Source organism: Bacillus sp. Leaf49, from assembly GCF_001426125.1.
GTDB lineage: Bacteria > Bacillota > Bacilli > Bacillales > Bacillaceae > Bacillus > Bacillus altitudinis.
In genome coordinates, this window is the sequence record NZ_LMRK01000001.1 from 461,374 (window position 1) to 519,044 (window position 57,671).

A 57,671-nucleotide genomic window follows, 5' to 3' on the forward strand; every position below is an offset into this window, starting at 1 on the left:
CACCGCCAATTGCTGTCTTAGCAGGAGCCGGATGGGTGTCTATGACTCAATTGTTTCAAACGGGAACTGGCTTTAAAAAATGGCTACTGCCAATTGCGATATTCGTCACAACCGCATTTGAAATCTTTATCCTATCCACATTTACAAGCACAATCGGTCTTGGATTAAGCATTGCAGTCGGTATCATTGGTATTGGAACGATCCTTTCTCTACTTTTGATAAAAGGAAAAGAAAAACTAAAACAATTCATGTCTCTCATTGCCATCCTTGGGATGCTGATCGCACCCCTATACTGGGCAAGCACACCTCTTCTTTACGGAGGAAACAGTATGCTGCCAGAGGCTGGTCCTCAGCTTGCAACTTCAAGTGGCAGCATGAGTTCACAAGTCAATGAAAAGCTGATCAGCTATCTTGAGAAAAACAATACGGGAGAAGAATTCCTATTCGGGACAACAGATGCAACCACTGCTTCGCCTTACATTATTAAAACAGGAAAAGCTGTTATGGCATTAGGTGGATTTAGTGGATCTGATAACATTCTCACGCTTAATGAATTCAAACAGCTCGTTAAAGACGGTAAAATCAAATACTTCTATCTTTCTGGTATGAGAGGCGGCAGCTCTGACATTCTCACTTGGATTCAAAAAAATGGCAAAGAAGTATCTGCTTCTAAATGGCAGAACAGCTCTACATCCAAAACGAATCAGCAAACAGACAGCTCAGACAGCCAACAATCAAAACAAAATGATCAGTCAAATGGACGAATGGGCGGAATGGAGAGCGGTACTCTTTATGAACTATTCGTTGATTAATTCATCTATTAAAAGGGAGGAACGATGACTGATGGAAAAGAACATACAATACTCTGTTGTAGTCCCAGTGTATAATGAAGAACTTGTGATCCATGAATCGTATCAGCGCCTCAAGACCGTCATGGATTCGACGGGAGAAGCATATGAGCTTCTCTTCGTCAATGACGGCAGTATGGATCGAACAGCTGAACTGATTAAAGGGTACTGCCAGACCGATCCGCATGTGAGACTTATTGATTTTTCTCGTAACTTTGGGCATCAAATTGCCATTACAGCGGGAATGGATTATGCAAAGGGAGAAGCTGTCGTAGTGATTGATGCGGATTTACAAGATCCACCTGAATTGATTTTAGACATGATTGAAAAATGGAAGGAAGGCTATGAGGTCGTATACGCGGTCCGCACGCAACGAAAAGGCGAAACAGCTTTCAAAAAGTACACGGCTTCCCTTTTCTACCGAGTGCTACGTCAAATCACCGAAGTAGATATTCCTATTGACACCGGCGACTTTAGATTGATGGATCGTAAAGTGTGTCATGAAATGAAAAAAATACGCGAGAAAAACCCATTTGTCCGCGGATTAGTGAGCTGGGTTGGCTTCAAACAGATTGCGGTAGAATATGTTCGGGATGAGCGGTTGGCAGGAGAAACAAAGTACCCTCTCAAAAAGATGCTCAAGCTCTCGATGGATGGGATCACATCTTTTTCTTACAAACCTTTAAAGCTAGCCAGCGTGGCAGGTATTGCCCTTTCAGCTATTGGCTTCATTTCGATGTTTCTAGTTTTATATTTAAAGCTTTTTACAAACAGCACCATCACCGGCTGGAGTTCATTAATTGTCATTCAGCTATTCTTTAGTGGGATCATCCTCTTTATGTTAGGCATGATTGGGGAGTATATCGGCCGAATCTACGATGAAGCCAAGGACCGGCCGCTTTATATCGTCAGGGATAGCTATGGCCTTCAGGCAAAGCCACATCCCGTTCAATCCCCTGTCCACTTCAAGCAATATAAACAGCATTAAAAAAAGCGTGCGAGACCCTTCAGAAGGTCCTGCACGCTTTTTAATAAATTAGACGGCTGTTTCAAACCGTTTTCTGTTAATAAAGAAAGATAGTGTAATGATTAAATAAATGCCCATGGTGACCAGCGTTTGAACAATTGGTGTATTGAATACAACGCCGACAAAAATGGCCATGATCGCAATAACTGAAAACCACGTTGTGAAAGGATACAGCTTCACGCGATATCCGCCTGGCTGTGCGACGCTTCGAGATTTCAAATGACCGACGGCAATGATAAACCAGATGAATAGAACTGTGTAACTTAAAGAGCCCATTAAGTAATTAAACGTTTGACTTCCTACAAAAAGAGAAATCAATACAGCTGCATACAAGGTAGATGTACATACAAGGATGGCTCGAACAGGCACCTGCTGTTTTGACAGCTTGGAGAATCCTTTCCATACACGGCCATCCATTGCCTGTGTATAAAGCACCCGTGATGAAGCATACAAGCCAGAGTTCATAGAAGACAAAATCGCTAGTAAGATAATACCATTCATGATGTCACTAGCATACGGTACTCCGATTGTTGCAAACACTGTCACAAATGGACTTACTTGCTCATTGTTGACTTGATTCCAAGGGATTAAGCTGACAATGATAAAGAACGGTAGTACATAAAAACCGATGATGCGTACAAACGTACTTTGAATGGCCTTTGGGATGACTTTTTCAGGGTTTTTTGTTTCTGCTAACGTGACCCCAATCATCTCCGTCCCACCATATGAATACACGACAACCAGCATTGCTGCAATTAATCCGCCAGTACCATTTGGGAAAAATCCACCGTGATCCGTTAAGTTAGACAATCCAGGTGCTGCATGCTGTCCGAATGAGACAAATAGCATGGTAAATCCAATGATAATAAATAAGATGATGACAGCAATTTTAATAGAAGCCAACCAATACTCTGTCTCAGCAAACATTTTGACTGAGCAAACATTAATGATTGTGACTACAAGTGAAATGATTAACACAAGCATCCAGATTGGCACTTGTGGGAACCAGTACTGAATAAAGATGGCCGACACAATCGCTTCTGCTGCAATGTTCAGCACCCACATCTTCCAATAAATCCAGTCTAAGAAATAAGCCGGATACTTTCCTAACACAGGTTCAATCAAGTCACGGAATGTTCTTGCTCCAGGTCGTGCAACGGTCATTTCGGCAAGTCCTTGCATAATAAATAATAAAATAAGACCACCAATCATGTATGCCAAAATGACAGCAGGACCCGCAATATCAATGGCAGAACTACTTCCTTTAAACAGACCAGCACCGATGGCACCGCCAAGCGCAAGCATCATAATATGCCTTGATGTCATTGTTCGTTTTAACTGCACATGTTCCTTTTCCATTTTCTATAGCTCCTTTAAATTTGAATCTTCAGACAAATATGAGATAAAAGCATATAAAAAGGCCAGCCATCTCCCGGAAGAGACGACTGACCTTGCAACCGCGTTACCACTCTTATTGATTCAGCCATGGCTGAATCCAACTTAAAACCCGATAACGGAGGTCACACGTAAAGACTTACTATTCATTCAGTCTTACCGCTCTTTGAGCGAGTTCAATGATTCGTTTTACTGCGTTGCACCGACCCGCAGCTCTCTTAAAAAACGGATGTTCATTTACTATTCTCAAGTCAAAGCGTTTATAGTCAAATTTGTATATTCGTCAAAGATTTTATTTTTTAAATATACTGACTAACCACGCAATTGTCAACAGCCTTTTTCAGACAAACAGCGATTAACGAATCCAAACAGCTACTTCATCCATCGGGCGACGTGTTTTGCCGCGTTTTGGCTCAGTGACACGATAACCAAAGGCTGCCATGACAGAGATGTCGTATTGACCATCCTCCAGTAACCCTTCTTCTTCTAAGATACGATGGATGTGATCGTAGCTAAATCCTTCCACTGGGCATGAATCAATGCCGATCTGTGCCGCAGCTGTCATCATGTTACCTAAGGCAATATACGTTTGTTTTGAAGCCCAATCAAATAATGTACGGTCATTTTCTAGTAGATGAAGATCGTTCTCTTGGAATTCTCTGTAGCGCCCCTTGACCATTTCAAACGTTTCGTCTGTCATTCCTTTGATTTGCTTGTTGATGTATTCTGCATATGCTGAATCATAGCGGGCATCTGTTCTTGCCAAGATGATCACAAAATGGCTGGCAGTTGGAAGCTGCTTTTGCGCCCCCCATGTATACTCTTTTAATTTTTCTCTGAATGCTTCATTTTGAACAACGAGGAACTTCCAAGGCTCAAACCCTACAGAGCTTGGAGAAAGTCTTCCTGTTTCTAAAATAAATGCAAAATCATCCTCTGGAATCTTTTTCGCTGGGTCAAACTCTTTTGTCGCATGACGGAATTCATACGCCTCAATGATTTCTTTTTTTAATAGCTCTTTGTCTCGCATATTATTCATCCTTTCTAATGAACAGGTGTGTTCCCACAATCCAATTTCTTTCCATTCCCTAATAGAAATTGTTATGATAGGAAAACAAACAACCCGAATGTGTGATGTCTATCTCTATGGTAAAAGAAAAGCTTCCATTGATTCAAGTACGCACATTTTTGTTCGTTAGGTACAAACATGTTCGTTTATGACCATTTTCGTTTAAGAAAGGAATGTTGAGATGAGTGCACCATCCAATCCAGTCAGTATTGTGAATCATGGCTGTCCCGTGTCTATCACTACAAATGTCATCGGAGGGAAATGGAAAGGCGTCATCCTTTATCATTTGACTTGCGGTCCAAAGCGTTACAACGAAATACGCCGGCTTCTGCCAAGAATTTCGCAGCGTGTCCTGACGTTGCAATTACGAGAACTTGAACAAGACGGGATTGTTCACCGTGAAGTTTATGAGGAAGTTCCTCCTCGTGTCGAGTATTCACTGACTTCTCTTGGAAATACGTTAAAGCCCATTATCTTTGCCATGCGTGAATGGGGCGAATCCTATGGAAGAGAAACGCGCCCAAAAGAAAAAAGCTGCCATCTCTAGCAGCTTTTTTTAAGATGAAATCGCCGTTGGCTCTTGCTGTGGATCGTCCTTCACAAACAAGATACCAAGCTGGTGATGCTCCCCTTCGTAAGAGGCGCGTTTCTCAAACCTTGTCTGACCATTGAGACCAATGATCTCGAGCTTTGTCAGAGCACGATTGGTTTGTAGTGCTTCATAAAATTCTGAAACGGTTTTGATCTCGATTCCATTGACCTTTGTAATAATTTCTCCGATCTCAAGCTTTAAATCAGCCGCAGGGGTATTCGGAATGATACCAAGCACCATAAGCCCTTGATTCCGCTTAGAGAAAAAGAATGGTGCAGCGTTGTCATTCGCCCTCTGCTTCCATGATAAAAAGGCTCTTCCTGCAATCGCTAGAACAACAGCTCCCCACGCAATCGGCTCAAACCAAATACTTGCCGCACCTACTGCAGCAACAACTAGACCGAGCATCATTATTCGGCGTGACGTAATTTGAATACTTACAATTGGCAGCGATCCTTGAATACGCTGGCCAAAGCCGATGATGTACGGGATCACAATAAATGAAAAGCTTTGATCGTGCACTTGAAGCACAGGCCACCATGGCAGAGAAGAAGTCCATTCACCTGCCGGCATCAGCAAAACAAGTGGTAAAAGCCACAGACGGTTTGCTCGCTGCTGGCCGATCAAAAGTCCTCTCGCACTCATCACCATTGCAGGCGATGTACGTAAATGCGCCGTTCGATAGGCTAAGATGCCTTCGGTCATTAACAGTAGCCCTAACAGGATCACAACGGCTGATGCATTCATCATTGAAAGCTGCGGCAGCCAAGAATGGCTCACTTGAACAGACATCAGTCCAAATGCCGCAATAAAACTGAAACCGAGTGTGTATGCAGACGAAAGCGCACTCGCCTTAAAGAATAAAGAGAAAACGATGGTCATCGCTGCAATCAGCACGATGAATCCAGGCGGAAGGGAAATCCCTAAGCCTACAGATATGATCGATAGACAAATTCCTGGAACCCATCCCTTTGAATATGTAAATTTCAGTTCATCGTAAACATCTTCTATTCTTGTTTGAAACGCTTTTCTCTCCCGCTTTACGCGGATGTAGCCATATAATAGGCTGATTAATATCATAAAATAAAAAAGAGGATGGATTAAAAACAGACCGACCGCTTTTAATCCGGCTCCCATCCACTCCGAGCTCATTATCGTTCACCGCCCAAGTCAAGCATTTTCTCTTATTCTATCAAATAAATCGATGCTTGACATCAGGTTTATTTCTCCTGATTCATCCAAAGTGTGACATTCGACAGTGAAAAATCTTTTAAATAGTGATTTACATCTACATCTAGTATGCCGCCGAGAAGCTGCATGGACCTCTTGATGTCGGTTAAGTTTATACCAAGTCTCTTATGATTATCCATTAAATAATTGAAGTATATCTCAGCACAGTCTTCATCGATCTCGTCGACTGATTCTACCGTTGTGTAATTGACCAAGTACCTGCTTAACAGCATGAGTAGACTTAATGCCTTTGTAGCCGAAAACGTCACATCTTTTGTACGACTCTTAAGCTCCTCTACCAACTCGTAATATTTTTTCTCTCTCACAATACTTGCCCTTTTCAATTGTGTACCCCCATTTACTAGTTCTTTTAAGAAAAGCGCAAACCTCGGTACAGCTCAATGCTTAAGCTGAATATCCGCAAAAAATAAAATATTTAAAATGAGTGCTACTTTTTATTGTAAGAATTATTTATGTAACATACAACTTTCAAAAGTTTCATTTTCATGACATGTTTAAATCAACAGAAAGTCTCTTATATAAATATGTTATCGGGTAAATTCGAAGGAATGTTATGTTTTTTGTAAAATAAATGAATATATTTCTCGATATAATATATTTTTAAGAATAAATTATTACATGTTCGTAACACTTATGAACCAAAAAAAAGAGGCATTTATTCGCCTCTTTATTTTTTGAGATATAGTGCTTTTAGTGCAGTTTGCAGCTGAAGATCATTCTTTTCATAAGATTTCACTTCATCTACCATCTTGTTCATCATTTTCGCTGTCTTTAAATCAATCACACCTGATTTATCGAGATTGTATGTGCTTTGAAATGCGAGTACAGCCTTTTTCGTTTCTTCGTCAAAATACCCATCTACTCTGCCAGGGTCGAATGATAAGCCTTTTAACAATGTCTGCGCTTGTCTGACTTCTTCATTGTTCATATCAAGCTGAAGCGGTTCTTTCAGCTGGAGCGGGCCAACGGTGAAGTAATCTGGTTGATGAATCGCAATGGTCGGCACAACGCCTTTTTTGTGAATCCAATTCCCTTTCGGTGTCAGCCACTTATACAGCGTTAATTTAATGTTACTCCCATCTCCCATTGGTACCGCCTGCTGCACAGTCCCTTTACCAAAGGAAACGTCACCTACCACTTCATACTTCCCTGCTTCTTTCATGGCACCAGCCAGAATTTCAGAAGCGGATGCACTTCCTTTATCAATTAAGACATTAACCGGGTATGGTTTTTGTTCTTTTCGTTTTGAAAAATATCGTTTTCGATCGCCATTCCGTTCTGCAATTTGAATATATGGCTGATCCTTTGTGATAAAATGTTTCAAAATGTCTTCCACACTTTGTAGATAGCCGCCAGGATTTCCTCTCACGTCCAGCACAAGGCCTTCCATGCCCTTTTTCTCGAGCTTATTCAAGCTTGCCGTGAAATCCTTCGCCGTATCTTCAGAGAAGCTAGAGATCGCAATATAGCCTGTTTTATGACCATTGACCTCTTTCATTGAAGCCGTTACGGTTTCAAGCGGGATTTCTTCTCGTTTGATATGGAATGTTAACTCTTTTTCAATTCCATTTCGTCTGATTTTCAAGGCGACAGACGTTCCTTTTTTTCCTCTTATTTTCAGTACAGCATCGTTTAGGCTTTTTTCTTTCATCGACTCACCGTCAATGCTGATGATTTCATCTTTCGGTTTCAGACCCGCCTTTGCCGCAGGGGATTTTTTAAAGGCAGAGACAATGATAATCTTTCCTTCATCCATTCCAACTTCTGCCCCAATTCCTTCAAATGAGGAATCAAGTGAATCCGAAAATTGCTTTGCGGTTTGCTTGTCCATGTATACTGAATACGGATCATTTAAGGTTGAAAGCATTCCTTGTATGGCACCTTCAAGCAGCTTTTGACGATCCACTTCCTCTACATATTCATTCGAAATGAGGTCATAGGCTTTCTCAATTTTCTCCATTCCGTTTTCCTTTGCTCGATCACTTGATTGAGCTTGTCCAGCCACTGCAGCAGCCGCTTTCGGTGACTCCGCTTGAGTCGCCTCTTTATGCGTCATAACCCCTGCACTGATGATGAGAATGACACTTGCCATGATGGATGCGATTTGTTTTTTCATATTTGGCCTCCTTCTTCAACTCTTCCTGATGACCTGAGTTATTATATGCCAGAAGAAGGGATTTCATGTAAAGACATTCTCCTAAGGAGGCTTGACTAATCATTTCAATAGGTGTAATTTTTATTTTGTTACGATCGAGAAGGAGTCTTCGCTATGTATATTATATTGACGATGCTTTTATTAGGAATTTTACTAGGGTTTGTAGGAGCTGGCGGGGCTGGTTTTGTCATCGCATTGCTGACGTTAATCTTTGATGTACCAATCCATACTGCACTTGGGACATCTTTAGCTGCTATGGCATTTACGACTTTATCTGGTGCATACAGCCACTACCGGGAAGGAAATATCCAGCTCAAATCAGGTTTGATTGTCGGTGCACTAGCTTGTATTGCTTCATTTGCCGGAGCAAAAGTGGCTCCTTTTATTCCAGAGGATAGCCTGCACTATTTAACAGCTGGTATGCTCTTTTTATCTGCTGTTTTTATGATGATCAAATTGTTTGTCCTAAAAGAAGATGCTGAACAGCAGCCGCTTTCTTCACGCCAATTGCTGATCAGGGGCATTATATTAGGCCTTGTATCAGGGATGCTTTCAGGGATGTTCGGTATCGGATCAGCACCATTTATTCAAGTGGGGCTTTTGATTTTGCTGAAGCTGTCTATTAGACAAGCTGTTGGCACAACGATGCTAGTGATTATTCCAATCTCTATTGGCGGTGGAATTGGTTATATTTCAGAAGGCTATGTTGACTTTATCCTGCTCGTTCAGATCTTAATCGGTACCGTATTAGGGGCTTTTATTGGGGCAAAATTTACCCGCCTTGCGCCGAAACTGTTATTAAAATCCGCTGTGCTTTTAACACCTATTATTGCCGGATTACTGCTGTTATTTTAATTTCATCTACATGAAAAAAGCCGATAACATGCTGTTATCGGCTTTTTGTCAGCGGATATATTGCGCTGGATTGACTGCATTTGATTTCGCGCCATTCCATAATCCTTTATGAATTTCAAAATGAAGATGCTGGCCATCTGATTGACCTGTGTTCCCCATATATCCAAGGAATTGACCTTGCTCGACTCTTTGACCTGTTGATACACTTCTTGTTGAAAGATGAGCGTATACCGTTTGATACGTTTGGCCATTGATGTTATGTGTAATGAACACCACATTCCCATAGCTCGTCGAATAGCTTGAGTTCGTGACTGTTCCAGATGCGGCTGCAACGACAGATACTGTGCCTCTAGCTGCAATATCTAATCCGTAATGCTGTCCGCCAGAACGTCCGCCAAAGCCTGATGAGAAACGGCCTGCAGCTGGCTTAATGAAACCGGAGCTGCTTGCTGGTGTATCTGACACTTGATCAGATCCTCCACTTGGTGCAGGTGCACTTTTTTCAGCAGCTGCTTGTTCTGCTTTCTTCGCTTCTTCTTTTTGACGGCGTGCCTCTTCAGACTTTACCGCCGCTTTTTGATTCGCTAAAATTTCTTGTTCATTTTCAAGCTTTCCTAGTTCATCATGTGCATGTTCTTTTTCTTCCGTTACATGACCAAGGACTTTTCCTTTTTCTTTTTGCTGTTTAGATAGGTCCTTTTTCAACGTTTCAAGCTCTTTCAAAGATGTTTCAAGTCCACTTAGCTGTTTATTTAGCTCTGCTTCTTTTTGCTCTACTAGCTCCAAATCATTTTCGTGTTCTGTAATCATGTCTTTATCTGCTTCGACGATGGTTGTAACAGCTCCCACACGACTGACAAAATCACTAAAGCTACGAGCACCTAGCAGCACATCTAAATAGTTGATTGTACCGCCACTTTTTTGCATAGAACGAATTCGATCTTTGAAAATCGCTTTTCTCTTTTCAATTCGCTCGTTGATGACTTCAATCTCTTTTTTTAGTTTTTTGATCTCTTGTTTCGTCTGTTTGACCTCTTTTTCTTTTTCAGCGACTTTTTCAGTTGCGGCACTTACTTTTTGGTCAATTTTTTCAATTTCTTGCTTTAGCTTTGATTCTTTCTTTTCAAGCTTTGCCAGTTCTGATTTCTTTTTCTTCAAGGTTGATTCAGTCTTCGATGTTTTCTCTTCAATTTGTTGACGTTTTTGATCTAGGTCTTCGTATGCGAATGCACGATTTTCGTTCCCTGGAATGTATAGCCACGTTGTTCCAATAAACGCTGCCATTCCAGCCATCATCAGCTTTCTTTTCAAAACGATATTCCCCTCCCATGACAACTGCCTGCATAAAGAGTCGACCGGATGAATTGGATCAACCGGTCACATCTTCTATAGAATCTTCGAGTGCTGCCATCAATATAAATAGATTTATACTTTCAAGAATTTACGGATGGACGTTAAACTTCCCCACACACCGATAATGGCACCGATCAATAGAAGGATCAGTGATACTTGATAGACAAACGGATTGTATGGAAGCATTGAAATAAATGAACCTTGTACCCTTGGCGCCACCCAGCCGACAGCATATTGATACGTGCCAAGCAATACAGCGATTGGTATAATCGAGCCAAATACACCAAGTAGTAATCCTTCGATGAAGAACGGCCAGCGGATAAACCAGTTCGTTGCACCTACTAGTTTCATAATCTCAATTTCTTTACGTCTAGCAAAAATCGTAATTTTGATCGTATTGGAAATCAAGAACATCGCTGTAAATAAAAGCCCAATAATAAGTGCGATGCCGACATTACGCGCCACTCCGACAACATTAAAGAGTCGGCTGACCTCTTCTTTTCCATAAGTGACTTTATACGTCCCTTTTAGGTTTTCTAATTTCTTCGCTACTTTTGGTGTATCGTGGGGATCTGTTGTTTTCACAATAAACGCATCATTCAATGGATTTTCTTGATCAACCAATCCCATAGATTGTCCATTTTCACCAAAGCTTTTAATCAGTGCTTTTAGTTCATCATCCTTGGATGAGTATTTCACATCACTGATTTCAGGAATCTTCTCAATTTCTGCTTTTAATTCATCCTGCTGCTTTTGATTCGCAGTTAAATCGATGAGAACTTTTACTTCTACTTCTTTCTCAGCGTTCGATGCCATGTTATTCAAGTTGAGCATAATGACAAGAAAAACCCCAACTAAAATCAATGTGACAGTGACCGCACTAATTGATGCAAATGTCATCCACGTGTTTCTTCCAAGTGAACGGAAGCTCTCACGTAAATGCCGCGAGAGAGTTTTAATCATAAATTCCGTACTCCCCTCTTGCTTCGTCACGTACAATCATTCCATCTTCGATTGCGATGACGCGTTTCTTCATGCTGTTTACAATCTCTTTGTTGTGTGTCGCCATGACGACTGTTGTTCCGCGGTTATTAATCTCTTCGAGTGTCTTCATGATTTCCCATGAAGTATCTGGATCAAGGTTTCCTGTCGGTTCGTCTGCAATGACAACCTCAGGATGATTGACGATCGAACGAGCGATCGATACACGCTGCTGTTCACCGCCGGAAAGCTGATCTGGAAATTGACGAGCTTTGTGCTTTAATTGCACCAAATCAAGTACCTCAAGCACTTTTTTCTTAATAATACTTGGCTGTTCACCAATGACTTCAAGAGCAAATGCCACGTTCTCAAAGACCGTGAGACTTGGAAGTAGTTTGAAATCTTGGAATACTACGCCAATTTCTCTTCTCACGTAAGGAATTTCTTTTTCCTTCATCGAGCCTAAATCTTTGTTATTAATTAAGATTTTTCCTTTGGTTGGCTTCTCTTCACGATACATCATTTTAATGAACGTGGATTTACCAGCGCCACTGGGACCAACAACATACACAAACTCTCCTGGATGGATAGAGACATTGATTCCATTGATCGCCTTTACACCATTAGGATAGATCTTATAGACTTCCTTCATTTCAATCATGTAATCACCTAATCTTTTCTTATTCGCTGTCAAACAGCTTATCATGATGTTCTGACACTTCTCGTCAAAAAACGTTATGTATGGTCACGCACATACCCTTCGATACGCACAAGCAATTTATGTCCTTTTCATCCAAAAAGATGAAAAAATTGAATCGTCTAAATTTCAACAACTCCAATTATACGTCATGAATCGACGCAATGGTATTACATTTATATTTCAAAACTTATAAATAAAAGGTAAATAGAGCAACCAAAACCGAAAAACATGTCTTTTTACCCTTATTTTTTAAATAAAATTTAATATAATACGTTTTCATACTATCCAAAAGTCTTTTTCTACAAATAGAAAATAAAAAAACCTTGTCGATTAGACAAAGGTTTTATTTTTTCTCTGCAAGCCATTTGGCGACTTCTTTTGCTTGTTTTTCATCTACCATTCCACTTGGCATAGATCCTTTACCGTTCTGGGCAATATCTGCAATTTGGCTTTCATTATATTTTTTCCCGACTTCTTTCAGGCTTGGGCCGCCTCCGCCAGATAAGTCTTTTCCATGACAGCCAATACAGTTTTGCTGATAAATCTCTTCACCACTGCTCACATTTGAAGCACTTTTACTGCCTTCTTTGTCACTGCTGCTTGAATTTCCTCCACAGGCCGCAAGTACAAAAAGCATAGCGACAAAAAGAAGCGTTAATCCGCTCTTTTTCATGTATTTCCCTCCCTTACAATCATTTGGTCAACGTTATTATATCCTTGTTTACGCCCTTTTAAAACCCTCACCCAGCACCTCTTTTGCATCCATGACGATGACAAACGCTGATGCATCGATCGCTTTTACCACTTGTTTCAACTTTGTGAATTGTGACTGCCCTACAACACACATTAAAATAGGCCGGTCATGGTCGGTGTACCCACCTACTGCTGAAATCTTCGTTACACCACGATCAATTTGATCAAACACCGCCTGTCTGACCTCATCCTCATGGCCCGTAATAATCATAGCCATCTTCGAGTGACTAAAGCCAGCCTGTACGACATCAATCGTCTTGCTAGAAATGAACACTCCGATCACAGCGTACAGTCCTTCTTCAATCCCAAAAACAGTCATGGCCGCCAAAACAATCAAACCGTCCATCATCGCTAAACAAGTACCTAACGTCAGCCCTGTATATTTATTGATGATTTTGGCCGCAAGTGCCGTTCCTCCCGTTGAACCATTGCCGAGGAAAACGAGCCCAATCCCGATCCCAATCACTACACCGCCAAATATTGCGGCGAGCAGTGCTTCATGGGTGACAGGAGCAATGTGTCTTGTTAAGAACACCATTAAAGGTAAAAAGACAGAACCAACGAGCGTTTTTACCCCAAATGTTCCACCTAATAAATAAAAGCCTGCGATAAAGAGCGGAATATTGAGACCCCATTGTACATATGCAGCTTCAAAACCGAATGACTGCATAATGGTACTGATTCCACTCACACCGCCAGCAGCAATCTGATTTGGTAATAATAACGTATTAAAGCCAACCGCTACGATAGCTGATCCTATTAAAATGAGTACATAATTTTTCACTTCAATCCAAAATTGAGAATGTTCCTGCTTCATGTCTTTCTTCCTCCGTTACTTCTGAATGCACACCTATTTTAAGCCCTCTCATTCGGATTGTAAATAACAGCCAAATGCAGTGCTAATGGATTAATACTTTATCACACAGCCGGATCAGCGTACTTGCCGTTTGGCAGAAGAGTAAATGATGGTATATTTAATATGTACATGAGAAAGAAGGGACATACGATGAAGAAAATACTGAAGATCACCGGTATTACATTACTTGCACTCATCATCTTAGCTTTTGGTGCTTTCTATACATGGAGCCGCTTTACATATGGACCATCGGAAGCGTTAAAAAAGCAGATGAATATTGAGCAAGTCGATCATAAAAATGGGGTATATTCATTTGAAGCATCAAAAAGCGATACTGGCATCATTCTCTATCCTGGGGCAAAAGTTGAACCTCTTGCGTATGCCTATCTTGGGAATGCGCTGATGAAGAAAGGCTATTCAGTCTTTATCCCAGACATGCCATTTTCCTTCGCGATTTTTAATACGAAGAAGGCAGAGGAGATCCTCAAAAGTCATCCGGCCATCAAGCATTGGTACATTGGCGGACATTCACTAGGCGGGACAGCTGCCGCTATGTATGCAGAGAAAAATCAAAGCAAGCTGGACGGCCTCTTTTTCCTTGCCTCCTATCCTGCATCAGATGATTTGAAACAGGCTTCCTTGCAAGTATTATCTATTTCAGGCGAAAAAGATGGGCTGGCGACACAAGAAAAAATCAAAAAATCGAAAAAGCAGCTACCTTCTCAAACGGTGTACCATGAGATAAAAGGCGGTAATCATGCTCAATTTGGCATGTATGGCAAACAAAAAGGGGATCAGCCTGCAGACATTCCAGTCCTCACGCAACAAAAAGACATCGTTCAGACGATGCTGGAATGGTTAAAACCAGCAAAAAAGCTCCCGTAATGGGAGCTGCAGGATTGTTGACAAAGGGCTAAAATGAACTTGATTTTAGCCCTTTGTCTTCTTTTCAGCGTGATTGAAAACCTTTGCAGTCTAGGAAGGACGAGCATCGGTGCGGAGCGAATCTGACATTCGTGAGCACCGAAGCGCAGGACTGACACCGAATGCGAGGGTTTGTCTACACGCTGAAGCTCCCGTAATGGGAGCTTTTCATTTTTTATGCCTTCGTCGCTTCTAAAAACTCTTCAGCATCTGCCACAGCCAGTGAAATGGCCTCTTCCCAAAATGCTTTTTGAGTCAGGTCGACACCTAGGTGCTTATATGCCAAATCTTCTACAGTCATTGACGCTGTATCTTTTAATAGCGCAATATATTTCTCTTCAAATGATGCCCCAGCCTGCAATGCTTTCGCGTAAATACCTAGCGAGAACATGTATCCGAAGGTGTAAGGGAAGTTATAAAACGGGACACCTGTAATATGGAAATGCAGTTTAGACGCCCAGAAATGCGGATGGTATTCATCTAAAGAGTCGCCAAAGGCTTCCTTCTGTGCTTCTACCATCAACTCATTCAAGCGGTCAGCTGGCACTTCTCCTTGTTTGCGCTCTTCATAAAAACGTTGTTCAAATAAAAAGCGTGATTGAATATTCATAAAGAATGCCACACTGCGCTGCAGCTTATCCTCTAGCAAACTGAGACGCTCTTCTTCATTGGCCGCCTCTTTTAATGAAGCATCTGCCACAATCATTTCTGCGAATGTCGACGCAGTTTCAGCTACATTCATCGCATATTTACGATTTAACATCCGAACATCCTGCATGACTTCCTGATGGAACGAATGACCAAGCTCATGTGCTAGTGTCGCTACATTGGATGGAGTCCCTGAGAAGGTCATAAAAATACGTGATTCTCCGCTATCAGGGAAATTCGTACAAAAACCGCCCACTCGTTTGTTTGGGCGATTCTCAGCTTCTACCCAGCGTTCATTAAAAGCTTTTTCAGTAAAAGCAGCAAGCTCTTTTCCAAACCCTGCGAAATGCTTGATAATAAAAGCGGCTGCGTCTTGATAAGAATAGGTTTTTGTCTCACTTCCAATAGGCGCTCCCACATCAAACCAGCTCAGTTTATCAACCCCAAGCAAGTCAGCTTTACGTTGTAAATAATCAATGAATGGCTGTTTATGTTCATCAATGACAGACCACATTGTATCGAGCGTCTCTTGTTTCATCCGGCAAATATCAAGGGGCTCTTTTAATATATGATCCCATCCTCTTGCTTCATATACTTGTAAACGAAAACCAGCAAGATGATTGAGTGTGCTTGCAAACAAATGTTCATCCTGTGTCCATGCATGTTCTAAATTATGATACACGGCTTTTCTCACTTCACGGTCTGAATCATCCATCGCATTTTCTGCTTGGCCTACAGAAATCATTTGTGTTTCACCATTTTGCTCAAATGGAATGGTAATTTTGTTCACCAAGCTAGAATAAAGTTCATCCCACGCATGATACCCATCTACTGCTAGTTTTTGAATGAGTGTTTCCTGTTCAACAGGCAGTTGATCTTTCACATGTTCTCTTCGTTCATTTAATATGTAACGAACATCTGAAAAAGCGGCTGAATCCATTAATTCTTCCCAGTGGCTAGTAGGAATCTCAGCAAGTGATTGATCAAACCCTGCTAGAATGGTTCCTAATTCAGCTTCCAGCTTGGCAATAGACCCCCGGAGACTGCCCGCCTTCATATCCTTTGTATTTTGAGATTGTAGACAGGATACAAATGAACCTGCTTGCGCTAGTTTTTTATATGTGATTTCATACGTTTCAAGGACAGCTGTTAACTTTTTTTCAATTTGTGTATCTTCTTTTGAAAAGGCATCTACCTTTTGTCGTAACTCATCTAATAGCTGCTGTATGTGCTGTAAGTATGTGATAAATTCTGATGAAGAACTGCCTCCTTTAAAAAAGGCATCTAAATCCCACGTCTCTTGTAATGGTTTTAATCCCAAATTATTTCCCCCTTTAATTGCTAATTTCATCATACAAAGGATATAGAGTCAGTATGGCATATGTATTCCTTTATATTCATTATATTTTCTCACAATTAAAAAAACCCGGCAAGAAGCCGAGTTTTTATGATAATTTTGAACGTAAATACGCATCGATAAAGGAATCTAAATCTCCATCCATCACCGCTTGAACATTTCCCATCTCCGTGTTGGTACGATGGTCTTTCACAAGGGAATATGGGTGGAAGACATACGAGCGAATTTGGCTTCCCCAGCCAATTTCTTTCTGTTCTCCTCTGATTTCATCCAATTCCGCCTGCTGTTCTTCGATCCGTTTTTGATAAAGCTTAGATTTCAGCATTTTCATTGCACGTTCTCTGTTTTTGATTTGGGATCTTTCCGTTTGGCACGTCACGACGACATTTGTTGGGATGTGTGTGATACGAACCGCAGAGTCCGTCGTATTGACGTGCTGACCCCCTGCACCACTTGCACGATACGTATCCACCTTAATATCCTCTGTACGAATATCGATATCAATTTCTTCATTAAATTCTGGCATGACATCACAGGAAACGAAAGATGTGTGTCTACGGCCAGATGAATCAAATGGAGAAATACGGACTAAACGATGGACACCTTTTTCTGCTTTTAAGTAACCGTAAGCGTTATGTCCTTTAATCAGCAATGTCACAGACTTAATTCCCGCTTCATCCCCTGGAAGATAATCAAGGGTTTCAACCTTAAAGCCTCTGCGCTCTGCCCAGCGGGTATACATTCTGAGGAGCATCGATCCCCAGTCCTGTGATTCCGTTCCACCTGCACCCGGGTGAAGCTCAAGAATGGCATTGTTTTTGTCATACGGTTCACTTAAAAGAAGCTGCAATTCAAACTCGTTAAATTGTTTTGTTAAGTTCTTCAGCTCTTTTTCAAGCTCTGCATGAAGATCCTCATCGTAGTCTTCTTTTAATAAATCATGCGTCATTTGCAGCTCATCATGAGATTCACTGAGCTCATGATATGTATTCACATAATCCTTCAGTGCATTGGCTTCATTAATGACACCTTGCGCTTTTTGCTGGTCATTCCAAAAGTCAGCCTCTGACATCGTGGCCTCAAGCTCTGCAATTTTCGCTTCTTTTGTATCGAGGTCAAAGAGACCCCCTAAAATCAGCTAGCCTGCTAGCCATATTTTCAAGCTCTTGTCTAATTTCTACTAATTCCATATCCTTCACCTCATAGATGTATGGGGGCTGACATGAATAGAAAGAGGTTTTCACCTCTTTCCATTACTTATTCTGTCTTCCCATGACAATTTTTATATTTCTTGCCGCTTCCGCAGTGACACGGTGAGTTTCTTCCGATATCCACCACTTTACGCACCGGCTTTTTCTTCACTGTTTTCTCCTCATCGCCTTCTTGAGGTTGATGAGCAGTTGTTTGTCCTTGAACGACTTCTTCACGTTCTAGGTTGTTTTGGATTTCTGATTTTAGCACATATTTAGCGACGTCATCTTCAATTGAAGCGACCATATGCTCAAACATCGCAAAACCTTCCATTTGATACTCACGAAGCGGATTGGTTTGTGCATATGCACGTAAATGGATTCCTTGACGCAGCTGATCCATTGCATCGATATGATCCATCCACTTAGAATCTACTGCACGAAGAACGATGACTTTTTCAAATTCACGCATTTGTTCATCGCCAAATGTCTCTTCTTTTGCATCATATTTCTCTTTAATCCGCTCCATGATGAATTCGGTGATCTCATCTGCTTCTTTACCGAAGATATCTTTGACCGAAATGGCACCTTCATCTAAATAGTTCGTGTTGATTAATTCAACAAGACCATCTATTTTCCATTCTTCTGGAAGTTCTTCTTTCGGCGTGTAAGATCCAACAGCCCGCTCAATAGACGATTGAATCATATTGATCACAATCGATTTCAAGTTATCAGAATCGATGACTTCAAAACGCTGTTTGTAAATGACTTCACGCTGTTGACGAAGAACATCATCATATTGCAGAAGCTGCTTACGGGAATCAAAGTTATTCCCCTCAACACGTTTTTGAGAAGATTCAACAGCTTTTGAGACCATTTTACTTTGAATTGGAGTAGAGTCATCCATACCGAAGCGATCAAGCATCGCCATTGTCCGCTCTGCACCAAATCGGCGCATCAATTCATCTTCCATTGAGAGATAGAATTGAGTAATCCCTGGGTCTCCTTGACGACCAGAACGACCACGGAGCTGGTTATCGATACGGCGTGATTCATGACGCTCTGTCCCAATAACAGCAAGACCGCCTAGTTCTTTCACACCTTCGCCAAGCTTGATGTCTGTTCCACGTCCCGCCATGTTTGTCGCAATTGTGACGGCACCTTTTTGTCCAGCTTCCTCAATAATTTGTGCTTCACGCTCATGGTTTTTCGCGTTTAACACTTGATGAGGGATGCCTTTATTTTTAAGCAGTTTTGAAATCAATTCAGATGTCTCAACCGCAACAGTTCCGACAAGGACCGGCTGTCCTGTCATATAACGCTGTGCGACGTCTTCAGCTACTGCTTTAAATTTGCCATCCATTGTACGGTAGATTAAATCAGGTCTGTCATCACGCACAACCGGTTTATTGGTTGGGATTGTGACAACCTGCATATTGTAAATGTTACGGAATTCCTCTTCTTCCGTTTTCGCTGTACCTGTCATACCAGATAGCTTTTCATACATACGGAAATAGTTCTGGAACGTAATGGTTGCAAGTGTCATGCTTTCATTCTGCACTTCAAGACCTTCTTTTGCTTCAATGGCTTGGTGCAGACCTTCACTATAGCGACGTCCTTTCATTAAACGTCCTGTGAAGGAGTCAACGATGACGACTTGACCATCTTCCACAACATAATCAACGTCTTTTTGCATCGCAACATGTGCCTTAAGAGCCTGCGCGATATGGTGGTTAAGAGCAACATGTTTGACATCAAACAAGTTCTCGATGCCAAATGCTTTTTCCGCCTTCGTCATTCCGCTTTCAGTCAGCTGTACACTTTTTGTTTTAATATCATAAGTGAAATCGTCTTCTATTTTTAACGTACGAACAAAGGCATTTGCTTGTACGTAAAGTTTCGTCGATTTTGCAGCTTGTCCAGAAATAATAAGAGGTGTTCTCGCTTCATCAATTAAGATGGAGTCAACTTCATCGATGACGGCATAATGAAGTGGTCTTTGAACCATTTGCTCTTTATACAGCACCATGTTATCTCGTAAATAATCAAAGCCAAGCTCATTGTTTGTTGAATACGTGATATCAGCAGCGTACGCTTCTCTTTTTTCATCTTTGTCTAAACTGTTTAAGTTTAAGCCAACCGTTAAGCCAAGAAATTCAAAAATCTTGCCCATTTCCTCTGCATCACGACTTGCCAAATATTCGTTGACTGTCACAATGTGGACGCCTTTTCCAGAAAGAGCATTCAAATAAACAGGCATCGTTGATGTCAACGTTTTACCTTCACCTGTTTTCATCTCAGAGATATTCCCTTCATGTAGGGCAATCCCCCCCATGAGCTGCACCTTAAATGGGAACATTCCTGTCACGCGGCGGGAAGCCTCACGAACCGTTGCAAATGCTTCAACCAAAAGGTCGTCTACAGATTGTCCTTTTTCAAGTTTTTCTTTAAATTCGATCGTTTTATTTCGTAAAGCCTCGTCAGATAATTTCTCAAAATCTTGAGCGAGAGCTTCGATTTCATTTGCCTTTTTTTCATATCGGCTGATCGTACGTTTCGTAGGATCAAACACTTTGTTTAAGATTCCAAGCATATAATAACGCTCCTCTATTTCATGCAATTTTTCGGCATGTCCAAAAGTTTGACAGGTCCATATTTACCTGCATTTATCATACCATACCTTCCTTGATTTCCAAAGAATTTGCAATGATTTAGCACAAAAAACCCGCCCCTAATGAAGGGAGCGGGTTTACTTTTTTTAGGTCATTTTCGGATCAAAAGGAACGAATGATTAAGCGTTCGGCTCAATGAGTCCATATTTACCGTCATTTCGGCGGTATACCACATTGGTCAAATTTGTCTCAGCATTTGTGAAGACAAAGAAACTGTGACCTAACATGTTCATTTGGAGAATGGCCTCTTCGCTATCCATTGGTTTTAAATTGAAGCGTTTTTGTCTGACGATTTCTGTTTCATCAATCTCTTCGTCATCTTGAACTGCTACTTCCGACGCACCGTTTCCTCCAGCAAATAAATGCTTTTTCGCACCTTGCTCACGGAATTTACGGTTCACTTTCGTTTTATGTTTTCTAATTTGACGTTCTAATTTACTGGTTGCTAGGTCTACTGCATTGTACATATCCTCATTATGCACCTCTGCTCGAAGTGCTAGATCAGTCATTGGAATGGTAACCTCAACTTTAGATTCTTGATCGTTGTAAAATTTCAAGTTCACGTTGACTGAAGCATCAACATCTGACTCAAAATAACGCTCCAGCTTTCCAATTTTTTTCTCGACATGATCTCTTAGTGCAGGTGTTACTTCGATGTTTTCTCCTCGGACATTGTAATTCATGTAAAGAACGCCTCCTTTAAAATTAAGGATATGTAAACTTATTTCTACTTTTCCCTCCTTTTCTCCTGCTCAAACGTAAAAAAAATGTGAATTTTTATTGAAATTTGTCGAATCCTGCGGTGCTTCAGCTTTTACTTGATAGGTGATGAATATATATTCGATTGATTCTTGAAAAAGACCATCGCACTGTTAAATCTTGAAAGATGAAATAGATGTTTTCAGTGATTGAGACAAAGATTTTAAATCTTCCGCAGCTGCTTTCATTTCCTCATTCGCCGCTAGTGATTCTTCAACAGCCGCCGACATGTACTCTGTTTCCTGAGAATTTCGCTTGGCTCCTTCTTCTATCACACCAACTGTTTGAGAAATTTCTTCTGTACTAGCTGAGATTTGCTCTGTCGTGGCAGAAAGCTCCTCTGCTTTCATCGAGATATCACGGATGGATTCCAGAATTTCTTGAAAGCTCTGTTCAGACAATTGCGATACTTTCACACCTTCTGCTACATCTCGTTCCACTTTCGTCATAGATTGAGAAGATCTTTCAGTATCTTTGTTCACGTTGGCGAGTAGCTGACTAATTTGATCAGTCAGCTGACTTGATTCTTCCGCCAGCTTTCTGACTTCATCTGCAACAACCGCAAAACCTCGTCCATGTTCCCCAGCCCTTGCTGCTTCAATGGCTGCGTTTAAAGCAAGTAAATTTGTCTGATCTGCAATGGCATGAATATTCCCCAGCAGGTCTTGAATGCCGGTAAACTGTACTTGTACATTGGCCATTGTAGAATGATGTTCATTCACAGATTCCTTAATAGAACTCATTTGTTTCACAAATTGTTGAATGAGGGATGCGCCCTCTTCAGCCTTTTCAGTCACTGAAATTGAGTGACCCGAAACATCAGACGTATGTTCAGCGGCATTATGCATACCAGTCGAGACTTCTTGAATCGCCGAAGCTACTTTTCCTACTGCATCCGATTGTTCACGTGAAGCTTCACTGACCTGTTCAATCGAGCTAGACGTCTGTTCACTAGCCGAAATGGTTTGACTGATGGTTTCTTCAAATTGAGCAGCAGAATCAGCTAATTGCCTTGACCCGTTTTGCACCTGTAAGATGAGCTGACGCAAATGAGCTGTCATTTGGTTAAAAGCCGTACCGAGCTGGCCAATTTCATTTTTAGAGGTTACTTCAATCTCTTCAAGTGTGAGGTCACCATCTGCCATTCTTCTTGCTGCATGTGTGACAGAGACAATCGGTTTTGTCATACGATGAACAAACCTTGTGCCAATGACTAAAAAGCCGACTATAATCGCTGCGCTAACGAGAATAAGCGTCAGCAATAATTGGTTACTTTCTTCATTGAGCTGACTGATTTTTTGATCCCGCTGTTTCAATTGTGTTTGAGCAAATTCTTTTGTAAAGGTATGTATTTCTTGTTCGATAGGTTGTAATTCTTGACTGAGGCGGGTGTTGAATTCTTTTTGATTGTTGGTATTCAATGAGATAAATAGCCTTTTCGTGGATTCATAATAAAGCTCATTCTTCTGAGAAATCTTTTCTAACAATTTTTTTGCTTGTTTGACTGTACTCAGTTTTAAAGCATCACCTGTTTTTTTATTAATATCAACATAGGTATCTTCAATATTTTGTGAGACTTTCCTATCCTGCACAACCACATACGTTTTGATTTGTGCTTCCTGCTTTTGTAGCAGTGCCTCTAATTCCAGTGAGGTCTGGTACAGCTTTACTTCTTTGGTGAGAAGTGCTTTATACGATTGATCTGTTTTGTAATAGATAAAGCTAGAAAATCCTAAAATACTGACAAACAATACACATATGACAATAAGCCCAAATAAAAATTGATTTTTTAGTCTCATAAATTCCTCCGAATGGTCTGAATTGAACAAAAATTAATGAATGACATACGGCCTCATACAGGCATGTATTTCATCCATCCACTTTCTATATTCAGGTATAAAATATGATGTAAGGAATGACTGGAAGTGATTTGAAGGGAATGTATAGAAAGCTAGTATATCGAAACTTAAAAAAATTTGGTCAAACGATCGAATCGTCTTGGCAAAGTGCTCATTTTCAATAATCGAAAGCAGAAGCGGATGTGTTGTCTCTAAATGAAAGAAGGCATGGATCAGATCATTAAAGATCCGATCCCCTTCTGTTTTAGCGAAATCCTTCTCAATTTCATCTAAATATTTTAGACTCTCTTCTATCGTATATAGAAGATCATAATATGTGGTTAATAAAATATAGTCATCTGAACGATACGCCACAGGTCTCACCTATTTATTTCCGTTTATCGTAGTATACGCCGTCACTTGTCATGGGCTGATACGGATTTTGATAATTCAGCTGTTTTGTTTTCTTACGTTGAATGGCTTGAATATCTGCCTTGATCCCATTTTGAATCTCCGTTAATTGCTTGGCCATCAGTTGATCTGTTTGAATGATTTCTTTGATTTTCTCTTTTTCTTGAACGGAAAGCTCATGTTGAATGTCTCTCATTAGTTCGTCTCTCTCAACTAAAAAAGCATCAAAGTCTTCAACGAGTGTTTCGCTTTGCGGATTGGCCTCTATTTCCGCTGCCATTTTTAACGTTTGGTCGTGCAGTTGGTCCACAATACTCATAGAGATCCCCCAATAGAGTGGTGACGACCTTTTCGATCGGTTTGAATGACTTCCTTCCAAGCATCTCGGAAATCAGTCACATATTGCTCTACTTCATTCAGGATCTCTTCGTCATTTTGCAGATTGGCTTCAATCAGTCTTCGATAGATGTAGTCATACATACTTGCCATGCTCTTTGATACATCATACGTACGATTTAAGGTGACATTTAATTCTTGGATGATGTTTTGAGCCTTTTTCAGGTTCAAGTTTCTCATTTCAGCATCTTCTTTTTGAATGCCATGCTTTGCTAGTCTAATAAACTTTAAGCATCCTTCATAAAGCATAAGCGTTAACTCGGCCGGTGTTGCGGTCTCAATAGAATTTTTCTGATAGGCGGCATAAGGGTTCTGAATTGCCATATGTTATAAACCTCCAATTATTGTCCAAGCAGTTGAGAAAGATAGCCAGATTGGTTGTTTAGCTTTTGAATCGCACTATCCATGGCGTTAAACTTTTTGTAGTAACGAGCTTCCACCATTTTTAAACGATCTTGGAATGTATCCATTCGTTTTGCCAAAGAATCTAAATCCTTACCAAGTCCATATTCTTTTAGCTCCATTGTTGTACTACCAGCTTTTGTTTGAATACTCTTCGTGAAGGCTGATAAGGAATTTTTGACGCGATAGATGATTCCTTGTTCTTTATATTGCTGCTGTGCTTTGTCTTTGTCTTTAGAATCAACATTTAAAGAACCAGAGATAAACATTTGCCTTACCTTGTCTGGGTCTTCTTCAATGGCTTTTCTTAATTTCTCTATTCCATTCGTATCCTTAATTAATTCAAGCTTCCCGCCATCTTTATACGAAGATGATGTAGAAATACCGATTTGTGTCAGGTGAATTTTATTCCCATCACTTGTCGTAATATCAGCATAAAAATCACTTCTTATTTTAGAGGCACCACCTCGTAAAATAGAATCACTTCTCAGCAAGCCCGATTTAGCTGTTGTTTCCCATAACTCAATTTCTTTTTCAGACATGGCTTTTTTCTCTTCAGCCGTTAATGGCTGATAGTCTCTATTTCGTTTTTCATTCACTTTACCATTGACCAATTCAACGAGTTCGTTGTATTTATCAACAAATTGTTTAATTTTATCAAAGATGGCATCGACATCTGTTGAAACGTTCAAGCTGACAGGCTTATCTGTTGTTCCTTTCAGCTCATATGTGATACCAGCCTGCGTGAAAGTATTATTGTTATTTTCCATTTTGAGACCATTAATTTCGTATTGCGCTTTCTGCCCTTGAGTAGTCGCAACTAATTTATTATCTCCATCCACTTGGAAGCCTAATTGCGTTAAAAATGAAGCAGAATTACCATCCGCTGCCTTAATACTGACACCTTCACCAGTCGTACGCGAAGTCAGAGCGATCGTATCTACGTAGTTGGTTCCATCATAGATCTGGCCTTTATAAGCCGTGACACCAAGTTGAGAGCTGTTCAATTTTGTCACGATTGTATCAAGAGTATCTGTATCAGTTGTTTTAATGGTCACTGTTTTAGGTGTTGTAGAATCTGGTGTCGTCACCTCAAACGTAAACGTACCGTTTGAAGCAGTAAATCCAGATGGACTAGAAGATTTGAATACGGATGCTGTCGCTAGTTGGGTCACATTAATTGAGCCAGAGGCAGCATTTGTTGAGCCAGTTGCTGTGACAGCAGATTCATTGGAGCTTGTGACCTTTTTTGCGCCATATGTACTTGGACGCGTTAAGTTTAAACTGTTGATCAAATCATCTAACTCTTTAACCTTTGAATTGACCTCGCGATAGCTGTCTCTTTGCCATTCAAGTGTTTGTTTCTGTCGTGTCATTTTATCAAGTGGTGCTTGCTCAGTTTTCATTAACTTTGAGACGATTTCATCAATATCAAATACATTAGAAAATCCAGTAATTCGATTAACCATGGTTTATGTTCTCCCTTCAATTACATTCTTTTATCGACAAATAAACCGACAATCTCTGTCATTGCCGCATAGAAATCAAGCCATTCTTTGGAAGGAATCTCTCTAATGACTTCTTCAGTTTGGTTATCTACGACTTTGACATAATATTCATTGAGTTTTTCATGTAATTCAAATTGAAGATGAAATTGAGTAGGTTCAATCAGCTTATTTGCTCCTTGAAGCGTTTTTTCAATTTCTTCTTTTGAAACGACTTTTCCATTTGCTTGTAAATCGTTGTTTGCATTATCATTCTGATGATTCGTAACACGGGTTTGAAATGCATCAATCAGTGGCTCTATCGAAGTCAACTTACCAACAGACATAGTTATTCAGCTCCTGTGCTTTGATCTATCTTTTATATCGGCTTTGAATTATTAAATTAAATATAGATGGCCCGATTTGTTAAAGTTTCATATAGATGGTGTACTTCTACGGTTTCACACGGAGGAGGATAGACAAATAGGATAAAAAAATCCTCACTTTTTTTGTGAGGATAATTGAGAAAGTAGATCAAAGGACAAGCTAGCAGCACGGCTGTTTTCTTCTTGAATAGACAGGTATACTTCCTTCCTGTGAATATCAATATGCTTAGGAGCCTCAATTCCGACTTTTACTTGGTCGCCTTCAATCGCAATAATTTTAACTTCAATATCGTCGCCTATTTGAATCGATTGATTTAATTTACGAGATAGAACTAACATGAGGAAGCCACCTCTAGCAAATGTTTTGTATGATAGGCTGAATCATGCACAATGACCTGCTTGGCTTTCATGTTTTTCCGATTCACAATAATAGGCGCTCTTAAATTGGCTGTAGTTTTTTCAATAGAAGATCCCATTGTTAAAATAACCATGACTTCCACATCATTGGCATCTTCTACCCCAAGAATGTCTACAACCGATTCTTCTAAGTCAAATTCATATTGATTGAAGAACAAAAATGGGCTGCTGACAATAAAGCCTAGTTCTGCATTTTTCAAAGATTGAAGAACTAAAAATGGGGATTCCTCTGATAAAGGTAAAATGACAAATTGTTTTTGATCCAGAAATCCTGGTATCCCATTAGAGAAGTGAATGATTTGCTCCTCTTTAATCGTCACTTCACCATGGTATTTTGTTTGAATGATCATAATTCACGACCTTTTTCATTTTTCTTAACTATACCTTATCACCATTTTGACCTGTTTCGTCAACTTCTATTTTTAATTCTGGGTATTGTAACATATCAATATGAACTTTACCTGGCTCGTAGTTAACAATTGGTTTATGAGGTGTTGCCTCTATAATAGCTTTTTGCGGCTCCACATCAATTTTAAGTTCAGATGGCTGATAGTGAATTTTCACACTAAAAAATGAAGGAATCACACCGATGTTGAATTGTTTTGCTGAAGGACCGCCATTGATTTTCGCAAACTCAGCAATCGCATTCCCACCATTCTCGATCTTGATGAGTTCACTTCCTTCTTCCGCTCTACGCCCCATTCCTTCTCCAATCGCACGTTTCCCCTCAGCCGCCCATTCCTCTGAACGCCTAAAAATCGACTTAATATCCATATCGGCAAATGCCTCGGTTTGATCTATGGTTAATTTCGACGGTGTCCTTGTGATATTCATGACAGCTCTTGGCTGCTGAATCTCAAGCTCCGCTCTTGGCTGCTCTACTTCTTGCTTGGAAGGGGTTGTCGACATTTGTAGCTTCGCATAAGTTTGCTCCATTAACAATTTAGGAATTTGCATAGGTTCACCTCCATGATGCAAAAAAGCACCCAACGGATGCTTTTTCTTATCTTAAGAAATCGACAAGGGATGGCTGAATCACTTTAGCTGTCGTCGCTAAAGCAGCTCTATTCACAGTCTCTTGTTGAAGAAGATCAAGAATGGCTTTTTCACTTTCTACATCTTCGGCATCTGATTTAGCCTTTTTCAGCACTTCAAATTGCGAAGTCAAACGGCTCCCGACTAAGTCGATACGATTGGATCTAGCCCCAAGATCTGAACGCTCAGCACTCATCACTTCTTTAAACTGATCGATATTTCCTAATGCATCATCTGAATTTGTAAACGTTCCATTTTTTAATGAGTTTTCTAAATCAGTCAGCATTTCAATGACATTTTGACCACTGGCAGATTGCCCACCAAAAGCTGAAAGAGGATTTGAATTCACATTTAATGTGATTCCATCAGAAATGTTCGATTGAACCACGTTTGCATCTGTATAGTTTTCAAAGTTAAATGTAAATGTACCATCTGCATTCTCTACAACTGGTTTAACATTTGTATTCGTCCCATTAAAAACAAACTTACCTAACATCTGCGTGTTCATTGCATCAATGATTTGATTCTTCATCTGACCAATTTCTACCCCGATAGCAGCTAAATCTTCTGGCTGTTTTGTTCCATTGGCCGCATCGAGTACTTTATCTCGTATATTCGACATGATATCAATGATTTCAGTGACACTTGTTTCAGATGTATCAATCCAGTTTCGTGCCTCATTTAAATTAGTTTGGTATTGCTCATTTCGAAACATGGCTGTACTATACTGAAGACTTTTCACTGCTGCCACAGGATCATCAGACGTTTTTGTGAAACGTTTTCCAGACTGTGCCTGCTCATTAATTTTAGAGAGTTTTTCATAACTTTTACTAATATTTCGAAGTGAATTTTGAGAAATCATACTTTGCGTGACTCGCATCAGTTACCTTACCTTCCTACGACTCCCATGCCGTTTATTATTTTATCTAATACTTCGTCTTGCATCGTCATAATTCTTGCTGCTGCATTATACGCATGCTGAAATTGAATCATGTTCGTCATTTCTTCATCTATAGATACAGCACTAGTTGACATCCTGCGTTCATTGGCTGAATTCACAAGAGCAGCTGAACTGCTTTCAAGGGTCATGTTCTTTTTAGCTTGTATCCCCATTTCAGCAATAACATTCTGATAGTAATCCTGAATCGTAGTGGTAGTTCCGCCGATTGGCAATTTTAAGTTTTGAATATTAGCTAATTTCGTAGCATTCGAACCATCACCTTGCGTTTGATTAAGAGATGCAGCAATGTTATCTGTCGATGCTAAAATCACGTCACTCACTTTGATACGTGCTGCCAAGCCTTTATTCAAATCATTGTTATTCTCAATATCGAAAAAGTCTTGTCCACTTGTGCCATTTAACGTGTACCCTTGCTTATGGACGTCGTTAAAAGTATCCATAAATACTTTTGCTACTTCATCCAGCTCAGCAAGCATATCCGGGTACATGCCTTTTTCATCTCCATTAGACATGTAGCCATACGCCTCAACAAGTGCTTTCACTTTACCATTCACTTGTAATTGATCAGCTGCGATGGTTGTCGTTCCAAATTGGAGTGAGTTAACAAGTCCCGTCGTATTATCATAGGAAAGTTGCAATTCAGATTTTTCATTGGTAATGCCATTTAAAATTGTTCCAGCAGATTGTCCATTAGCACCGATAATGTCGATGTTAACGGTTCCTTCAGCAATTTCCAGAGCATTTCCTCCAGAAGGGTTGTAGCTCACTTTAATATCAACAAGTGAGGAAAGCTGATCTATAAGAGCGTCGCGCGTATCATAAAGATCATTGGGAAGATAACCATTTGGCTCAACTGTTGCAATCTGTTTATTCACTTCATCAATTTGAGTTAATAGGGTGTTCACATTTTTTGCCGTTGAATCAAGTTCAGTTTTTAAATTCTTTTGTATCGTTGTTAAAGAAGAATTTAGCAGGCGGAATTGATCTACTAAAGCCTGAGCACTTGTCTTAACAACTGTACGGGCTGAAGCAGTATCAGCATTTTTCGATTCCGATAAGACTTGTAATGATTTCCAGAGATTATCGAAGGCTCTATTCAAGCCTTCATCTGTCAAATCATTCATCACTCCTTCCATTTGTGAAAGAGCATCAGACTTCGTCGCATAATAAGACAAATTATTGTTATGATCTCTATACTGAAGATCTAAAAAGCTGTCTCGAATTCTTTCAACAGTTCCAACTTGGACACCTGTCCCCATTTGGCCGTATGTCTTGCCATCATAAACAGAAATCACTGGGTAAGGATTCTCTGCTTTAAAGGTAACTCTTTGTCTTGAGTAGCCATCAGTATTTGCATTGGATACGTTGTTTGATGTGACATAAAGCCCTGCACGCTGGGCTGTGATTCCTCTTTTTGCCGTTTCTAGTCCCATGAATGTAGAACCCATAGATATCCTCCTTGTTTACGCCTTTGAATCAAACAAAGCCCTATGCTGTTTAGGCTTTGAACTCTCAAGACCATTTTGTCCGTAATTCATATTTTCTTTGTTAGGATTCACAAGATCGAATGTCAGTGAAATAAATTGAAGTGACTGCTGAATAAGCTGTTTGTTCAGTTCGTTTACATCTTTCAGTTCCACCATGATGTCATTCAGCTTCTCATATAACGAAATAAGCTCTTCTTGATCCGTTCCTGTAGCTTTTTCGATACATGCGGTGATTGTCGGCGATTGATCACTTTGTAAAAATTGAACTGCTGCTTCAATCCGCTTTTCTTCTAATTGTGAAATGGCCTGAATATATTTTTGCTCAAGGTTCAGAACCTCTGAAAGAGCATCGATCTCATTATTTTTCAGCATTTCTGTTTTATTCTTAGACAGCTTTAGAAGCTGTTCATGTAATCCGTAGAGACGGTGCAGTTCTTCAATCATTATTTTTACTGACATTCACGCTACTCCCTTTTGTTATTGTTGTTTATAAAAATTCAGCATTTTATCTGCAATGCCTTTTGTATCTACTTGATATGTTCCGGCTTCAATGCTTTTTTTAATTTGGTCTATTTTATCTTGACGTTCTTTCATGATATTCGGCACCTTTTGCATTTCGATTGCCTTTTTAGAAATTTCGACTTTGTCAGTTGATTTTGCTTGATTCGATTGCAACGTTTGTTTCTCATATGTTTTCTTGTAAGGATTTACTGGTTGTGTTCCATATCGATTAATTTTCACGGGATTCCTCTCGCTTTCCGTTACAGTCTGTCTTGATTCTATCCATTTTATCGACCAAACTGCAACTTAGTTTAGGGAATCAGTCGTTTTTAGGATTAATGGCATAATAGGTGTCTTTTTTCCTAGATTCAATCTCCCTTTTACGCTCTTCTTCTTGGTCCATTTGGCTGATTTGTGTCTTTATATCCTTTTCACAATGGCTACACAGCTTGTTTTTCCTGATCGGTTGGCCGCATCTTTCACAAGGATAGTTGATATTCGGGAATTGACTAATTTGAAGTCTTTTCAAACGGATAAATTTCAGGATTAATTCTTCATCAACTTCTGTTGCGTCTACTATTTCAGCAATGGTTGATTGTCTATTACTTTGCTTACGCAAGAATTTATAAACGATATCAAAAGAACGTTCTTCTTCTTCAAAGCATTTGTTACAAACCGTTTGGATGGTGGTTTTTAAAAATAACTGATTACATTGTGGACAGTTTGCCAATTGATTCATAACCAAAACCCCTTACGTTATTTTCTTTTCTTAATATCGGTTGATTGTCATGATTTTTAACTACGAATCAACGTAAAAGAGGAAACACTTTTGGCGCCTGCGTCTTTTAAAATTTTTGCTGCATGATAGACTGTCGCCCCAGTTGTATAAATATCATCGATTAATATGATATCCCTTGGAACGATCGGGTTTGACTGCCTTAATTGGAACAAATTCTGTTGATGTAAACGTTCATTTTTTCTTTTCTTAGACTGCTTCCTTTGATGTACTTTTATAAGTGGCTCCAATATAGGTCCGCCAATCATGGAAGCAAGCATCATTGACTGATTGAATCCTCTTTCCTTTAATCTCTCTTTACTCAAAGGAATTGGGACAAGCACCGGTTCTTTGATTGAAAAAGAACGTTTAAACGCTGACTGTACATCTTTTTTAAATAGATCAGCTAAAGCCGTATCACCTCGAAATTTAAATCGAGCTAGAATATCTTTCATAAAGTCGTTGTAAGCATAAACAGACCGATTCATTACAAGAATCTCAGCAAAATCCCGTCGTTTATTCCACCTTGAACAATCTTGACACAATTGATCATTTGATTGCGCTCTTCCGCATTTGGGACAAGTAGGACCTTGAATCTTCATCAGGTGGTTCTTACATGCTACACATAAACGATCTTCATTTAATAGTAGGAATGATTTCCATGTAAAATCAGCCACAAAATGGCTCTCACAAATTGGACAAATCAACGCTTTTCTTTGTTCAACGGCAAATGATTTTCGCACCTTGGATATGTAGTGACCGTTGAAGCAGCTTCTGTCAGAATGACGAGCATCGCTGTATTTTTCTGTTTATCCACCATCTCGGATTTACTGTAGGATATTTTATCGATATCTGTTATATATTGCGGTTTCACTTGATTTAGAGAAATGGCTAATACATCTTCTATACATTTTTCACAATGACAAATCATGTTTAATTGGTTGAGATATTGATAGAGAATTTCTTTAAGTAGTATTTCTTTTGCGTTGAGTAGCATATTTTGTCTCTCCTGCCATTTGTGTTTTGTGAATATAATGTACCATGATTTAGTTGAACCCACACTATTTTTCAGAAAACTCTTTTTCAGCTGTATTATTCATTTTTACGATATGTTTCTTTGCTTGTTTCATACTTCTCGTTAAGCCAAAATGAAAAAAGTACACGTCTCCGTTAAAAAAATCTGGATGTCTCCCTGCTCTACCAGAAATTTGAACAAGTGCACTTTCTGTAAAAACAGGAGATTCCGCACCTAATACGCCCACTTGAACATCTTGAATGGTAACGCCTCTTTCTAGAATAGTTGTTGTAACCAATACATCGTATCTATGATCTCTGAAATGCTGGACTTTTTGCTTCCTTTCTTGATCATCCGCAGAAACACCCTGTACATTTACATCTTGACCTTGAAGAATATGAGTTACCTTCTTCATAGTAGAAATAGAAGGAACAAAGAGTAACACTCTTTTTTTCTTTGTGATATGTTCATGCAGCCAGTTCATTGTAGATGCTGGGAGCCGATTTCTTTTTAATCTCTTTTTCCAATCTCCAACCCATTGAAATGTTGGGACAGGCAACGGTTTTTGGTGGAAGCGCAGAGGAATTTTGATCGCTTCTAATTGTCTACGAGCAACATCCTTTTGCATTTTTTTAGATGGTGTGGCACTTAAGTAAATTCTAACTCCTGTTTTTTTCATTGATTTTAAAACAGCAAACTGAAGCCGTTCATCCATTGAATAAGGAAATGCATCGACTTCGTCTACAATGAGGACATCAAAGGCGTTTTTATATCTCATTAGCTGATGGGTTGTAGCGATCATAAGCGGTGCCATTTGAAATCTTTGAGAACTCCCGCCATAAAGTGCAGCTATATTCAGTCCTTGAAATGCCTTTCTCATTCGAGGTTCAAGCTCCAGTACAACATCGGTTCTAGGCGTCGCAATACAAACACTCATTCCGTTATTTAGCGCATATTTTATTCCATGGAAAATCACCTCCGTTTTCCCCGCACCACAAACAGCCCAAACGAGCAGATCAAATTTGTTTTGGATTGCTTCTACTAGCCTATCGGACGCTCTCTTTTGCCCTTTAGAAAGCTCTCCCTGCCATGTTAATTCAACTTGTCTTGTTTTTTTCTTTTGTGGACCCGTCCATTCGTAGAGAAAGCCACATTCGCTTACTTTCCCCAGCATGATGCAGGATCTACAGTATACACAGTCTTTTTTACATGTTTCACACGGAGAGAGGGCAAAGTAGCGCATGTTTGATACACCGCACCGGCAGCAGATCAAACCACTCGCCACCCTATCGACTGCAGGTGTTCTATGGATAAATCCTTGATTCTCCAGCCACTCCAATTCGGACTGTGTACATTGACATTCAACAGGAAGAAGGTGCCTTGATTGTAGCTTGTGACTGAGTTCCAATGCTTTTTCCAGATTCAATTTCACGCACTACCTTTCCATTCATGTTGACCCATTATGTACAAAGAGAAGGCCTTTCGTCTAATTGTAAAAATAGAAAAACAAATCCCCTTTTCCATGAGAAAAGGGGATTTTGATATCTATCTGATGATCCAGCCAAGTGCTAAAGAGCCTTCGCCTAGATGAGTGCCAATCACGGCACCAAAGTAGCTTTTATAAAATTCAACATGAGGATACTTTTCTAATAAGTGCGCAATTAATTCATCTGCTTCTTCTTCTCTATTACCATGTATCAGAGTTGCTCTCATTGGAACACCACGTGATGCATCTTCATCAAATAATTCAAAAATACGTGAAATGGCTTTTTTGCGTGTACGAATCTTCTCAAAAGGGACAATTAGCTTGTTGTCAAAATGCAAGATAGGCTTTACCTTTAAGAGGCTTCCAATAAAAGCCTGAGCACCATTTAATCTGCCGCCTCGTTGTAAATGAGTTAAATCGTCTACCATAAAATAAGCTCTTTGATTTTCTTTCAGATAATTGAGATGGGAAATCACTTCTTCTGGAGAAGCACCATCTTGGATTTTTTCAGCAGCTTCTAACACATAAAAACCTTGCGCCATACAGCTAGTCTCTGTATCAAACGGATAAATGTCGATTCCGTCAACTAGTTCATTCGCTGAGGCCGCACTATTGTATGTTCCACTAATTCCGCTTGACAGATGTATACTAATCACAGCATCATATGTTTCACTAAGTTTTTCATATAATTCTATAAGTTCACCGAAAGCAGGCTGAGAGGTTGTTGGAAGATCTTTATGTTTCTTGACTTCTTCATAATATGTCTTCCAATCCATTTCTACTTCTTCACGGTATGATTCAGTACCAAAGATGACATTCAGAGGGATCATATGAATATGATGTTTATCACGTAGTTCTTGTGGTATATAAGCAGTACTGTCTGTTACAACGGCTATTTTCATTCTTAAATACCTTCCTTATCCGTTAAGTTGCTTTTTAAAAAAGAATGATCATTGTTTTTCACTAGATTTATAATACTAATCAAAAAAGCTTGCCTAATCAATAGGCAAGCCCGCTATATCCGAAAAAGACTCCTTACCTGCCTATCATTGCTCTCTAACTTGAATGTGAGAGAACTAAAAACAGGCGAAAAAGGAGTACTTGTCCGGAACATTATCTCATTTCTACCCAGCCGTTTTTAATTGCTACAACAACAGCTTGAGTACGGTCATTTACATTCATTTTTTGCAAAATGTTACTCACGTGGTTTTTGACTGTTTTCTCACTAATAAAGAGCGACTCACCAATACCTCTGTTGCTCTTTCCGTCAGCTAACATTTGAAGAACTTCACATTCACGTCTTGTTAAGATATGAAGTGGTCTGCGAATTTCAGGATATACCTCGTGCTGTGGATGTGCTGAAACGCCGCTTGTTGCTAAGCGTCGGAATTCATTTACTAAGTTATGAGTGACTTTCGGATGTAAATAAGAGCCTCCGTCAGCTACTACTTTTACTGCTTCAATGAGAGTATCTGCATCCATTTCTTTTAACAAGTAGCCTCTTGCTCCTGTTTTTAATGCATGTGTCACATAGTTTTCATCGTCATGAATAGATAGGATAATGACTTTTGATTCGGGATAAAGCTCTACTAGCTGTTTTGTAGCCTCCACACCATTTACATTCGGCATATTAATGTCCATAATGACAACATCCGGATGATAGTGTTCTACGATACGTGCAGCTTCGTCACCGTCGTCTCCTTCTGCAACTACTTCAAAAGTAGGTTCAAAATCTAAAATCCGTTTGACACCTTCACGGAATAATTGGTGGTCATCGATAATTACAATATTTACTTTAGTCACAAGCTACGCCTCCCCATGTTTATTGTTCTACACCTGAACTTTATGGTCAATATGTCTTTTGTCTCTATTTTACAATTTTATTTTGTAATGTTAACGGTACTCTAATCATGATGAATGTCCCTAGACCTATTTTTGAGTCTATGGTCATTTTACCTTCTAGTAAGTCTACGCGCTCTTTCATACCAAGTAACCCAAAGGATTTGTTTTTATTTGTTTTAACATCCTTCATATCAAAGCCTTTTCCATCGTCTTTGATAATTAAGGTGACAAAGTCTTTCGTCACTTCAACCTTCACAGAGATTTCTTCAGCTTCAGAATGCTTTAAAGAATTTGTGACAGCTTCTTGAGCTAGTCTAAATAGTGCCACTTCAAATTGAGAAGCAATTCTTTCGCTTTCAGTATCACCTAAGCACTGGAACGTAATTTTGGTTTTTCCATCATATTCTTCAATTGTGTTTAAGTATTTTCGCAGTGTCGGAATGAGACCCAAATCATCTAAAGCCATCGGTCTTAAATCATAAATGATTCTTCTCACTTCGTACAGTGCATTTCGCACATTCTGTCTTAGACTTCTAATTTCTTTAAATCCTTCTTCTGTTCCACGGTCTCTAAAAATTCGTTCAATTAGTTCTGAACGCATCATCACGTTTGCCAGCATCTGAGCAGGTCCATCATGGATTTCTCGTGATACCCTTTTGCGCTCTTCTTCCTGGGCTTCAATAATTCTTAGTCCAAAATCTTGTTTTGCCTGAGCATCTTCAAGTAAAACACCGACCTGACGTAAATCTTGGTTCAAGTAGTTGAGGACGACCGTGATCTGGCTCACAAGCGTTTCTGAACGTTCAATGACATCTTGTAAGCTTAACAATCGTCTTTCGAGATCATCTCTTCTTTCCCTCAGCTGTTTTTCGCGCTGCTGGATCATGGTCAATTCTACTTGCAGGTTATGTGCTTTTTCATAGGCTTCTCGTATTTCTTCTTCGCTGAATTTGTTGAAGTTTCTGCTGACCTCAGATAATCGATTTCTAGCATGTCTCGTATGTACTTCTAGTTTATCCCCAAAATCAATTACTTCGTTGACTTGCTGTTTAATTTGCTTAAGCTCTTCTACTAGGCTTTCATATTGTTGACGGGACTGTTCGCCGATTCTAAATACTTCGTCCTTACTGCCATCAACTGTACTTAGCATTTTCATGATGATTGAATCCAATAACTTCGGATCCATTTTAGGTGTTGTCATGGCTTTTCCCTCCCGTAACAGTGATGTCATCTTTTTTTATTATAAATGTCATTGATCTGCATTTTATGTCGAATTATAATGAAAGAATGCGTATAAATCATGAAATTTTTATGACGACCCTTTTTCCGCTCCTATCATCATAACAAAATACGCTGTAAAATTCTAAAACCAATGCAAATTTTCTCTAGCCTTACAATTTGCTTGTCAGGAGGGTATGTCTTTTGCTGAACCGCTATCTCACAGTAAAAAGCCGTGGCGAGCATGAGATCGTCATTGAAAAATCACGTTTTATTTGTCATATACAACGTGCTGTCTCAGAAGAAGAAGCACAAGCCTTTATACAATCCATAAAAAAACAACATTGGAACGCCACTCATAATTGTTCCGCCTATTTGATCGGTGAACATGATCTGATTCAAAAAGCAAATGATGATGGTGAACCAAGTGGTACGGCAGGGGTACCCATGCTTGAAGTGCTAAAAAAACGCAAGCTGAAAGATACAGTTGTTGTCGTCACTCGTTATTTCGGCGGTATTAAGCTAGGTGCCGGTGGATTAATTCGTGCGTACGGAAAATCTGTGTCTGAAGCAATCAATCATGTTGGTATGGTAGAACGCTGTTTAATGCGTACGATGCACACAACAATAGATTATACATGGCTTGGAAAGGTAGAGAATGAGCTTAGAGCCTCATCTTTTCAGCTAAAAGACATCCATTATGCAGAAGATGTGATTTTTGAAACGTATGTAGAAGAAACACAAACAGAGCAGTTCATTGAATGGATGACTGAGTTGACTAATGGAAAGAGTGTTACTAAAGAAGGCGAATTGATTTATTTAGAAAAGGACGTTGGTCCGATAAAGGAGACAGATGAATGGCACAACGAGTAAAAGTGCGTGTACGAAAGAAAAAGAGTAAGAAGAAAAAGATTTTCAAACGGATTCTGGTCTTATTTTTGCTTCTCTTCATCTGCATGGGCGGATTTGCAGTTTATAAGATTGTGAATACACTCCAAGCTGCTGACAAAACTTATGATGAATTAGAGCGCGGGGAGAAATCGAAACTCCGTGATGCTGTCATTGATATCAAGAAAAAACCTTTCTCTGTCCTATTTGTTGGCATAGAGGATTACGCCACAAATGGTGATCACGGCCGTTCAGATTCACTCATCGTCGCAACGATTAATCCTCAGGATAAAACGATGAAAATGGTCAGTATCCCCCGTGACACACGAGTACAGCTTGCTAGTGACACAACGGGAAATAAAGTAAAGATCAATGCGGCATTTGCTAAAGGCGGTAAAGACGAAACGATTGAAACTGTCGAACAATTCTTGCATATCCCAATTGACAAATATGCAACAGTGGACTTTGACGGTTTTAAGGATGTCATTGATGAAGTTGGGGGAATCGATATAGACGTTCCATTTGACTTCAATGAAAAAAGTGACGTCAAAAAATCGAAAAAGATTTACTTTAAAAAAGGGAATATGCATTTAAACGGGGAAGAGGCACTTGCTTACGCGCGAATGAGAAAACAAGATCCACGTGGTGATTTCGGGCGTAACGATCGTCAGAAACAAATCTTACGTGCCATGATTGATCAAATGGCGAAACCTCATAACATTGCAAACGTGGATAATATCGCAAAAGAAGTAAGTGATCATATAAAAACCAACTTTCACATCAAAGAAGGACTTGCTCTACAGCAAATTTACAGTGGTTTTAAAGGAGACGATACTGAAACATTATCTATTAAAGGATCAGACCTTTATTTAGGACCAAATCGAACATACTTCTTTGAGCCAGATCAAACCAACTTGGCTGAGGTGCAAAATGAGTTAAAGACACATTTAAAGCTTCCTGCTGAGTAATCGTCTTCAACTGAAACAAATACACAAACCGATTCATCTTCTGATGCAACAGGGTCAGCCGATACCCAGGCCCCTTCGACCAGCACATCAGGACAATAATATGGAAACAGCCCGTTCCTTGGAAGCGGGCTGTTTTTTATTGTCTTTTGACCATACGTTTGTAGAATTTCGTAAATGGTTTAAACTCTTCGTTCACCAAACCAGTGACTTCAGCAATAACTTGCATAAACATGACCAGTAAAAAGATGATGATCAATGACAGCCAAATGGTGGCACTTGTCAGCAAAATCGCGCTTAAGCTGAAGACTAAGCCAATCATGTAAATCACAATCACTGCCATTCGATGTGATAAGCCAAAGGCCATCAGTCGATGATGGATGTGTGATTTGTCAGGTGATGAGATAGGCTGTTTATTCAATATTCGTCTGATGATCGCAAAGGTCGTATCAAAAATAGGCACACCTAAAATAATTACAGGGACAACAACACTAAACAAAGTAACACTTTTGTACAATCCTAAAAGTGACAGGACCGAGATCATATAACCTAAAAATAACGACCCTGTATCACCCATAAATATTTTTGCTGGATGGAAGTTATAAAAAAGAAAACCGATGGTACTGCCAATGACGACAAGAGATAACGAAAGAATCAGGATCTTGTCCGCAGAAAATGCCATGACGGCAATCGTGGTTAAACCGATAACCGAAATTCCGGCAGCCAGTCCATCTAATCCATCAATTAAATTGATCGCATTTGTAATCCCAACAATCCATAGTACAGTCAGGGGATACGCCATCCATCCTAACTCCAGTCGATCTGTTAAGAAAGGAACAGAGAAAAAGTCCATTTTTAAGCCCGTGCTCACGATTAAGCAAGCAACGAGAACTTGCACAAGAAATTTAAATTTTGCACTTAAATTATATTTATCATCAAATATACCTAAAATGACGATGAGTACAGCGCCAACTGATATAGCTGTAATTTTATTATGTAGAAACAGCCCGCCTGCTAGTGCTCCAGCCGCTACCCCAATAAAAATCGCCAAACCGCCCATTCGAGGCATTACTCTATCATGAACTTTTCGTTTATTCGGCTGGTCCACTGCACCAATCTTAATTGCAAACTTTTTGACGATTGGTGTCACAATTAAAACTGTAGCCAGAGAGACAAAAAACGCTAATAAGGCGCGTTCGTAATCCATAGGTCAGTCTCCTTCTAAATTGAAATCTGTATTTTGTATATTGGCCGCTCTTTCCATTATACAATTGAATATAGGATGATCACAAGCTCCCCCTAAGAAGAAGAAACAAATAAAAACGCACAATCCTGAATGAATTATGCGTTTTCTTTAATATTCGTTAATTCCACCATGTTTGTGAACAGTGCGTGCCAATCCTTTTTCTTTGCCCGGCTTTGTCTTAGATGTCTGCATGTCATGTCATCTTTTTTACTGATCACTTTCTGGCAGGCTTCGACGAAGAGAGCTGGATCTTCGCCCTCTACATATTCATACACATCATTCTCTTTTAGCCTTTCCGTTGATGGAAGATTTAAACCAACAACAGGGATTCCGGCAGCTAAAAATTCATACAGCTTGAGCGGAAAAACCGCTTGATTGTAAGGAGACTGTTTGTATGGCATCATCCCTACATCAATTAATTTCATATAAGCAGGCACTTCTTCTGGTGCGACTGCTCCTGTCCATAGGACATTGGGCAGTTTGAGTGCATGCTGAAAAGATGGATCTCCATTCGTTCCATCCGGACCGACAAATAAAAATGTCCAATCTGGCTGCATACGAGCAGCTTGAGCGATCATGTCAAAGTCGAGCTTCGGCTTGATCCCACCTATAAAGCCAAGAACCGTTCCCTCTCTTCCCTCTAGCACGTCTTCCCTGCTAGGGAGGTTGCTTTTTGCAAACACATCATACTCGACGCCATTTTCCACTGTAAAGACATCTTTCGGTTCACCCATGAGCCTTTTTTTGATTTGATCATGTAAGTATTGTGAAGAGCACGTAATGCTGTGTGCATATTTAATAATGCGGTTTTCTGCTTTTACAATGACTCGCTGTCTCATATAAGAGAGAATGTTGTTTTTTCCGCTGATGGGCTCTCCCCACAGGTCACTGCAATCATACACAATATGTTTCCATTCAAATAAAGAAGATAAGAGCGGAAATCCCGGAAACGTATACCATAAACAGACGGCTATGCCCTGCTCTTCTTCTTGACGCAAATGTTCAAGAAGAGGAGATAATTTATGAAAATAAAACATATCTTGATAACGGCCAAAGCGAAAAAACTTGCTCTTGAGCACATCAGGAATGGTCATTTGCTTCATTCGATCCGTTATAGGCTGAAAGGGAGCTGAATGACGAGTGGCAGATGGGCATACCCAGATGACCTCTTTCGTTTCTGGATCAGATGCAAGAAATTCCGCCAGTCGATGCCGTCTGTACCTTAGGCCATCGTGTCCCCATTCTCCCGTTGCGACAATCACATGTATGATCGACTCTGCTTTCACCTTTATCACCTTTTTTCCCTTCTGTTTATAAGCGCTTTTTGACAGCATTTGTGGCATAGTGCATAAAACACCAAGATGCTTTCACAAAATGAAGCTGCTCAATTTCTCTATAGACAAACCATGTTTTTTTCGCTGCTTTCCACTTGTTACTAGAAATCGAGTTTCCCACGATGCGATATTCACTGAGTGGCTCACTCATTCCATAGGCAGTAAATCCTTTTTTTAAAATAGAGAGCCATGTGGCTAAGTCCTGCCTTGTTCGAATGTTTGGCATTTCCACGTGTCCTACTTGTTGAAGATCGAGCATCACCGTCAAACAGCCGATAATCGTATTTTTTAAAGCTTCATTGTAGTTCAACTGAGCCGGCGCTGTGACGGTTTTTTGTAATGACTCTCCATTTTCTGAAATGATGTCATATGCCGTGAAAGTAAAGGCATGATCATTTTCTAACATAAACTTGACCTGCTTTTCGAGCTTTGTCTGTTTCCACATATCATCGCTATCTAAAAAAGCGATAAAGCGGCCTTTCGCCTGTTTGATGGCGGTGTTTCTAGCAATAGCGGCTCCTCCGTTTTCCTCTAAATAAATGACGTTGATTCTGTCGTCCGTCTGACTTAATTCCCCTAACAGCTTCCTTGTGCCATCTGTTGAGCAATCATCTGCAATGATCAGCTCCCAGTTGGAATAGGTTTGGGCAAGGACGGAATGAACTGTATCCGTTAAATAACGTTCCGCATTATACGCCGGTGTAATAATTGATACTAACGGTTGATTGTTCACCTAAGACTCATCTCCAGTTCATCATTAAGATTCTTTGAATACTTCAGGTAACACCACAAACATAAGCGAGATGCTAAGGCCAATGACAAGTCCAAGCAGTGCTCGTTTTTTCGCTGACATGCCTTTGCCTGCTTCATCAAGCACTTGGGCAGGATCGACAATCTTTGCCTGCTTCATCCCGAGCTTTGTCGATTCCAATTCATATAAAAATCGTTCTTTATCGACCTTGGAGTCATTGCTGACAGATTCATCTTCAAGAGCGGATAGTCTCCTTTCAATGACTTGCTGTCTTTTCGTAAATAAGGCTTTGTCCTGCTTTAAAAATGTATCTGACACTTGTTTCACTACCGCCAAAGCTCGAGCTTGATCAGCATCTGTAAACGACAACTGCAATTGTGTATCGGACTGGTTCGTGAGAATCAAACGATTTTTCACATCCTGCCTTTCTTCTTCCTTTACATCACGGAGTGCTTGATTCAGAAATGCATCACTTTTTAATAGAGATGTCACTTCTTCCATATTGTTATACACACCGTCGTCATATTTCCCAAGCGTCAAGCTCACAGCAGCTGTGTAACTAGACTGTTCTACTGTCCCCTTGGCAAAAAAGAAACCAAAAGCAGCCAATACAACAGGCAGCAGCACAAGCCAGACGATATATTTTTTCATTCGCTTCCCTATTCTTAACATAAAACCAGACATGCTCATTCTCCCAACATTGACGTATTTGCTTTTTCACTAGTGTAGCCATACAAACTCAGCATCACACGTTTGCCCACGGCTTGAAGCGCTGTTTATTTTTCATGATATTGACCGCTGCGATCACTAGACCTAGAAACACCCAGTGGAAATATAAATTCGATACGGAACTAGGACTGATACTTGAGACGAGAAAGCTCAGCATGGCAGCAAATAGACCTTCAATGATCATCTTGGCTGATCTCGTGTCAGCCAATTGGTATTGTTTGTACAGCGAGAACATGAGATAGGCATACACTGAGATATAACCTAGCATGACGGCAAACCCAAAATTCGTCATCACCTCTAGCAGCCAATTGTGAACTTCCACGACCTGATCTGTATCAAAGATAGAAAAGTGAGCTAAGTAATAAGACACATTGCCCGCTCCGACTCCGAAACCGTATGAATTCGTAAAGAAATACCAAGCGTTTTTGATTAAATTCGCCCTGGCAATGTTGGACGGAAGTGGTTCGCTGAAAGAATGAGCGACCTGAGAAGCGAGAAACAAGTCATAAAAGACAGAATAGATTTTGGCTGAAAAAATGGCGATACAGATGATAACAAGCCCGCCTGCTGCCATGATGGACCACTTTTTTAAAAAGCGAGGCATCAACAGCCATACATAGATTGCCGCTCCAGCTAATATGCCAAGCAAGCTGGCGCGCGATTCTGTTAACAAAATGAGATACAGCGCTAAGATGGCTCCTAGTAATCCGAACGCTTTGATATAACCATTTTTCATTTGGCGCATGCACGCCACATATAAGAAAAAGCTAATAGATAAAAAAGTCGCAAAATCATTTTGGTTAAAGAAGACAGCTGTAGGATAGTGCTGTTTGTACGCTGGTCCAAGATACAATGAAGTATTCGGTAAATGGTTCAAGGTCAAGTGATTATAGAACCCGATTCCCATCACAAATAAGGTCATGACTAGCCAAATACTATAAAAAGTTACGATCTGATCCATTCGCTGAATGTACATGACCACAAGAAAGACAAAACCCATTCCCATCGCAAGAAGAGACATATATTTCAGGCCGTCTGTGACCGAATGAGCCCAAAGCAGTGAGATGAGTCCGTAAAGAAACCATGCAGCGAAAAAACCAAGAATGCCTTTAACGCGAATTTGCTGCCACTGGGATATGTACGTTCCTTTGTCCCTCATCCGCCATATGAATAAAGCAAAGACAGCCAAGAGCATGATGCGGTAGAGAAAGAGACTAAAGAACCCGGCACTGATAGAGAAAAAAGCGTTATTGAGAAATGTTAATGCAATCAAAAGGTAAATGGCTGACATGAATATGTGCTCACCATTCATGTAGAGCTTCATACATATAGCAGCCGCTATGAGCACCACAATCAAAACCGGAATGACCACCATCTTCTTTAACCCGATAGGCTGTGTGGATGCCATTTGTACAAGCCCGATACCTGCTGCTAATAAAATACATCCGATTATGATTTGCCATGCTGTTTGTTTCACACTCATACCCATGTTCCTCCTAAGCAACCCATCCGATTTGAGGGATTAAGCCTTTACTTCCTGTTCATAGTAGGAAATGGTACGAGCCAAACCTTCTTGTAAAGTCACAACAGGCTCCCATGTTAAGACTTGTTTCGTTTCCTCATTTGCCAATGTACTATGCACAATATCTCCTGCACGCTGAGGCTTATAAATCGGTTCAATATCTGATCTCGTGACTCGCTTCATCGTTTGAAACAGCTCATTCACCGTGATGGAATGACCACATGAGATATTTAAACAAACGTTTGATTGAGCTGTTAAAGCTGCAACATTCGCTGCGGCTAGATCGCCTACATAGATGAAATCTCTTGTTTGTTCTCCGTTTCCGAAGATGAAAGGTGCCTCATGTTTTGCAAACTTATCAGAAAAAATTGAAACGACTCCGCCTTCACCAAGTGCGTCTTGGCGCGGACCATATACATTGCTGTACCGCATAATACAATAGTCCACATCATAGAGTGATTTCGCCATCTGTAAGTATCGTTCAACTGTGAGTTTCGACAAGCCATAAGGTGAACCAGGCTGCAGTGGATGAGCTGTGTCGACCGGCAGATAGACTGGGTCTCCATAGACTGCTGCCGATGAGGCAAACACCACTTTCTCCACCCCGGCTTCAGCCGCTGCTTTGATCACATGCAGCGAACCTTTAATATTGACCTCTTCGTCGTAGACGAAATGTTGAACCGAAACGGCTACACTCACTTGCGCTGCAAGATGAATGATATAATCTGGTGCAATGTGTTTGATCAAATCGACCGTTTCTGATTTTGTGACATCTGCTTCAATGCATTGTACGGAAAGATGAGCGATATTTTCCTTCGATCCAGTTGAAAAGTTGTCAAGAACGATGGGCTCATAACCTTTCTCTAATAAAGCCTCTACCGTATGAGATCCTATAAATCCACTTCCCCCAGTTACCAATACTTTCTTCATCCAAGTTCCCCCTATTATTGTGCCTTCGATACCAATTCTGTTTCCCATACGCCTGGTCGGCCGATGGACTGGTAAATAAATCCTCTCTCTTTCATTTCTGCTGGATCAAACAAATTCCTTCCATCAATTAAAATGGGAGAACGAAGCAGCTGCTTGATCTGATCCTTATCCATCTTCTGTACGTCATCCCATTCCGTTAAGATGAGACAAGCATCTGTATCTTTCACTGTTTCATAGAGATCATTGCTGAAGACCGCCTGCGGGCCAAGCTCTCTTTCTGCTTCTACATAAGCAATTGGATCATAGGCTTTGACAAAAGCTCCGAGCTCTCTCAGCATTGGAATAATATCTAGTGCTGGGGCTGAACGCATATCGTTTGTATTTGGTTTAAATGCGAGCCCTAAAACGGAAATCGTTTTTCCTTTAATATCACCGAACACACTCATCAGTTTGCTGACAAGATGGGCTCTTTGGTGGTTGTTTGTTTCAATGACAGATTCGATCAGCTTGAACCGGTAGCCGGCTGTTTCGGCAATTTTGAGAAGAGCCATCGTATCTTTTGGGAAACAAGAACCGCCAAATCCAATGCCTGCTTTTAAAAATTTATGCCCGATACGGCTGTCTAACCCAACACCTTCGCTGACTTTTTCCACATCAGCGCCAACTCTCTCGCAAATGTTCGCAATGTCATTGATGAATGAGATTTTTGTGGCGAGCATGGCATTTGCCGCATACTTAATCATTTCTGCACTTTCTAGATTGGTCTCAACCACTTCTGTTTGAAACGGATCATGCAATTTTTTAATGATCGTGGATGCATGTGCGCTTGTTGAGCCAATGACCGCCCTCTCCATATTCATCGTATCTTGAATAGCTGAACCTTCCCGCAGAAACTCTGGATTGGAGACGACGTCAAATGGATATTTACTGCGTGAAGCCTTTTGAACAATGGCTTGAACAAGACGTCCTGTTCCAACTGGCACTGTGCTCTTATTCACGATGATTTTGTAGCCATTCAGGTGTTCCCCAACCGTTTGAGCCACAGCTTTCACGAATGTTAAATCTGCTTCCCCCTGAGGTGTCATTGGTGTTCCTACCGCAATATAAATAATCTCTGATTCTCGAATTGCAGCGGGAATATTGGTTGTAAAACACAATCTTCCTTCTTCTGTATTCTTCTCAATCAATTCCTTTAAGCCCGGTTCATAAATTGGAACGAGACCGCTTTTTAAGCTGTTGATTTTTGATTCGTCGATGTCACAACAAATGACGCGATTTCCGATATCAGCAAAACAAGTACCCGATACTAACCCGACATATCCTGTTCCAATCACAGCAATTTTCTTCAACATGTTTCATCCTCTCAGTAAAAGCATATTGGTCGTTCCAAACTGTTTATCTATCAGTCTTTGCACATTTCATCCTGTTTAAACGGTGGATGTTGATTGATTCAGCACCTTTTCATATTGCTGAATCAGGAGCTTAGCATTATGTGATGATGAATAATCTGTATGGACGATGTGGTGAAGATCGTTCTTCACTTGCTCGTTCCATCTGTTTTCATAAAGATAAGCGTGAATCGCTTCTTTTAACTGACTCGTTGAACGCGGTTCAATGAGCAGATGTTGATAGGTAGAAAATAGTGATGGGAGACCACCAACCCGTGTTGCGATGACAGGCATTTTTAAAGCGAGCGCCTCAAGAACGACAGTCGGCATTCCTTCACTGTAGGAAGGAAGGGCAAACAGGTCAGCTGCCATTAAATAATGTTTGACTTGTTCATTCGGCACCTGTCCCGGGAGTATAACGGATTCTTCCGCCCGTTCGGCTAGCTCCTTTGCGAGGGGTCCTTTTCCGACAAAGACGGCTTTTACACCCTCCATCCCGCTGACAGCTTCCGCTAATTCAAGCAAACCTTTCTCTTTGACTAAACGGCCAACAAAAACGATGAGCTTGTCGTGAAGCGGTAAACCTACCTGCTTTCTGATGGCTGTTTGATCCCCTGGTGTTCTAGAAAATGACTTGAGCGGAATTCCAAGCGGGAGACATTGTGCATCCACCTCTGTCATGTCATGTGTTTTCTTTGCCAGCTCCTCACTCACTGTGAGAACAGCAGACGCCTGTTTTACTGCTGCTTCAAAGGCTGCAAGCGCCCCTTTGCTATAGTTTGGATAGATGTTCACATCACTGCCGTGTAAGGTCAGAAGATAAGGGATGTTTGCTTCCTTTTTGATCACAGCTGCTGCGCCGCCAGACGGCATGGCAAAGTGCGCATGGATGAAATCCGGTGACAGTTCATAACGCTCCATTGTGCGCAGGACAGAAGCTGCGATTCTTTTACTCGGCTGAGCCCATTTTAGCTGTCCAGGCAGCGCTGTATAGGGCGGTCTGTAAACCGGCACGCCGCACCTCACTTCCTGCTCGGGAAGATCTTTTCTCTGACGATAGGAAGCTTTAAGCATCCGTAAGATGGGCGGATTGACAGGAGTAGGACAAATCACGCTCACTTCTACGCCTTTTTTGACCAGCTCCTGCACTTGCGTTTCATGGAAGACGCCTTCACTTGGATGTTTTTCACTAGGATATACACTTGTCAGCCATAGCACCTTCATGACGAACGACCTCTTCTCCATAATTTTCCTGCCATCTGCGGATACATTTTGACAAGTAGCAAGCTATATAAAACCGCACTTAAACCAATCGTGAGTAGTAATTGAAGCAGTATATCCGCTGATGTCAGCTTCATCCCTTGATGAACAGCCACTGCGCAGGCGGCCATTAACAGCGTCATGACAGCAGGCTTTACGAGTGATTTTACATACACCTTCATATTTAGCTGAATGACATAAGCCATCAGCCACCTGCCGACAATGAAGTTCAGCAGGCTGACCCCTGAGTAGACCCAAGCTACAGTCAATAGACTGCCGGTATGGACTCCTGCATATAAGGCGCATCCATATACGATGAGCATGCCTGTATCCCAATAAAAAGCTAAGTCAGCTCTTCCTTTTGCAAGAAGGATGGAACCATTTGGATTCATCAGCACACGGAGTAGACCAACAATGCACAAAATATTCAAAACCGGGACCGCCACTAGCCACTTCTCTCCAAACACCACTTCTATAAAGCTATCTGATACGGCAGCAAGACCGATGAGGAGTGGAAAACTAATGAGTGCGAGCATATTCGTCATACTGAGGAAGCCCTCACGCAGCCTAGAATGATCACGCTGACTTTTTGCGAAAACTGGGAAAGCCACTCTCGTCACAATCGGGTTAATTTTCAGCACCGGGATTGTGACGATTTGATAAGCCAGGCTGTAAATCCCTAAAGCCTCTGCTCCAAGAAACCGTCCTATTAAAATCATGTCGATGTTTGAGCCTGCCCGATTGACGAGCCTTGACGCCAGTTGGAAAGCCCCGAAGGAGAAAAACTCTTTCACTTCCCCTAATGCGAAAACGGGTGCTGGGCGCCACTTCTTCCAATAAGCCGCTGCATACATGAGACCTTTTCCTGATTGAAGCAGCACTTGAGAGATCACATAGGCCACAATTGGATTGATAAAAAAGGCTAGGATCAGTAGAACAATCAGCGAAATGATCGTCGCTATCGTCTCAATCGTACTTAAGGTTTTAAAGGCTAAATCTTTCTGCATCATATATTGGTATTGCTGACCAATTGGTGCAATGAGAAACATGATTGATAATAACTTGAGCAAGCCTTCCAGCTCAGGTCTGGCATAAAAGGCGGCAATCAAGGGACTTGCAAGGATCAATACACAAAACAAGAGAATTCCCGTCAGCAAGTTGATCCAATATAATGTAGATAATTGACGTTCCGTCGTTTGTTCCTTTTGAATGATCGCAGCACCGATGCCTAGATCAAGTAAAATCTGTGTAAATATTGTGACCGTTGTGATCATGCCAACGAGTCCAAATTCTTTCAGTGACATTACGTTTCCTAAAAAGGCGAACTGTGCAATTTGGATGATGGTAATGATCAATGCGGACAAGCTTGTCCATTTTGCTCCGCCCAGCAGGCGATTTTTCATACTTGCCATTTCTCTTCCCTACTTTACTTATCTGGCTCCGTCACCAGTCACGATGACTTTTAACGTTTTTACCATAATCTTCGTGTCGAGAGAAAATGTCAAGTTTTGAATATACTGTAAGTCGTGTGATAATTTTTCACTTGGACTCATTTCATATCCCCCATTTACTTGAGCAAGACCTGTCAGCCCTGGCTTCACTGTCAGTCTTTTTGTAAAGCCTGGAATCGTCCGATTAAATTCGGCAGTAAACATTGGTCTTTCAGGACGTGGACCTACAATACTCATTTCTCCTTTTAACACGTTGATAAATTGCGGCAGTTCATCAATTCTTGTTTTTCTGATGAATGCCCCCACTTTGGTGATACGAGGGTCATTTTTTTGCGCCCATTTCGCTCCTCCGCTTTCTGCGTTGGTTCTCATCGATCTGAGCTTCCATAATTTAAAGTAGACACCGTCTTTTCCGACCCTTTCCTGCATATAAAAGGCTGGCCCTGGTGTTTCTAGCTTAATTAAAAGGGCAAACAGTAAAATGATTGGCGTACTCAACATCAATCCGATGAACGAGAACACGACATCTATGAAACGTTTTGCAAATAAATATCGAACCATATGTTCTGTTAAAGCAAAAGAGTGGTTTCGTCTCACTTCATATTCTCTGTAAAGGTTCATCGCTTTCTCTGCGCTCACTGACCTGCACCTCACCATTCAAAGTAGTTGTTGTGTAAAGAGATGTTCTATGAAAGTCAGTTTAGCAGAGCAACATTAAGCAAATGTAAATGGGCTGTTAAGTCTTGTAAAAGTGTGTTAAGAATGTGCCCTTATATCAAGTTATGCCCTTTTAAACGTAAAAAAGACCCGCATTTCTGCGGGTCTACGTGTCTTTTTTTTATTTTGCCTTTACGGATTCGATCGTCTTCAGTCTAAGCGTTCCATTTGCATCTTTTGTATAAGTTACTTTCACTTTTGATTCTTCTTTTAGGCTGTTCACTTGTTTAGAAAATGTATTTCCGAATTGAATGGCTACTTCTTTTCCATCAATGTTGACAGCAATTGTATGTCCATCAGCCAAACCGACATATGTGCCTTCTTTGGTGACTTCATTTTTCTTCGTTGTAGATTCTTTTTTTGTTTTAGATTCAGCTTTTGACTGATCGTTTGTCGTTTCTTCTTTTGTGATTTCCTTACTTGAGCTTTCTTTTGCATCTTCATCAGATTGACCTGCTTGGTCTTCTGTTTGAGCAGCTGTTTCTTTGCTTTCATCATCTGCTTTTTCACTTGCGGACTTGTCTTCCGTCTTTTCATCTGTTGCATTTTCTTTCTTTTGATCTGCTGCTTCAGTTGTTTCTTTTTTGCTGTTATCCGTATTGTTATCGTTTGACTGATTTGATGTGCCGCATGCTGTGAGCATTACACCTAGAAGTAAGACTAAAAACGGCATTGTGATTAATTTTTTCAAGATCGTCACCTCTTCATGATTTGTCGATTTGCTGTCATTGGAAGGCAAATACGTGAAAAATCCACCCTCTATGTTTCGATTATAACAAAAATAACCTGAAATGAAATGTATTTTTAACTTGACATATCATTCATCCGATCTATTTTATTCAAAATATTGAGATACACCTGCTGCGATTCCTGAAGCCAGCCGCTCCTTGGCAGTCGTTGATTTTAATATACTGGCATCAATCGGACTAGTTACGAACCCCGTTTCAAGCAAGATGCTGGGCATTTTTGAATACTTGATCACGTAGAATCCTGCTGTCTTCACACCGCGATCTCTTGTGCCAAGGGCTTTCACCATCTGGGGCTGTACCTTTTGTGCCAGCTTTAAACTATTGGCCGAAGCATACGTCGCATCATAATACGTTTCTGTTCCATTTGCACCGCTATGATCATTTGCATTGGCATGGATGCTGATGAACACATCCGCACCAGCCTGTGATCCTTTGCTTACACGTGTTTGCAAGGAATCAAATGTATCAGATGTTCTAGACATGACCGTCAGCGCACCCGCTTGTTTGAGCCTTGCTTGCAGTTTTAACGCGACATCCAGATTAACATTTTTTTCAAACAGCCCATTTCCTACCGCTCCAGCATCCTGTGCACCATGACCTGGATCAATAAATATGGTTTCACCTAACACATGATTTTTCAGCTGTGTGATCACACTGGTTCGTATGGTTGATGTTCCGCCCAACACTGTAAATGTTGAAATCTTTTTAGACCCAATGACACGACGAATCGCATCTGGCACAGATTGAGCGTCTATAAGAAGAAGGGTTTGCCCTTGCTTGGCTGCCGTACTTGCCGCAGCTGCCGCATCGGCATATGCATAGCCGTTACTCATATACGTTTGGGTTGTCTTCATCGGGTATGTTTTCGCAATTCGGGCTGCCACTTCATACCGATTAGCTCCACTGATTCTCACGGGTGATGGCAGCTTTTGATAGGCTGCTTGATTGACACTTGTTTCCCCGCCAATCACAATCGTCCGTTTCACCGCTTTGCTTTTTAATAGATTGGCTGTTTCCTGCCGCAGCCCTTTTGCATCGGTTAATAAAATAGGAAAGCCTTGTTTTGCAGCATACGGAGCAATCGCCACAGCATCTGCATAAGCAGAACCATTCACAATCACAGCTGTATCAACACTCTTCATTTGCTTAGCAACATTTGCCGCCAATTCATATCGATTCTTCCCTTGTATTCGCGATACGGATAGATTCATTGCTTTTAGCTGCGCTACGACTTTTTGAGAAATGCTTGCGGTTCCGCCAAGAATGATGACACGCTTCGTTTTCAACTGCTGAAGACCTGACTTAGTTGCACCTGAAAGACTGCTAGTATTCGTTAACAGCACTGGGGCTCCTTGCTGAAAGGCATACGGCACAGCACTTAGCGCATCAGCATAAGCTTCACCGCCTACTAAAACAACTGTAGGAGCTGCCGACCAGCCTCGTTTTGCAGCGTTAACTGCCACCTCATATCGATTACTTCCCTCAATCTTCGATACATTGTGCTGCGCAAATGCTGATGGTGCATATAAACATAGTGAAATCACAATCAAAACAAAACATTTGATATAAGAACGCATGAAGTCAACCTCCTTGGTTTTGAACCCTTCACCCCGGAAACACTTCATGTAATTTTGAAAAAAGGCTGCCGAGAGTCGTTTCTCGAGCAGCCTAAGAGGTGTATCTTCGGCACCCCTCATCTGTATGTTTTCTTATCTAAAATAGCCTGAAACACCGCTTGAAATACCTGACGCCAATCGATCTTTATAAGTAGCTGATTTCAAAATATTTGAATCAACTGGACTGGAAACAAAACCAGTTTCTAAGAGAACACTTGGCATCTTAGAATATTTAATCACATAGAAACCAGCTGTCTTCACGCCACGGTCTCTTGTGCCTAATGCACTGACCATTTTAGGCTGAATATTTTGCGCGAGCTTCAAGCTGTTTGTTGCCGCATATGTTTTGTCATAATACGTTTCAGTTCCATTTGCACTGCTGTTATCATTTGAGTTCGCATGGACACTGATGAAGATATCTGCATTTGCTGACGCACCTTTGCTCACCCGTGTTTGAAGACTGTCGAATGTGTCTGATGTTCTTGACATCGTCACAAGTGCACCTGCGTTGTTTAACTTTGTATTTAGACGTTTGGCTACATCTAAGTTTAAGTTCTTCTCATATAATCCGTAGCCTACCGCTCCTGAATCATGAGCGCCATGACCTGGGTCAATGAATACTTTTTTGCCAACGACAGGATTTTTCAATTGATTCACGACAGTTGGTGTCACTGTATTTGTACTGCCAACGACAGTAAATTTGGTGATTTTTTTGCTGCTAATCGTCGCTCTTGTTACCTTTGGCAGCGTCTTTTCATTCGTTAGGAGCAATGCTTTGTTTTGCTTTGCTGCAATTCCTGCCGCAGAAGATGAAGTGGCATAGCCAAACCCTCTTCCTACATAGGTATTATTTGTGCTCATATTGTATTTTTTCACAATATTCGCAGCCACGTCATAACGAGTAGAGCCTTTGATTCGCGTTGGAGATTTTAATTGATTATAAGCTGCTTTTGTGACGTAATTCTCTCCGCCTACGACAATGGTTTGTTTCACATTGCTTGATTTTGCAACAGAAGCGATTTCAGAACGAAGGCCCTTTTTATCTGTATATAGAATTGGGAACCCTTTTTGTGCCGCTACAGGTGCAATGGCAATTCCATGTGCATAGAATGACCCTTCAACCACAACGACGCCAGCTGGCGTTTTCATTTTTTTCGCGATATTTGCCGATAGCTCATATCGGTTTTTTCCTGAAATACGTTGTGTAGAGATGCCCATTTTCTTTACTTGATTGACCACGTTGTTTGACACACTTGATGTGCTGCCTAAAACAATAACTGTCTTCGTTTTTAAAGCCGTTAAGGCTTTTTTTGTATCTCCAGAAAGGCTTGTACTATTTGTGTAAAGAACTGGTCCATTTTTTTGATGTGCCAGTGGAATTCCTGCTGTTGCATCTGCATATGCAGTTTTCCCCACTAAAACAACTGTACTTGCTGTTCCCCATCCTTTTTTCGCTACGTTTGCTGCTACAGCATACCGGCTCCCACCATCAATTCGGGAGACCGAGTTATCTGCTGAAGCTGTTGGAACAATAACGAAAATGGCGATGAGGCTGAGGATGGCTGTTTTGATCATTGAGCGCATCTTCTAAGTCCTCCTTTTATTCTTAATAGTTTGTTAGTTTTGTACCTGGATAGTAGAACGAAAGTATGGAAGAATACGAGTTTCCAGATTCAGCTCTAGCTTTGGCGCCGTATTGACTCATACCAATGCCGTGACCATAGCCTTTTCCTGAAATCGTGAAATCATTTGTATTATTCTTTACTGACGCAAACGTACTTTTCACCTTTGTTGCGCCCATGACTGTTCTAAACTCTGTCATTTTCATACTTGCCGTTGTACTTTTGTTCACTGTATACGTACCTGTTTTGTTTTTCAGATGGTAATTCAGCTTGATTGAAACGGTCTTCGCACGCTGACCTTTTGTTTTTCCTGAGAATGTCAGGCTTGAAATAGATGCAATTCTCATGTCAGATGCAGCTGTTTCTTTATTTTTCAACAGCCATGATTTTAGACCAGCAAGGTCGGCAGCATTGGCTTCTTTTGCCTTAGACCACTCAGAAGCTGCTGTACTTGCAGTCAACGTAGTGCCTAATTGCTTTTTAGACAACTTCAGTGTCCACGCATTGACAGGATCTTTTGTGTCTTTTTTGGCGACTAAGTATGGCAGTGCATTCCCCCATACTTCTTCACTCGCCTCAGTGTATCCGCCATTACTAGAATAATAGGTGGCTGAAATAAGTTGATTGTTGTATTTCAGAACCTTGCCTTTTGTGGCATCCACAGCTTTTGTCGAATTTGTGTACCAGTTATATCCTCCATATACTTGGAAGGCTGTTGTATCAGGTACGACTTTTCCAATACTTTTCACTGAATACGTTCTAGCGGCAACAGCTTGTGCTTTTAATGCCTCAACATGCCAGCTCGCAGGCATTTCGTTTGGCACAACACCTTTTAGATAGTCTTCAAATGGAATATTTTCATTAGTCGGCCTGATATATCCTGATTCAATGGCAAAGTTGACGTTACCTAAGTAAGGCTTCCCTGCGATTTGAAGGACATTTTTGGTTGAATATTTCTCAGGAACAACTCTTAATGTGTTATACGTCTTAATGCCTTTTAATGAAATTTTTCCGTTAGAAATATTCAATTGGTAGTTTTGATTTTTTTTCAGATAGACTTGTTTGGCTAAAGAATTTTTTAAACTATCTGTAATCGCACTTGTGCTACCAGCAAGATGGTAAGCATATGTACCTTTTTCTTTCAGCAATGCTTTTAATGACGCTGTGACAGAATCCGGCTTCACATACACAACGGTACTGTTAGATTTTGCAGCCAATTGCGACAAAGGCATTGCATAAATATAGCTAGAGGCTTTTGCCAAGTACACTTTATCTGCATTAATGTTTAATTTTTTAATGATATTCACAGATAATTCGTAGCGATTGGCACCGCTGATTCGTGTCACCTGTGAGGTTTTCTTGATTTGATTTTCTACTTTTTGTCCCGTACTTTTTGTACTGCCGATGATAATGACTTTACTTGGCATTTTATAAGACGGAATGGAATCTTTTTTTGTTAATAGGATTGGGTATCCTTTTCTCGATGCATAGGATGCAATTGCAATCCCATTCATGAATGAGTTCCCGCCGACAACAATTGCTTGCTTATAGTTACCCATTTCTTTGGCGATTTTTTGGGAAATTTCAAATTTGTCTTTCCCACTAATGCGTCTCACTTTTCCATACTTTTTGATTGATTTCTCAGCAGCTGTTGAAATACTTTTCGTATTCCCGACAATTAAGATGTTATCAGGATTCATCTTTTTCAACTGATTTTCGGTTGTCTTCGTTAGCTTTTCAATGTTCGTGTACAAAATTGGGGCGCCTAATTTGTATGCTAACGGCGATACAGAAATGGCATGATCAAAAGCATCTCGGCTCACAATCACAACGGTTGAAGGATTTTTCCATCCTGCAGAAGCAATACTATTGGCTACTTCGTAACGATTTTTGCCGTCGTATCTTTTCGTCACAGCGACATTTGATCCTGATAGTTTGTATTCCCCCGTTGTTGAGAAATCCATGCTGTTTTTGTTTCCGATATAGTTAGACAGTTTTACTGAAATTGTCGAGCTGGCCATGGCAGACTGAAAAGGTGCAATTAGTAGTGTCAGTGTCATGAGAACGATAAGTGTAATGCCTGTTTTCTTCAATTTTGTTCATCCCGCCCATCTTTTTTTACTTCTGTTTTTCAATCTTCTGAATTTCTTTTTGACCACTGTCATTGATAAAGTAAGAGATTTCTACTTTGTCACCTGGTTTAAATTCATTTAATACATCTTTAAAATTATCCGTAAATTCATAGCTTAAAGTCGTATTCACTTTTTTCACTTCGACTGTATGTGCATCAGCCATTCCAATAAATTCAGCTTTTTCTTCCAGCACCTGAGGAGTTGAACTGCTTGTCTTGTTTTCTCCTGAGGATTGCTCAGCCGTTCCACATGCTGTGAGCACGATACCTAGTAGTAGTATTAAGAACGGTAAAACGACGATTTTCTTCATTTTTTTCACCTCATGTCTTTGTATCGTCTTATAACTTAATATTTTAAGGTAAATTTAAGGTTTTTTGAAACCTTTTTTTTGTTACAACGTCTATATCTAGGTTCAGAGTAAAAAAATAACTTGTTTATCAAGATTCGTAAACCTATAATCATGGAAGAATGATAGAAAAGGTGAGGGACATTATGAGAGCTGAGAGAAAAAGAAAGAAAAAGAAGGTTCTTTGGATTGTTTTATCGATTATTGGCTTATTCGTATTAGCCACTGGCGGATACGCGTATCATCTTTGGAATACAGCCGCATCCACTGTCGCAGGCATTCAAGAGAACTTAAAGAAGTCAGATAAGCGTGACAAAGATGTCGATTTAAGTAAAAAAGACCCGATCTCCATTTTAGTCATGGGTGTCGATGAAAGAAAGAATGACCGAGGCCGTGCAGATACATTAATATACATGACAGTGAATCCGAAAACGAAAACAACTGAAATGGTGAGTATCCCCCGTGATACGTATACAAAAATTGTCGGAAAAGGCACAATGGATAAAATCAACCACTCTTATGCTTTCGGTGGTACACAAATGGCTGCAGATACAGTAGAGGAACTGCTTGATGTACCTGTGGATTACTTTGTGAAAGTGAATATGGAAAGTTTTAAAGACATTGTCGATACACTTGGCGGCATTACGGTGAACAGCACGTTTGCTTTCAGCTATGATGGCCATTCATTTGGTACAGGAGAAATTAACCTGAACGGCGATCAAGCCCTTGCCTATACAAGAATGAGAAAGCAAGATCCTAAAGGTGATTTCGGCCGTCAGCAAAGACAGCGTCAAGTCATTGAAGGCATCATTGCAAAAGGCGCTAACATTTCATCTATTACGAAATTCGGCGATATGTTTAAAGTCGTTGAAAACAACATGAAAACGAATATGTCCTTTGACGACATGTGGACGATGATGAATGATTATCGTGATGCAAGACAAAATGTGAAACAGCACGAGCTGAAAGGTACAGGCGCACGAATC

At 40.5% G+C, this 57,671-nt stretch carries 56 protein-coding genes, 1 pseudogene and 1 other annotated feature (2 of these 58 only partly in view); of the genes and pseudogenes, 8 read left to right on the top strand and 49 right to left on the bottom strand.

Going from position 1 to position 57,671, the window contains the following annotated elements; genetic code table 11:
• Positions 1–812 carry the end of an ArnT family glycosyltransferase gene (locus ASG46_RS02435; RefSeq protein WP_056702900.1) on the top strand. The gene continues 1,309 nt to the left of window position 1, outside the view, so only the last 812 of its 2,121 coding nucleotides appear in the window; the start codon falls outside the window, past its left edge; it ends in the stop codon at positions 810–812.
• 31 nt (positions 813–843) lie between these two features.
• Positions 844–1,836 (top strand): glycosyltransferase family 2 protein, encoded by a 993-nt coding sequence (locus ASG46_RS02440; protein ID WP_056702903.1) that lies wholly within the window; start codon positions 844–846, stop codon positions 1,834–1,836.
• Between the two features lie 48 nt (positions 1,837–1,884).
• On the opposite strand, the gene ASG46_RS02445 is transcribed toward ASG46_RS02440, so the two are convergent.
• Positions 1,885–3,234 carry an amino acid permease gene (locus tag ASG46_RS02445; protein ID WP_008348215.1) on the bottom strand — a complete coding sequence of 450 codons (1,350 nt, stop codon included), beginning with the start codon at positions 3,232–3,234 and terminating at the stop codon, positions 1,885–1,887.
• Between the two features lie 75 nt (positions 3,235–3,309).
• Positions 3,310–3,534: a binding site (T-box leader), on the bottom strand.
• 91 nt (positions 3,535–3,625) lie between these two features.
• Positions 3,626–4,300 (bottom strand): NAD(P)H-dependent oxidoreductase, encoded by a 675-nt coding sequence (locus ASG46_RS02450; protein WP_045033987.1) that lies wholly within the window; start codon positions 4,298–4,300, stop codon positions 3,626–3,628.
• A gap of 220 nt (positions 4,301–4,520) precedes the next feature.
• On the opposite strand from ASG46_RS02450, the gene ASG46_RS02455 reads away from it, so the two are divergent.
• The gene (locus tag ASG46_RS02455; protein WP_017357877.1) at positions 4,521–4,886 is read left to right on the top strand and encodes a winged helix-turn-helix transcriptional regulator; all 366 of its coding nucleotides are present in this window, start codon (positions 4,521–4,523) and stop codon (positions 4,884–4,886) included.
• A gap of 9 nt (positions 4,887–4,895) precedes the next feature.
• Here ASG46_RS02455 and ASG46_RS02460 read toward each other — a convergent pair whose 3' ends face one another.
• The 3 genes from ASG46_RS02460 to ctpB all read right to left on the bottom strand — a co-directional run bounded on the left by ASG46_RS02460 (position 4,896) and on the right by ctpB (position 8,298).
• The gene (locus ASG46_RS02460) at positions 4,896–6,083 is read right to left on the bottom strand and encodes a PDZ domain-containing protein (protein ID WP_056702907.1); all 1,188 of its coding nucleotides are present in this window, start codon (positions 6,081–6,083) and stop codon (positions 4,896–4,898) included.
• 68 nt (positions 6,084–6,151) lie between these two features.
• Positions 6,152–6,505: a swarming motility protein SwrAA gene (locus ASG46_RS02465; protein ID WP_007500014.1), complete on the bottom strand. Its 354-nt coding sequence runs from the start codon at positions 6,503–6,505 to the stop codon at positions 6,152–6,154.
• A 344-nt stretch (positions 6,506–6,849) separates the two neighbouring features.
• Positions 6,850–8,298 (bottom strand): carboxy-terminal processing protease CtpB, encoded by a 1,449-nt coding sequence (ctpB, locus tag ASG46_RS02470; protein WP_056702908.1) that lies wholly within the window; start codon positions 8,296–8,298, stop codon positions 6,850–6,852.
• Positions 8,299–8,451: 153 nt separating this feature from the next.
• Between ctpB and ASG46_RS02475 the strand changes: the two genes are divergently transcribed.
• The gene (locus tag ASG46_RS02475; RefSeq protein ID WP_008348223.1) at positions 8,452–9,192 is read left to right on the top strand and encodes a sulfite exporter TauE/SafE family protein; all 741 of its coding nucleotides are present in this window, start codon (positions 8,452–8,454) and stop codon (positions 9,190–9,192) included.
• Positions 9,193–9,240: 48 nt separating this feature from the next.
• Here ASG46_RS02475 and ASG46_RS02480 read toward each other — a convergent pair whose 3' ends face one another.
• The 5 genes from ASG46_RS02480 to ASG46_RS02500 all read right to left on the bottom strand — a co-directional run bounded on the left by ASG46_RS02480 (position 9,241) and on the right by ASG46_RS02500 (position 13,796).
• Positions 9,241–10,503, bottom strand: coding sequence for a murein hydrolase activator EnvC family protein (locus ASG46_RS02480; RefSeq protein WP_056702910.1), 1,263 nt, complete (start codon positions 10,501–10,503; stop codon positions 9,241–9,243).
• A gap of 114 nt (positions 10,504–10,617) precedes the next feature.
• Positions 10,618–11,508 carry a permease-like cell division protein FtsX gene (gene ftsX / locus ASG46_RS02485; RefSeq protein WP_024719915.1) on the bottom strand — a complete coding sequence of 297 codons (891 nt, stop codon included), beginning with the start codon at positions 11,506–11,508 and terminating at the stop codon, positions 10,618–10,620.
• On the bottom strand, positions 11,501–12,187 hold the full coding sequence (ftsE, locus tag ASG46_RS02490; RefSeq protein WP_008348229.1) for a cell division ATP-binding protein FtsE: 687 nt from the start codon (positions 12,185–12,187) through the stop codon (positions 11,501–11,503). Before ftsE ends, ftsX begins: the two co-directional genes overlap by 8 nt.
• 382 nt (positions 12,188–12,569) lie before the next feature.
• A complete protein-coding gene (gene cccB, locus ASG46_RS02495; protein WP_007500002.1) occupies positions 12,570–12,899 on the bottom strand; it encodes a cytochrome c551 in 330 nt (109 codons plus the stop codon).
• Between the two features lie 48 nt (positions 12,900–12,947).
• Entirely contained in the window at positions 12,948–13,796 is an 849-nt protein-coding gene (locus ASG46_RS02500) for a YitT family protein (RefSeq protein WP_007500000.1), read from the bottom strand.
• Positions 13,797–13,985: 189 nt separating this feature from the next.
• Here ASG46_RS02500 and ASG46_RS02505 point away from each other — a divergent pair, with 189 nt between their 5' ends.
• On the top strand, positions 13,986–14,720 hold the full coding sequence (locus tag ASG46_RS02505) for an alpha/beta family hydrolase (RefSeq protein ID WP_056702912.1): 735 nt from the start codon (positions 13,986–13,988) through the stop codon (positions 14,718–14,720).
• Positions 14,721–14,934: 214 nt separating this feature from the next.
• Here ASG46_RS02505 and ASG46_RS02510 read toward each other — a convergent pair whose 3' ends face one another.
• The 24 genes from ASG46_RS02510 to ASG46_RS02625 all read right to left on the bottom strand — a co-directional run bounded on the left by ASG46_RS02510 (position 14,935) and on the right by ASG46_RS02625 (position 37,022).
• Positions 14,935–16,728, bottom strand: coding sequence for a M3 family oligoendopeptidase (locus ASG46_RS02510; protein ID WP_056702914.1), 1,794 nt, complete (start codon positions 16,726–16,728; stop codon positions 14,935–14,937).
• Positions 16,729–16,852: 124 nt separating this feature from the next.
• Positions 16,853–17,954 (bottom strand): peptide chain release factor 2 gene (prfB, locus tag ASG46_RS02515; RefSeq protein WP_098680723.1). Its coding sequence is split into 2 segments (ribosomal slippage): positions 16,853–17,881 and positions 17,883–17,954, totalling 1,101 coding nucleotides; the frame shifts between segments, so codons are not numbered across the junction.
• Positions 17,955–18,021: 67 nt separating this feature from the next.
• Entirely contained in the window at positions 18,022–20,547 is a 2,526-nt protein-coding gene (gene secA / locus ASG46_RS02520) for a preprotein translocase subunit SecA (protein WP_056702917.1), read from the bottom strand.
• Between the two features lie 198 nt (positions 20,548–20,745).
• Positions 20,746–21,309: a ribosome hibernation-promoting factor, HPF/YfiA family gene (hpf, locus tag ASG46_RS02525; RefSeq protein WP_007499992.1), complete on the bottom strand. Its 564-nt coding sequence runs from the start codon at positions 21,307–21,309 to the stop codon at positions 20,746–20,748.
• A gap of 189 nt (positions 21,310–21,498) precedes the next feature.
• Positions 21,499–23,184, bottom strand: a complete 1,686-nt coding sequence (locus ASG46_RS02530) for a methyl-accepting chemotaxis protein (protein ID WP_056702921.1) — start codon at positions 23,182–23,184, stop codon at positions 21,499–21,501.
• A 33-nt stretch (positions 23,185–23,217) separates the two neighbouring features.
• On the bottom strand, positions 23,218–23,598 hold the full coding sequence (locus ASG46_RS02535) for a hypothetical protein (protein WP_008348244.1): 381 nt from the start codon (positions 23,596–23,598) through the stop codon (positions 23,218–23,220).
• A 13-nt stretch (positions 23,599–23,611) separates the two neighbouring features.
• Complete coding sequence (locus tag ASG46_RS02540; RefSeq protein ID WP_008348246.1) at positions 23,612–23,953, bottom strand: flagellar protein FliT; 342 nt, start codon at positions 23,951–23,953, stop codon at positions 23,612–23,614.
• Positions 23,950–24,354: a flagellar export chaperone FliS gene (fliS, locus tag ASG46_RS02545; RefSeq protein ID WP_008348247.1), complete on the bottom strand. Its 405-nt coding sequence runs from the start codon at positions 24,352–24,354 to the stop codon at positions 23,950–23,952. Before fliS ends, ASG46_RS02540 begins: the two co-directional genes overlap by 4 nt.
• Positions 24,355–24,371: 17 nt before the next feature.
• Positions 24,372–25,901: a flagellar hook-associated protein 2 gene (locus tag ASG46_RS02550; RefSeq protein WP_056702926.1), complete on the bottom strand. Its 1,530-nt coding sequence runs from the start codon at positions 25,899–25,901 to the stop codon at positions 24,372–24,374.
• Between the two features lie 20 nt (positions 25,902–25,921).
• Positions 25,922–26,263 (bottom strand): flagellar protein FlaG, encoded by a 342-nt coding sequence (gene flaG, locus ASG46_RS02555; RefSeq protein ID WP_017368137.1) that lies wholly within the window; start codon positions 26,261–26,263, stop codon positions 25,922–25,924.
• Positions 26,264–26,416: 153 nt separating this feature from the next.
• Entirely contained in the window at positions 26,417–26,641 is a 225-nt protein-coding gene (csrA, locus tag ASG46_RS02560) for a carbon storage regulator CsrA (RefSeq protein WP_008348252.1), read from the bottom strand.
• Complete coding sequence (gene fliW, locus ASG46_RS02565) at positions 26,635–27,069, bottom strand: flagellar assembly protein FliW (protein ID WP_056702929.1); 435 nt, start codon at positions 27,067–27,069, stop codon at positions 26,635–26,637. Before fliW ends, csrA begins: the two co-directional genes overlap by 7 nt.
• Before the next feature lie 28 nt (positions 27,070–27,097).
• Positions 27,098–27,676, bottom strand: coding sequence for a DUF6470 family protein (locus ASG46_RS02570; protein WP_017357866.1), 579 nt, complete (start codon positions 27,674–27,676; stop codon positions 27,098–27,100).
• 46 nt (positions 27,677–27,722) lie between these two features.
• Entirely contained in the window at positions 27,723–28,634 is a 912-nt protein-coding gene (flgL, locus tag ASG46_RS02575; protein WP_008348257.1) for a flagellar hook-associated protein FlgL, read from the bottom strand.
• A gap of 8 nt (positions 28,635–28,642) precedes the next feature.
• A complete protein-coding gene (flgK, locus tag ASG46_RS02580) occupies positions 28,643–30,163 on the bottom strand; it encodes a flagellar hook-associated protein FlgK (protein WP_008348259.1) in 1,521 nt (506 codons plus the stop codon).
• Positions 30,164–30,178: 15 nt separating this feature from the next.
• Positions 30,179–30,661 (bottom strand): flagellar protein FlgN, encoded by a 483-nt coding sequence (locus ASG46_RS02585; protein WP_007499977.1) that lies wholly within the window; start codon positions 30,659–30,661, stop codon positions 30,179–30,181.
• An 18-nt stretch (positions 30,662–30,679) separates the two neighbouring features.
• Positions 30,680–30,943: a flagellar biosynthesis anti-sigma factor FlgM gene (gene flgM / locus ASG46_RS02590; RefSeq protein ID WP_003213252.1), complete on the bottom strand. Its 264-nt coding sequence runs from the start codon at positions 30,941–30,943 to the stop codon at positions 30,680–30,682.
• A 79-nt stretch (positions 30,944–31,022) separates the two neighbouring features.
• The gene (locus tag ASG46_RS02595) at positions 31,023–31,442 is read right to left on the bottom strand and encodes a TIGR03826 family flagellar region protein (RefSeq protein WP_017357864.1); all 420 of its coding nucleotides are present in this window, start codon (positions 31,440–31,442) and stop codon (positions 31,023–31,025) included.
• A 56-nt stretch (positions 31,443–31,498) separates the two neighbouring features.
• Positions 31,499–32,185, bottom strand: coding sequence for a ComF family protein (locus ASG46_RS02600; protein WP_200939611.1), 687 nt, complete (start codon positions 32,183–32,185; stop codon positions 31,499–31,501).
• The gene (locus ASG46_RS02605) at positions 32,182–32,475 is read right to left on the bottom strand and encodes a late competence development ComFB family protein (RefSeq protein WP_008348267.1); all 294 of its coding nucleotides are present in this window, start codon (positions 32,473–32,475) and stop codon (positions 32,182–32,184) included. Before ASG46_RS02605 ends, ASG46_RS02600 begins: the two co-directional genes overlap by 4 nt.
• A gap of 64 nt (positions 32,476–32,539) precedes the next feature.
• Positions 32,540–33,919 carry a DEAD/DEAH box helicase gene (locus tag ASG46_RS02610; RefSeq protein WP_156376642.1) on the bottom strand — a complete coding sequence of 460 codons (1,380 nt, stop codon included), beginning with the start codon at positions 33,917–33,919 and terminating at the stop codon, positions 32,540–32,542.
• A gap of 119 nt (positions 33,920–34,038) precedes the next feature.
• The gene (locus tag ASG46_RS02615) at positions 34,039–34,881 is read right to left on the bottom strand and encodes a DegV family protein (RefSeq protein WP_007499966.1); all 843 of its coding nucleotides are present in this window, start codon (positions 34,879–34,881) and stop codon (positions 34,039–34,041) included.
• Positions 34,882–35,092: 211 nt separating this feature from the next.
• Entirely contained in the window at positions 35,093–35,782 is a 690-nt protein-coding gene (gene degU / locus ASG46_RS02620) for a two-component system response regulator DegU (protein ID WP_008348273.1), read from the bottom strand.
• A gap of 64 nt (positions 35,783–35,846) precedes the next feature.
• Positions 35,847–37,022 carry a sensor histidine kinase gene (locus ASG46_RS02625; protein ID WP_003213166.1) on the bottom strand — a complete coding sequence of 392 codons (1,176 nt, stop codon included), beginning with the start codon at positions 37,020–37,022 and terminating at the stop codon, positions 35,847–35,849.
• Between the two features lie 221 nt (positions 37,023–37,243).
• Here ASG46_RS02625 and ASG46_RS02630 point away from each other — a divergent pair, with 221 nt between their 5' ends.
• Together ASG46_RS02630 and ASG46_RS02635 are read left to right on the top strand one after the other, a co-directional pair.
• Positions 37,244–37,912 carry a YigZ family protein gene (locus ASG46_RS02630; protein ID WP_017357860.1) on the top strand — a complete coding sequence of 223 codons (669 nt, stop codon included), beginning with the start codon at positions 37,244–37,246 and terminating at the stop codon, positions 37,910–37,912.
• A pseudogene (locus ASG46_RS02635) lies at positions 37,897–38,994 on the top strand (LCP family protein). The gene ASG46_RS02630 and the pseudogene ASG46_RS02635 overlap by 16 nt, the downstream one beginning before the upstream one ends.
• Before the next feature lie 37 nt (positions 38,995–39,031).
• Here ASG46_RS02635 and ASG46_RS02640 read toward each other — a convergent pair.
• From ASG46_RS02640 to ASG46_RS02710, 15 genes are all read right to left on the bottom strand, one after another.
• The gene (locus ASG46_RS02640) at positions 39,032–40,099 is read right to left on the bottom strand and encodes a glycosyltransferase family 4 protein (RefSeq protein WP_024719245.1); all 1,068 of its coding nucleotides are present in this window, start codon (positions 40,097–40,099) and stop codon (positions 39,032–39,034) included.
• Positions 40,100–40,233: 134 nt separating this feature from the next.
• Positions 40,234–41,481: a teichuronic acid biosynthesis protein TuaH gene (gene tuaH, locus ASG46_RS02645; RefSeq protein ID WP_056702935.1), complete on the bottom strand. Its 1,248-nt coding sequence runs from the start codon at positions 41,479–41,481 to the stop codon at positions 40,234–40,236.
• Positions 41,450–42,205: a teichuronic acid biosynthesis protein TuaG gene (gene tuaG, locus ASG46_RS02650; protein WP_025208067.1), complete on the bottom strand. Its 756-nt coding sequence runs from the start codon at positions 42,203–42,205 to the stop codon at positions 41,450–41,452. Before tuaG ends, tuaH begins: the two co-directional genes overlap by 32 nt.
• 24 nt (positions 42,206–42,229) lie before the next feature.
• On the bottom strand, positions 42,230–42,907 hold the full coding sequence (gene tuaF / locus ASG46_RS02655) for a teichuronic acid biosynthesis protein TuaF (protein ID WP_056702938.1): 678 nt from the start codon (positions 42,905–42,907) through the stop codon (positions 42,230–42,232).
• Between the two features lie 61 nt (positions 42,908–42,968).
• Complete coding sequence (tuaE, locus tag ASG46_RS02660; RefSeq protein WP_056702941.1) at positions 42,969–44,435, bottom strand: teichuronic acid biosynthesis protein TuaE; 1,467 nt, start codon at positions 44,433–44,435, stop codon at positions 42,969–42,971.
• 39 nt (positions 44,436–44,474) lie between these two features.
• A complete protein-coding gene (locus ASG46_RS02665; protein WP_056702944.1) occupies positions 44,475–45,404 on the bottom strand; it encodes an NAD-dependent epimerase/dehydratase family protein in 930 nt (309 codons plus the stop codon).
• A 14-nt stretch (positions 45,405–45,418) separates the two neighbouring features.
• Complete coding sequence (gene tuaD, locus ASG46_RS02670; protein WP_017368147.1) at positions 45,419–46,756, bottom strand: UDP-glucose 6-dehydrogenase TuaD; 1,338 nt, start codon at positions 46,754–46,756, stop codon at positions 45,419–45,421.
• Positions 46,757–46,831: 75 nt separating this feature from the next.
• Positions 46,832–48,016, bottom strand: a complete 1,185-nt coding sequence (gene tuaC / locus ASG46_RS02675) for a teichuronic acid biosynthesis protein TuaC (RefSeq protein ID WP_056702946.1) — start codon at positions 48,014–48,016, stop codon at positions 46,832–46,834.
• Positions 48,013–49,464 (bottom strand): teichuronic acid biosynthesis protein TuaB, encoded by a 1,452-nt coding sequence (tuaB, locus tag ASG46_RS02680; RefSeq protein ID WP_056702950.1) that lies wholly within the window; start codon positions 49,462–49,464, stop codon positions 48,013–48,015. Before tuaB ends, tuaC begins: the two co-directional genes overlap by 4 nt.
• An 18-nt stretch (positions 49,465–49,482) precedes the next feature.
• On the bottom strand, positions 49,483–50,142 hold the full coding sequence (locus tag ASG46_RS02685) for a sugar transferase (protein WP_008348294.1): 660 nt from the start codon (positions 50,140–50,142) through the stop codon (positions 49,483–49,485).
• Between the two features lie 199 nt (positions 50,143–50,341).
• The gene (locus tag ASG46_RS02690) at positions 50,342–50,911 is read right to left on the bottom strand and encodes a hypothetical protein (protein WP_019743577.1); all 570 of its coding nucleotides are present in this window, start codon (positions 50,909–50,911) and stop codon (positions 50,342–50,344) included.
• Between the two features lie 144 nt (positions 50,912–51,055).
• Positions 51,056–52,546 (bottom strand): N-acetylmuramoyl-L-alanine amidase, encoded by a 1,491-nt coding sequence (locus tag ASG46_RS02695; RefSeq protein WP_056702953.1) that lies wholly within the window; start codon positions 52,544–52,546, stop codon positions 51,056–51,058.
• A gap of 132 nt (positions 52,547–52,678) precedes the next feature.
• A complete protein-coding gene (locus ASG46_RS02700; protein WP_017357852.1) occupies positions 52,679–54,169 on the bottom strand; it encodes an N-acetylmuramoyl-L-alanine amidase in 1,491 nt (496 codons plus the stop codon).
• Between the two features lie 22 nt (positions 54,170–54,191).
• A complete protein-coding gene (locus tag ASG46_RS02705; protein WP_008348301.1) occupies positions 54,192–56,300 on the bottom strand; it encodes a SpoIID/LytB domain-containing protein in 2,109 nt (702 codons plus the stop codon).
• Between the two features lie 25 nt (positions 56,301–56,325).
• Positions 56,326–56,649 (bottom strand): hypothetical protein, encoded by a 324-nt coding sequence (locus ASG46_RS02710; protein ID WP_035701604.1) that lies wholly within the window; start codon positions 56,647–56,649, stop codon positions 56,326–56,328.
• A gap of 182 nt (positions 56,650–56,831) precedes the next feature.
• Between ASG46_RS02710 and tagU the strand changes: the two genes are divergently transcribed.
• A protein-coding gene (tagU, locus tag ASG46_RS02715) for a polyisoprenyl-teichoic acid--peptidoglycan teichoic acid transferase TagU (RefSeq protein WP_035389693.1) crosses the window boundary here: on the top strand, positions 56,832–57,671 show its 5' portion. It continues 81 nt past the right edge of the window; only the first 840 of its 921 coding nucleotides appear in the window; its start codon is at positions 56,832–56,834; the stop codon falls past the right edge of the window.

Coding starts and splice junctions, on each gene's coding strand:
- ASG46_RS02540 (WP_008348246.1), bottom strand. CDS start 23,953: ATGAGTATTGTGGACCAACTGCACGACCAAACGTTAAAAATGGCAGCG.
- cccB (WP_007500002.1), bottom strand. CDS start 12,899: ATGAAAAAGAGCGGATTAACGCTTCTTTTTGTCGCTATGCTTTTTGTA.
- ASG46_RS02605 (WP_008348267.1), bottom strand. CDS start 32,475: ATGCTACTCAACGCAAAAGAAATACTACTTAAAGAAATTCTCTATCAA.
- flgK (WP_008348259.1), bottom strand. CDS start 30,163: ATGGGTTCTACATTCATGGGACTAGAAACGGCAAAAAGAGGAATCACA.
- tuaC (WP_056702946.1), bottom strand. CDS start 48,016: ATGAAGGTGCTATGGCTGACAAGTGTATATCCTAGTGAAAAACATCCA.
- ASG46_RS02570 (WP_017357866.1), bottom strand. CDS start 27,676: ATGCAAATTCCTAAATTGTTAATGGAGCAAACTTATGCGAAGCTACAA.
- ASG46_RS02450 (WP_045033987.1), bottom strand. CDS start 4,300: ATGCGAGACAAAGAGCTATTAAAAAAAGAAATCATTGAGGCGTATGAA.
- csrA (WP_008348252.1), bottom strand. CDS start 26,641: ATGTTAGTTCTATCTCGTAAATTAAATCAATCGATTCAAATAGGCGAC.
- tuaH (WP_056702935.1), bottom strand. CDS start 41,481: ATGCCACAAATGCTGTCAAAAAGCGCTTATAAACAGAAGGGAAAAAAG.
- ftsE (WP_008348229.1), bottom strand. CDS start 12,187: ATGATTGAAATGAAGGAAGTCTATAAGATCTATCCTAATGGTGTAAAG.
- ASG46_RS02440 (WP_056702903.1), top strand. CDS start 844: ATGGAAAAGAACATACAATACTCTGTTGTAGTCCCAGTGTATAATGAA.
- ASG46_RS02695 (WP_056702953.1), bottom strand. CDS start 52,546: ATGCGTTCTTATATCAAATGTTTTGTTTTGATTGTGATTTCACTATGT.
- ASG46_RS02700 (WP_017357852.1), bottom strand. CDS start 54,169: ATGCGCTCAATGATCAAAACAGCCATCCTCAGCCTCATCGCCATTTTC.
- flgL (WP_008348257.1), bottom strand. CDS start 28,634: ATGCGAGTCACGCAAAGTATGATTTCTCAAAATTCACTTCGAAATATT.
- ASG46_RS02665 (WP_056702944.1), bottom strand. CDS start 45,404: ATGAAGAAAGTATTGGTAACTGGGGGAAGTGGATTTATAGGATCTCAT.
- ASG46_RS02625 (WP_003213166.1), bottom strand. CDS start 37,022: ATGACAACACCTAAAATGGATCCGAAGTTATTGGATTCAATCATCATG.
- tuaF (WP_056702938.1), bottom strand. CDS start 42,907: ATGTCTGGTTTTATGTTAAGAATAGGGAAGCGAATGAAAAAATATATC.
- ftsX (WP_024719915.1), bottom strand. CDS start 11,508: ATGATTAAAACTCTCTCGCGGCATTTACGTGAGAGCTTCCGTTCACTT.
- ASG46_RS02585 (WP_007499977.1), bottom strand. CDS start 30,661: ATGTCAGTAAAAATAATGATTGAAGAACTGCACCGTCTCTACGGATTA.
- ASG46_RS02530 (WP_056702921.1), bottom strand. CDS start 23,184: ATGAGACTAAAAAATCAATTTTTATTTGGGCTTATTGTCATATGTGTA.
- ASG46_RS02550 (WP_056702926.1), bottom strand. CDS start 25,901: ATGGTTAATCGAATTACTGGATTTTCTAATGTATTTGATATTGATGAA.
- ASG46_RS02460 (WP_056702907.1), bottom strand. CDS start 6,083: ATGAGCTCGGAGTGGATGGGAGCCGGATTAAAAGCGGTCGGTCTGTTT.
- fliW (WP_056702929.1), bottom strand. CDS start 27,069: ATGATCATTCAAACAAAATACCATGGTGAAGTGACGATTAAAGAGGAG.
- ASG46_RS02615 (WP_007499966.1), bottom strand. CDS start 34,881: ATGAAAATAGCCGTTGTAACAGACAGTACTGCTTATATACCACAAGAA.
- hpf (WP_007499992.1), bottom strand. CDS start 21,309: ATGAATTACAATGTCCGAGGAGAAAACATCGAAGTAACACCTGCACTA.
- ASG46_RS02710 (WP_035701604.1), bottom strand. CDS start 56,649: ATGAAGAAAATCGTCGTTTTACCGTTCTTAATACTACTACTAGGTATC.
- ASG46_RS02595 (WP_017357864.1), bottom strand. CDS start 31,442: ATGAATCAATTGGCAAACTGTCCACAATGTAATCAGTTATTTTTAAAA.
- ASG46_RS02500 (WP_007500000.1), bottom strand. CDS start 13,796: ATGAAGCAGGAACATTCTCAATTTTGGATTGAAGTGAAAAATTATGTA.
- ASG46_RS02640 (WP_024719245.1), bottom strand. CDS start 40,099: ATGGATTACGAACGCGCCTTATTAGCGTTTTTTGTCTCTCTGGCTACA.
- flaG (WP_017368137.1), bottom strand. CDS start 26,263: ATGTCTGTTGGTAAGTTGACTTCGATAGAGCCACTGATTGATGCATTT.
- ASG46_RS02445 (WP_008348215.1), bottom strand. CDS start 3,234: ATGGAAAAGGAACATGTGCAGTTAAAACGAACAATGACATCAAGGCAT.
- tuaD (WP_017368147.1), bottom strand. CDS start 46,756: ATGTTGAAGAAAATTGCTGTGATTGGAACAGGATATGTCGGGTTAGTA.
- fliS (WP_008348247.1), bottom strand. CDS start 24,354: ATGGCAATTCAGAACCCTTATGCCGCCTATCAGAAAAATTCTATTGAG.
- secA (WP_056702917.1), bottom strand. CDS start 20,547: ATGCTTGGAATCTTAAACAAAGTGTTTGATCCTACGAAACGTACGATC.
- ASG46_RS02475 (WP_008348223.1), top strand. CDS start 8,452: ATGTATATTATATTGACGATGCTTTTATTAGGAATTTTACTAGGGTTT.
- ASG46_RS02505 (WP_056702912.1), top strand. CDS start 13,986: ATGAAGAAAATACTGAAGATCACCGGTATTACATTACTTGCACTCATC.
- ctpB (WP_056702908.1), bottom strand. CDS start 8,298: ATGAAAAAACAAATCGCATCCATCATGGCAAGTGTCATTCTCATCATC.
- tuaE (WP_056702941.1), bottom strand. CDS start 44,435: ATGAGTGTGAAACAAACAGCATGGCAAATCATAATCGGATGTATTTTA.
- tuaB (WP_056702950.1), bottom strand. CDS start 49,464: ATGGCAAGTATGAAAAATCGCCTGCTGGGCGGAGCAAAATGGACAAGC.
- ASG46_RS02455 (WP_017357877.1), top strand. CDS start 4,521: ATGAGTGCACCATCCAATCCAGTCAGTATTGTGAATCATGGCTGTCCC.